Raw genomic sequence first — 51022 nt, 5'->3', positions numbered from 1 at the left:
GCCCTTACGCCTGCCGGGAGTCATACTTTTGTGCATATCTGACATTTTGGTTCCCACCACTATTTGGTGGACACCACTTTGTCGAATTCATCAGATGATTACCAGACGGTGCTTGCTGTACGGTAACAGACATTCCTGGGTTAAAGAAACCAATTTTATATCTTTCCGGGCTTTGGGCATTATCAATAGGTTACCTGCCTCCTTCATTTTTCAGCGCCTTAAAAAATAATGAAGAAATCTCATTCACAGCTTTCAACCTCTCATTTAAAGAAGCAGATGTTCCATTAAGCGCTGATGATTTTGACAGTGATGACTACGTGATTATGGCTCATCCATTAACAGAACACCTTTACTCATCTGGCTTGCTAAATGAAGCAGAAGTCAAACCAATTGCAACAATCACGGCAAACGATATTTTTGTTACTAGGTGTCAGATTGAAAAAGCATACAACTCTATTGGGAGAGATATACCAAATCTCATAAATGGGGGGGTTAGCCAACCTCAATCACCTGAAACAATGATAGAGAAACCAGTCAGAACAACAGCAAAACAGGCAGAGCTTATTGTCGCCTTACTTAAAGGCATAGGCTTAACTGATGATGATCTAGTCGGCAGCGTTTCACAGCTGAGAGCTAAAGCCAACAATAAAGTTAATGGACTACCATTCCCGGATGATGATAAGCCGCTGATTGAATGGTTGCGAAGAGGAGGAGTCAGTCGATAACGGAATTATGATAATTCCGGGGAGTTTTCTGATAACTCCGATACATTACAATCAGTTGTGCCTATCGTATCTCGTAACAACTCAACAAGAATCAAAAAGAGGTTACGAGAAGCATGAACATAGAGACCATCCCCACCAAAGGTTATATACGACGCTTTCGCTTAGCTGAATTGCTGGGCGTTAGCGTATCTACTATCGACCGCAAAGTACGTGACGGCTCACTTCCTCGCCCGGTAAAACTAGGTGAAAAGATCACCGCATTTGACGCGGTAGAGATTCATAACTGGCTGGCAGAACGCCGCGGGAAGGTGGCGTAATGGAAAAGAAAAACCGCCCAGTACAGCAGGCGGCTAACTCAGATATTCGCGGATCTGATGTTACGCCACCAGCCCACTCTATTCAACAGATGAAGCGCACGCCGAAAAAGCATCGTGCCCGCGTCTATATGCTGCGCACTGGTGTAGAGGGATGGACAGAGAACGATATTCTGCGCTACTGCCGTCTTTCTTCTGGCCGCAACTATGCGTCTGAAATCGAGCGCCGCCTCGATATTCAGCTTGAGCGTATCGACGAAAAAAACCCGGATGGCATTGGCTCACACCTACGCTACCGCTTTGTAAGCCGTGGTGACGTGATGCGAGTTATCCAGTTGGTTAACAGCAACGCTGCCGCATGTGGTTATCAGGGACTTACTCAGCCTGAAATAACCGACATTCTCAACCTCTACCCGGAAGCATTCACCGCCGCATAACGGAGTCTGAAATATGAAACTCGAAAAAAGCCGATTCACTTCGGAGGCCGCCCCACAATCTAACGTAGGCCAGGGCGTAATTATCAATAACGACTTTGCCGCCATTGTGCCGGTTAATTCAGGTCTGATTGGCGGGCGTCAAACCAATATTGTGAGCGCAAGAGATCTGCATAAAGCGCTCGGTGTTGGCAAAGATTTCTCAACGTGGATCACCGACCGTATTACTGATTATGGCTTTGCTATTGGCAGTGATTACATCGTTAACAAGGCAATTTCCCCAAAATTGGGGAAAACCCCTACTGGCGCGGCTTGCAGCCCGATTGCTGTAGGCAGGCCGGGTAAGGATTACTTGCTGTCTATCAGCACCGCCAAAGAAATCGCAATGCTCGAGCGTAACGAACAAGGCCGAGCCGTTCGCCGCTACTTCATCCAGTGCGAGGAAGAACTACAGCGCAGCGTACCGGAGATTGCCGCCCGGTACCGCCAGCATCTTAAAGCTCGCATCAATGCGGCTGGTCGTTTCACCGCTATGTGTGAAGCGCTTGAATTGGCGCGAATGGAGCAAGGTAAAGCCACCCAGCGCCATCACTACACCAATGAGAGCAACATGCTTTCCCGCATTGTTCTGGGTGGCATGACGGCTAAACAGTGGGCGCAGGCTAACGGGGTTGAAGGTGAGCCGCGCGACAGCATGAACGCTGAGCAACTTGAGCACCTTGCTTACCTTGAGAATACCAACATCACGCTGATCGATATGGGCATGGAGTTTGATCAGCGCAAAGCAGAATTAACCCGCCTGTCACAGCGCTGGATGGCAAAGCATCTGGAGGTTCCTCATGACTAAGACCACCAGCGTCCCACGCCCGCAGCAGCGCTTTAAGGACGCACACGGCGCTATGGTGACGGTTGAAAGCGTTACGTCCAACCGCGTGACGTTCTACCGTGACGGATATCATTCACAATGCGTACAGCCGCTGGAACGCTTTACCAAAGAATTCCGGGAGGTGGCGCAATGATGGCTACCGTCCAGAGCAAGGGTTTTCTCCTGGCTGGCCTGTTAACAAATGTTAACCCTCAGAACCTTATAAAACCCAAGGTCACGAACGGCTGCCTGTTATCAATTGTTATGGTTAATGGCTTAGCAAAACTTAGCCTGAACCTCACAAAACCTGACATCCACGCACGGGGAATGACGACAAATGATGACATTTCAAACAAAGAAATAATCACCTCTAAAAAGCCGACTGTGGGGAATAAATTCCCCCTGCTGGCTGGTGGTATGAACTGGATTGCTATTGCCGGAAGTCACCACGCGGTGAATTTTGCGGTCAGTGCGCATGTACGAGAAGATTTATCTGACGTCATAGCGCACGGGGGCGCAATTTTCGTATGTCAGCCCTTCTGGTCTTCTTTCGTTTTTTTACGGTGTTCTGATTTTAGTTTACGGCTGCAGGCGTCTAGTACCCATGCTGAGAAGTTGGCTGTAGGGTTTTCGTTCTTTTCATTTTCTATGCTGGCATCTATCGATTCGACTAGGTCATATGGGAATCGGATGCCTTTGTATGCAGATTTATTGTTTCTGTGTCCTGTTGCCATTGAGAAATCTCTCTTTTGGTGTTTTAACACTGCTGAGCATACAGGAGGGTTTAAAAAACAGGAAGTGTTTAAACACAAAGGGCTTGACGATAGTGCTATTCTCACACTAAAGTGTTTAAACACCTTATCCACAGGTAAGGCACAGGAAGTACAAAAAATGGCGAAGCCCGGAGATGCGCTAACATCTACCGAGCTTCTTACCACCAGCGTTATCTACAGTAACGAGGTAGCTATGAGCGATCATAACACACACCCGCAAGGGCGGGATTCTTACACCCTTAAAAAATTCACATGGCGTTTTCTCGCTATCAACCGCCACGACAAAAAGGCTAAACCATGCCGCCTATCTGTTGAGGCTGGAACTGAGCGCGAAGCTCGCAGCATCTTAGCCCCGCATTTCATTCTCTCTTTGGCTGCCCGCCTGCCAGTTGTCGGGGGGAGCCATGCGTAAAAAACCATTGAAAAGCAGCATTGCTATTGCCCTCAGATCCATAGAGCAGGCTTCCGCTGTACTGATTGCTGTCCGCCACGCAGCCGGAGAAATGGAGCCTTGCGATATTTCAGACGCTATTGATGCGTGTTCTGGTTTGGTCAATGAGGCGCGTTGTGAGCTGGCAATTCTGGAGGGTGAAGAATGAATAAGTACCGTGTGTTAGTTAACTGTTTCGACCGTGCGGGCGCACCGATCCCAGTGACATGGTATGGCAACGCCACCAGCCCCAGTGACGCAATCCAAAAAATGAACCATGAAGCGCAGAGCAATGGCTGGAGCGTTGGAAAAATCATTTGTGTACAGCAAAGAAAAATAAATCAGGAAATGGAGGTCGCAGCATGAATATCAACGCAATCTATCGCCACCCGGCGGAACTGAATGCCGAAGAAATGCTAGCTCGTGAACATCCCTACCCCGAATCATTCGCACTCGCCGAGCGTACCGTGGAACGAATGAACCGCGCCCGTACAGGTCTGGCTCATGTGATGACGGAGTTGCTTCCCGAACTCGACGAAGAACAGGGGGTAGTACTGAATTGCTGGTTAAACAAAATCCTGACGATTATCGATATTGCCCGTATTGATGCGGAGGGGAGAGCATGAGCCAGTTACAACTTATTGATGCTACCCGCCAGGTTGAGCAGGCACAGGCCGTTTTATCTATGTGGGTGGAAAGAACCCCACAATGCCCAAGTCCAGAATTAACACGCCTTATCGGTTCAATTCTCACTTTACTGCATGGCGTTCCAGAGGCGATGAACGAGGCAGAAAGCCAGCTGGCGGACTATGTGATGCGTGATTACCGGGAGAACAAGGCATGAATGAGATTAAAGCGATTCCTGAAGGAATAATTATCAACGGGAAGCTGCAGGCCTACTCGGACGTCATCAGTTTGTTTGAGAACGGCACATATGATTCCTGCCCGATTGATGCTTATCAGGCTTTACAGGAAATAAACGAGGCCCATCAACGTGGCTGGGTTGATCCCGATATGGACCAGCAGATTGTTATGTGGCGGTGGCTGGTAGCGGGCATGTTCATCCGTGAACTTGCTAAAAACGGTTGCGAGTCAGAAAGCATCACGCCGGGTGAGGATAAATATTACACCTACGCAGGGGGCGGGATCCCTGTGCCTCTGAGGATGAGGAATGTGCGCAATGCGCTTATGTGCCTAGTGGAAACGCAACTTCTGCAGATTTTGGGAGGTGATGAGGGCAGGGTTGCCTGCACAGAAGCCTACCGGGCAATGGTGACAAATTCCCCTGAGGATGGTGGCTTGATTTTGTCTGCCGAGGGCATGAGACAAATCACCGGCTTTTTGGATGCTTTTGTCACTATGGCTGTTACCGGCGCGTTCCCTGATAACCGGGCTATTCACTGATGGAGAGGACTATGAACTATCGCGCAGAAGCCACTCCGGAAGGAGTGAACATCATGACCCGCAATGATGCCGGGATTTCTGAACATGTTGAGTTGATCAGCTATGAGTGCGCCGTGGCGCGTCTGGTAGTGGGCGAATACGACAACAATCTGGATAAGGGTTTCGCGATACATCTTGCTGTAGCAGAAGGTGGCAACGTTGGATGGTTCGACTACACCGCACAGCACAATCTGGAGATGTGGCGCTGGCTGATTGCTGCCGCATTCATTGCAGAAATGAAGCGCGAGAACGGCACAACCATTGTGACTGATTTAGACGGTACAACCTCATGGGCAGCCCTTTATTCCAATGGAGATACAACAATTCCGCTATATCCCTCAGTTGAAAGACTGGCGATGGCAAACAACATCGAGGGAGCCATGCTCGAGCGTTACGGTATTGAGCAAGGGACGGAGAATATAATTATTTTCTATCACTCCATGCTGGATGTTGAGCTGGGCGAGCTAACGCCGTTCGGGCGTGAGGTACTGGCAGAGCTACACGATCACTTTATTAACGATCTGGAAGTAAACGGCTGGCCTGAAACGCCAGTGGCGCACTGAGGAGAGAGCATGATTACTAAAAACTTTCGACTGAATGCGCTGGCTAACCAGTATGCGGCGGCGCTGTATGACCATATTACAGCGACCAGCGGCGGTGATTATTTCATGATTGACGCAAATGGTGAGGCTGTTCGCGTGGAGGTTATCGGCGGTATCAAAGGGATACGTGACCTTGTTGATGGTTACGCACTGGGGGCACTCAAAGAGCATTATCCGGCGGCACAATGGGAAAGTATCGGGATCGCGTATCTGTCCCGGTGCGTTGATGCTGAGGGAATTACGTATGAAGGGGTCAGCGCGTGGACCAGTATGACTGCCGACATGGGCGCAACGGTAGGGGGAAATAATGCGTAATATCGACCTTATTCGTGAAGTGACCAGCGCCGCAGCTAACAACTGGCCTCATGTGCTGGCTGGCCTGAATATCGATGTTCCCGACTCGCCTCACCGCCACGCAGGATGTCCCGCATGTGGCGGGACGGATCGCTTCCGGTTCGACGATAACGGGCGCGGCGCTCACATCTGCAACCAGTGCGGCGCTGGCGACGGCCTAGACCTGATTAAGAAGGTGAACAACTGCGACACCACAGAAGCGGCGAAGCTTGCCGCTGGTGTGCTGGGTATTGATTCCCGGGCAGAGGAACAGGACGAAGCGAAAGCCAGCCAGAGGCGGAAGCAACTGGAGGCTGAGAGCCAACGACGCGAGCAGGAGCGCCAGCAGCGGGCAGAAAATGACGCGACGCAGCGCCGGGCAACATTTACCCGCCTGTTTGATGGGATGTGTCAGAATGCCGCGCAGGGCGAATCTGAGTACCTTATTGCTAAAGGGCTGAGTGGATTCACCTTCACCATTCTTACCGATGGATCAATTTTACTGCCGCTGGTGGACGAATCCGGCGTTGTAACTGCCGCGCAGACCATTACGCCAATGGGAGAAAAGCGACTCCTGACCGGTTCAGCAAAGCGCGGAGCATATCACGCCGTAAACGCACCAGAATCGCCGCAGAGCGTTTTAATTGCTGAAGGGCTGGCAACGGCATTATCGGTTCACCTGATGTGCCCTGATGCGCTGACAGTGGCAGCAATCGACGCTGGCAACCTGCTCCCCGTAGCGGAAGTGATGCGCCGGAAACTCCCGGACGCAGAAATCATTATCGCCGCAGATAACGACCGCCACGAAGACGGTCAGCCCAATACAGGGAGGGATGCTGCAGAAAAAGCCGTCTTATCAGTGGCGGGCTCGGTATCGCTGCCTCCGACAAGCAATAAAGCCGACTGGAATGACTACCATCAGCAAAACGGGCTGGAAGCGTCTGTATTAGCTTTTAAAGAATCTGCATATCAGCCGCAGGCGGAAACTCAGGACAACAAGATCACAACAAGAAATTGTCCCGCCAACGGTAAGATTACGGCAATGGATTTACCTGATGACGGTAAGATCACGGTAAGTGAACCGGGTGATAAAGACCCATTAAAACCCCGCATTGAAAGCCGGGATGATGGCGTTTTCTACGTGTCTCCAAAGGTGGATAAAGACAGCGGGGAGATTATCAACAATGAAAGCTGGTTGTGCTCACCGCTGGAAGTTATCGGCACCGGGCGAGACGACAAAGATCAGTACCTGATTATTCGCTGGCTGGCCTTTGGCGCAGATATCCCGACTACCGCAGCAATCCCCCTGGCCGATATTGGTGAGCGTGAAGGCTGGCGCACCCTGAAAGCAGGAGGGGTGAACGTCACGACCAAAAGCAGCCTACGGGCTATTCTGGCTGACTGGCTACAGCGCAGCGGTTCCCGTGATTTGTGGCGCGTGGCTCACGCTACCGGCTGGCAATGTGGGGCGTACATTATGCCCGACGGGGAAATCATTGGTACGCCAGCGCACCCCGTTTTGTTCAATGGGCGAAGCTCTGCCGCCGCCGGTTATACCGTGCAGGGTACTACTGGTAGTTGGCGGGATGGAGTGGCACATCTGGCCTTCGGCAACTATTCCATGATGACCGGGATCGGCGCAGCTCTCGCAGCTCCGTTAATCGGGCTGGTGGGCGCGGATGGATTCGGGATCCACTTTTATGAACAATCGAGCGCGGGCAAGACCACTACGGCGAACGTGGCAAGTAGCTTATACGGCAATCCAGACTTACTCCGCCTGACGTGGTACGGCACAGCTCTGGGGCTGGCAAACGAAGCCGCCGCCCACAATGACGGACTGATGCCACTGGATGAAGTTGGACAGGGTTCAGACCCTATAAGCGTCTCACAGTCTGCCTATGCGCTGTTTAACGGCGTGGGTAAATTGCAGGGAGCTAAGGACGGCGGGAACCGGGATCTAAAACGCTGGCGCACTGTTGCCATCAGTACAGGCGAGATGGATTTAGAGACCTTCATCGCCACCGCCGGACGCAAAACCAAAGCAGGCCAACTGGTTCGCTTGCTCAATATTCCGTTGAGTAAGGCGGTGCGCTTTCATGAGCATCAGAACGGCAAGCAGCATGCTGACGCACTGAAAGACGCATATCAACACCACCACGGCGCAGCCGGGAGAGAGTGGATTAAGTGGCTGGCAGACCACCAGCAACAGGCTATTGATACTGTCCGTGAGTGCGAGGAGCGCTGGCGCAGTCTGATACCTGCCGACTATGGCGAACAGGTACACCGTGTAGGCGCTCGCTTTGCCATTCTGGAGGCCGCTTTATTGCTGGGCGAGGTTGTTACCGGGTGGGACGCTCAGACCTGCCGTGATGCGATACAGCACAGCTACAACGCATGGGTAAGAGAGTTCGGCACAGGTAACAAAGAGCATCAGCAAATAATTGAGCAGACAGAAGCGTTTTTAAATGCGCATGGCCTGAGCCGGTTCGCCCCATTCCCATACAGTCCTGCAGATCTGCCTATAAAAGACCTTGCCGGGTATCGACAGAGAGGGGAACACGAGGAAAGCCCGATGATTTTCTACACTTTCCCCTCGGCCTTTGAGCAGGAAATCGCGAAGGGATTTAATGCTAAACAGTTTGCTGAAGTCCTGAAAAGCTCAGGAATGCTCAACCCGCCCACCAGCGGGCGCGGGTACCAAAGGAAATCGCCACGCATTCAGGGACGGCAATTTAACGTGTATGTCCTGAGTTACCAGCCAGAGGAATACGGACAGCAAGAAGAATAATTTTTCACATACGTAGTTTAGGTGTTGGTTCAGTTGGTTCAGTTGGTTCAATTTGTAATTATCGTTGTTTTATAAGGTTTTTTATTTTCATTTTGAACCAACACTGAACCAACAAATGACCTAATTGAACCAACACCAACAGAGCGAGACATTCGTCCTGGCTGGGAGTGAACCAACATACAGCCCCGCTGAACCAACACAAAATCGCCGATGTTGGTTCAGCAAAATCCAGTGCTGGCGCGGGCTGGCGGGCAGTGAACCAACTGAACCAACTGAACCAACACTATTTCTGCTTATTATGCGAAAAAGTTAAGTGTGAACGTTGAGGGAAATATATTGATGGTGGAAGTACGTGATAGCAAAGCCGAGGCTCTGGAGGAAAAAGGACTCTACCGTCGAGCGGCTGCAAGGTGGATGGAAGTTATGCAACTATGCACTGACGACGACGATCGGGAATGGATAATGCGACACCGTGAAGCGTGTCTCGAAAAGGTAAAGCGACCCCTAGTCAAAGTTGATGACTTTGGCGATCTCCACAAAGCCGCAAAAGAGACACAGCATCGTATGGGGATAGCTCAACCGAACGGAGATGCTTTCAGACTTCCAGCCAGTAAGGGGCGCTCACAAGGGCGTGGGTAGCGTCACATGGAGGGGATTACGTCCCCTACCTCATGAGAGGGTGATAAAACTTCACATTCGGAGATAAAAATGGCTGATGAACATCGTCGTAAGCGCTATCGGGAATGGGCTAAATCGCCATTTGGAACAATGCCATTTCCGGAGGAATGCCGAGGCATGACCTGTGGAGCGAAAACCCGCAAAGGAACGCCGTGCAAGCTGACATCTCTCTACGGATCCGGGCGTTGTAAATTACACGGGGGCATGAGCACTGGAGCAAAAACGCCGGAAGGTAAAGCGAGGCAGTTAGAAGGCTATCGCCGCTGGCAGGAAAAGCGGCGTCAAACCACCAGCAAAACAGAATAACCCTAAGGTTACACTAAGGTTCGCGGTGTCGGTTCGCAGACAGGTTCGCACCTGAACACCTGCAAAATTTGTACTGTTCTTGACGGATTCAGAACCAGAACGACGCAGAAGCCGCGCCAGAAGCAACGCTGGCGCATAAATGTGATTTGAGTCGTCAAAAATTTCAGTCTCTCCATTAAGCACGACTGTTTCCTTATCTGTTAATCAATTCCCCTTCTGGTAATGATCGAATTTAATCTTTCATTAATTGCAATAAATATGGTGATCGTTTCATTTATTGCAATTAAAATAACTGTATAAATATCAGGAGGTGGCAAATGTCTAAACAAAGCGTCAAGCCTGTATTGCTCAGTGATGCGCAGTTGCAGGCCATTCGAAATATTCAGGAGCAACAACGCAAACAGTCAGGGCTCGGGGTTGCGCCCTCTATTCATGAAATCGCTCGCGGGCTGGTGGATAGCGCACTGGCGATGCACGCAAAAATGAAGGTGTCCGCATGATCATTCAAGAGCTGGCCTACAAGGTCACAGTAAAAACAGATGAATTCCTGCATGGAAAGCGAAAGGTACAGGATGAAGTCAGAAAACTAAACCAGGAGTTGTCCCGCTCGGAAAAAGAGCGAGATAAAGAACTAAAAAAACAGCGGGAAGAACTTGAGAAATTCGGTAAATCCGCCGCCTCCGCTACACGCAACGTTATGGCAGCCGCTGCCAGCTTTCTCGGGCTAAGCGCTGGCCTTTACGGCATCAAACAGCTATTCACCTCAACCTCCAACGAAATCGTTCGTGCGAGCAATCAGGCGAAGTATTTCGGTACTGATGTGAATAAGTTATTCGGTGTTCGTCGTGGATTCCAGCAGGCGGGCCTTAATGCTGACTCCTTTATTGGCGCTTCTGGTAATGCCCGCATGGCGCTGGCTAATATCAAAGACCCTACCATCTTTGGCGGACTCACCGGGGCGGCACAAAACTTGATGGTGCTGGGTGCGCGTACCGGACTGAACATCAATAACCTTGGTGACCCTAACAAGGCACTGGGAGAATTCACCCGCTACGGAAAATCACACTCTCAGGAAAATCTGATGCAGGTGATGACGGCAGCCGGATTCGACCCGACAGACGCAGCCAAGATTAAATCAGGTGAGCTAAAGTCTCTGGTCGACTCAGAAACGAAGAAGTCGAACATCACCGCCCAGCAGGTCAGGGAGCAGGAAAGAGTAGCTGTTACACTTGGGCAACTGGATTCACAGTTCACGCGACTGAAAACTGATTTAGCGGCTGCCTTTGCCCCTGATGTCGTTAACGGAATGAAAGCGTTTGGCTCATGGATTGAGAATAACCACGGAAACATTATCGGTTTCTTTGATGATGCTGGTAAGACCGCCAAGCGATTTACAGAGGCCGTAGGTGGCGCTGAGAACGCACTAAAGTTACTGGCAGCAGCTTATGTAGGAAGCAAGGTAACAGTCGCGGGGATCCCTCCTTGGCTGGCTGGTTTGGTTGCGTATGGCACATACCTGTACAACGACCAGAATAATATTAAGGACAGTGCTGAATCATCATTAAGCTATACAAAGCGAAATATCGGTGATGCTGCAAGAGCTATTGGGTTTGATACTGATTATGGTCGTCAGCCCGGCACCGTGATGGGGGATAATATTCAGTGGGATATCCCCGGGGCTACTGAAACACTACTTGATGCCATCAGGAAGGTAGAATCTAGTGATGGAGCGAAACTATATAGTCATAAAGGTGCTGTCGGTGAGTATCAGTTTATGGCTGATACAGGCAGAGAGATGGGCTTGCGTGTTGATGACCAAGTTGACGACCGACTTGATCCTGAAAAATCACGAGCGGCAGCACAAATCTACATGAGTAAGCTATTAAAGAAATATGACGGTAACCTTGATAACGCTTTAATGGCTTATAACTGGGGGATGGGGAATGTTGACAAGTGGATCGCCAACGGAAGCGACCCAGCAAAATTACCAAAAGAAACTAGGGATTACACGGGTAAAATTCGTACAGCAATGGGGCTGAGCGATGCAAATAACTCGATTGGCACAGATAGATATCGTGACTACTATGCTACGCAAGCCAGGCTGGCCAATGGCTCTTCCAACCAATCCTATACCAAAAGCGTTGTTAACAATTACAACAGCCAAAACATAGGAGAGGTAAAGGTTAGCGCGACCACCGACCAAGCCTCAAAGCTAGCTGAAGGGTTTAAAGAGATGAATCGACGCGCATCAACGAATCAGGCATTTTCAAGCAGCGTCAATTGATAAGCTGGTGGGTTGGGTGGCGTGCTAATAAATCTCATCATTGATAATGAGAGCGAATTATTTTTTATCCAGCGGGACACCCATGCCCCTCTTTGTTACATCAGCTTGCTGTTGTAGATATTTATAGTCACCAGCAGCACGAACCACTTCTGACATAGCTTGCTTGTATTCGTTTAACAGGTTGGTAAAAATGTATCTTTGCGTATCGGTTGTTAACGGGCTGGAGATGTTCTTATTTACCCAGTCTTCATAATGCTTAACTATTTTTTTATACCCATGCGAAGCTAATTTGGGGTCGCCGTTCGCCCCTTCTATCAGCCATTCGCAATCATCCATCACTTTATCGTTGAAAGTGCTTCCCGCGATTCTTTCCACATTTGCGTCAAGCTTATCATGGGCACTTGCTGTAATAGCCGCACAGGCCATCATGATGGTGTCCGCAGTAGGAGCAGAAGCCGCACTTTTACAGAAGCTGAATCCAGCGATTATGGAAACAGCAAAGATTGATAATCTGTTCATTTCATATCCTTGAATGTTTTCCAGAAGCATAACGTTATTGACGCAGAGAAAATAGCCACTCGGATATCAATGTGGCCAATTGCAAAGAAGGCTCATATCGCCTGTAGTGGATCGTGGATACTAGATGCCTTGACGGATTATAAGCTGGAAAACCTGAGCGTAAAAAGCTGTTATACATCCCCCAGCATTCTGGTTCGCAGTACGCGGTCTGGTACGCAGCAAAAGTACCTATAAGCGGTGCGTACCACCAACTATGACATGGCAAAAAAGCTCCCCGCAAATCACGTTGCCCCATCCTACCCCGTGAGATCTTAAGATTTGTTAAGATTGAAAGCTTTTGGCGCGACAACTCGTCGTTTATGCAGGGCTTAATGACGTTCACGTCCAACACTATGTTGGAGTAACTACCAGAAAGAAAGGAGACAAAAATATGGTAGAGGAGCAGAAATTTTTGTTGCAACCCAATAAATGGGTTACTGAGCAGAAACTGATAGAAATAACCGGTCTTCGCTCAGGAACGATTGAAGCTGCGCGTAAAAAATCGTGGCTTGTTGGCCGGGAGTATCTTCACGTTGCGCCTGATGGAATACCAAAGGAAAACAGCGAGTGCATGTACAATATTGAAGCCATTAATCGATGGATAGAAGGCCAGGCAAAACGACAGCCTCAAAAGTAGTTCTGCAGGAATCGCCATCTATTGCCCCGTGGATCTCTTCTCCGATGGGCAGCAGGAGTTGATATGGGAAATTTAGAACCAGTACTCATTACCAGAACAGACATTCAGAACATGCTTGGCGGCATTTCCCGCACAACCTTCTATCGCATGCGTCAACGATGGAAACGAGAAGGTACGCCATTCCCGGAACCCGTTAACGACATCATGCCACCAAAGGGCGGAACACTATACCGGCATAAGGAGGTTATGGCGTTTTTCAAAGCCAAGGGGTACCTGTAGCCGGGATTATGCTCACACCACAAAAATAATTTTCTCTATATGCTGTAGTTGGGATAGGTCGATTTTAAAGGCAGATTTATGTCAGATAAAAGCATAATCCAACCAGTTCCCAACAAATGGGTTTCTGAAGAGTTATTGATGGCCATCACCGGCCTGACAAAGAACGCTATCAAATCAGCACGTACACATTCATGGATGGAGGGACGAGAGTATCGGCACTACTCAGGGGACTGCCAACCCAAGGAGAACTCCCCTATTCTTTACAACCGACACGAAGTCGATAACTGGGTTGAACGCCAGCAGCCAGCCAAGCCAAGAGCTAAAAAATAGTAACCCTACACGCTGACCACCAGCGTAGAGAATCAACCTCACGTTTAATGGATGATACATAGGGTCACTTTTCGCCAATAAGTGACCCTATGTTGAAACTGCATAGGGTCACTTTTTTTAAAAGTGGCACTATGAGGCAGAATGCATAGGGTCACTTTTTCTAAAGAAGTGGCACTAGATATATGTATAACTATCTTATGAAACCGCCCTTGTAGAAAGCGTATTTTTGTTAATTGGCATTAACTAACGATAGGCGCTAGTTAACATTATTAAGTGGTATGCATGGACTTACTGTCCACCTTAATCCGCCCCATTACCTTTATGACTGTGAGGTTACTCATGCCGATCTTTCGAAGAGGAAATATATGGTATTGCGACTATCAGACTCCTGATGGGAAAAGGAGGAGGAGATCACTAAAAACCTCAGATAAAAAGCTAGCGGAAGAACTCCATGACAAACTGAAATACGAGTCTTGGCGGATTGCTAACTTAGGCGGCTTTCACATAGCCACTTTCGAGGAGGCTTGCGCAAGATGGATTAAGGAAAAGGCAGAGAAGAAAACGCTTCGGGACGATAAGAGCCGGATTGCCTTCTGGATGGAGAGCTTTGCAGGTAAAACGCTTGATGAGATTACAGAGGATAAAATCTACAACGCAATTGAAAATATGACTAATCGCCGGCATACAGAAAACATAAAGAACAGTATTGCGGCCATGAAATTGGCAAAGTTACCCACTCCATTGTTTATCCCCCGCAAAGTAGCTACCGCGACTAAAAACACTCATTTGGCATTTCTTAAGGCCATGTTGAGGAAAGCGTTTTTTGAGTGGAAATGGATTACAAATGTACCCTACATCCGCCTGTATCCTGTTAAAAACAACCGCGTTCGTTGGTTGCTACCACATGAAGCACAGAGGTTAATCGAAGTCTGCAATGAGCCCTTAAAATCAGTTGTCGAATTTGCGTTGGCAACTGGGCTAAGGCGTTCGAACATCATCAATCTGGAATGGAAACAAGTCGATCTAGCGCGAAGAGTTGCATGGATAACTGCGGAAAACTCCAAAACAGGCAAAGCGATAGGCATAGCTTTAAATAAGACAGCCTGTAGCATTCTTGAGCGTCAAAAAGGTAATCACCCATGCTGGGTCTTTGTACATACAAAAGCAAAGCCAAAACCAAACGGAGAAATGACCCCATCGGTGAGAAAAATGCGTGTTGATGATAACAACGGATGGCGCTTGGCGCTCGCCCGGGCTGGAATTGAAGATTTCCGCTTCCACGACCTTAGGCACACGTGGGCCAGTTGGTTAGTTCAGGCTGGAGTCCCATTGTTTGTTTTACAGGAAATGGGCGGTTGGGAAAGCCTCGAAATGGTCAAGAGATATGCGCATTTATCACCAACGCACTTGGCAGAGTATGCTTGCAGGCTAGATGACATCTTGCCACAGAGCAGGGCTTAGCTTGTTAACGGCGGCGCAAACAATGAGGTGAGGTATCTAGGCGGCAGGCAACCACTTAAACAGTGGTTAATGTCAGTAAGCCGCTAGGCAAAAAAGAACAACTATGCCAGCCGTGAGTTATCTCATGAATAACAATATAATATTGTACCCCACCAGCATGGGGACAAATGATGACGCCACGAGAGATCGGATTGCTGGCTATAGCAAAGCTTGAGCATGACGGCCACCAGCTTACTCCTGCAGATCAGCGGGAGATAGAACGCACTGTTAACGCCGATATAGTACGGCGCAACAGGTTCCGGGATATGATGAGAGCACCAGCCTATCAGTGGAAGAAACCCGCGCCACGCAGATAACCTAGAGCTGTGATTATAGCGCCGCCGTTATCTTCTAAGCGTTACGCCCCTGCCGCTTCCATACACTGTAAATGTCTTTATCCCGCGCCTTGCCCGCCAGTACCACAACTAACCGCACATTTTCAACGAGGCGATCTCGCAGACTATCGGGGATGGGGTAAAATTATTTGCGATATAATGTTACTTTGTGATGCTTCACGCTCCCTCTTAAGGCGATGGATATGGCTAAAGATCTTACAACCTCCGCACACGACCGACAGAACATACTTAATAACTCCTACGCACTAACTCATGCTGAAAAACATATGGCCTTAGGCGGGATTGAGTTCAATGGCGAAAAAGTGTTCACAAAAAGCCAACTGATAGAACTTTTTGATGTGAGTGACACAACTATTGAACGCTATATTAACAACCACTTAGATGAATTAAAGAACAATGGATACACACTTTTAAGAGGGAAATCTCTCAAAGATTTCAAGGAGATAGCTGATGGTACCCTCATCAATGAAGGTACCAAAACTTCAATTCTAGGTATATTCAAGTTTCGTTCTGTTTTGAACCTAGCAATGCTACTAGTTGAAAGCGAGCAAGCCCGTGCCATAAGGGCACGTCTTTTAGATATTGTTATCGATACGCTGGCAGAACGTTCAGGCGGACATACAAAATTCATCAACCAACGTGATGAAGACTACTTAGTTGCTGCGTTCAAAGACGAAAGCTATAGAAAGAAATTTACTGACGCTTTAGATGAGTATGTCGAAGGCAATAAATGGAAATATGGGAATTTAACAAATTCGATATACCAAAGTATTTTTCATGAAAATGCCAATGAGTATCGCAGTGTTCTTAAGCTACACCAAAATGACAAGATTAGAGATACCATGTACTCAGAGGTACTGACTTTAATCTCAAGCTTTGAAGCTGGATTAGCACATGAAATCAAGCAGAAAGCAGAACAACTTGGTCGCAAACTCACTTACAAAGAAGCTGAATCCATACTTAAGCAAATGGAGGGGCATCCTCTATATGAGCCTATGTTAGTAGATGTTAGGACTAAAATGGCCAGTAGAGATTTATGCTTTCGCGATGCTCTACATGAAAAACTTGAAGCTTATGTTAAAGCTGTTCCTGCCGGTGACTTTGAGCGTTTTCTTGGAGAAAAAAGCAAGTCATTAGAGGAAAGGCTGAACGACCCCGAAACCCTTGAAGTGTTTAAAAGACTGAAAGATCGCTAGGGGCATCAATGGACGATATAAAATTTAATTATTTTGATATTGATCACGCCATTCGGGTTCATGATTGGATCATTGATAAAACAGGCGGATTGCAAGGCATCAGAGACCAAGGGGTACTGGAGAGTGCGCTTGAGCATATCCAAAACGATTGGTATTACCCCGGATTCGTGGACAAACTAAGCCACTTATTTTTTGCAATCAATAAGTTTCATGCTTTTAGTGACGGCAACAAAAGATCAGGCATCGCTCTTTCAACATATTTTCTTGAAATAAATGGTTTTGGCCATTGTGTGCAACTTTTTGTCCGTGAAATGGAAAACATCGCTGTTTGGGTGGCTGATGGAGCAATAGATAAGGAATTGCTCAAAAACATTATCCATGATTTGGTCTTGTGCGAAGAAATACTTGAAACAACCAAGCTGGAGATAACCATAGCTGTAATGGAGTTTGAAGCTCAAAGACATGAGTAAAAAACATACACCCTGATTTTATGCGTACACAAGGGTGTACCCATTAGAGAAACGCATTACATGAAAACCAGTAAACACTAGGCATTGAAAGCCATACTCAACAAACAGATTCAATATCGAGTAATTTTGCGTACCATGCCTATGCTATCGTAAAGCACAGGATAGCCTGCTAAATGCGGGCTATCCCTACCGTCAATAAGTGCTGATTGATATAAAATTGGAGTAATTATTTATCTGGCATATATTTGTCGTTATAAAGACTCTTCAGAATATCAACCCGAACAGCGTTGCTGCTGTTCATATTCACAACTGTCAGTACTTCATCAGATCCCCTGAGGCGCCAGCACTCGGCCTCTATATCGCATTTTTCCTGTTTTTCATAGCCCACCATTGAGAGATATTCACTAATTTTCCACGTATCCCTGGTATTATAAAACGTCACACTCCATACATCAGCCTTAGGGCCAGAAATGTTCGTATAATTAAAGTCATACACTTGGGATATTCTCGGCATTTTCTTTAAAACTTGGGGAGTGTAATAATCATATTTGGCTTTATCAAACTCTGTATATTGTGCGTTACCTGCAAGTCTCATTTTAATATTAGGCCAGAAATAAGAGCTGCATATAGCTATTACTATCAGCACTAGTATGACTGCCTGTTTCATATGTTTCCCTTTGTTACCAGTTAACGACCGTTCCATCTCTGGAAACTATTTTAACGTTACCAGAACTGAAGTCGCTGTAAGGTATCACTGTTCTCATGAATGAGGGTAAAACACCTTTTACAGGAAGAGCTAAAGCTGATTTCATCGGATCGGGAAATAAAATCGGTTGGAATGAGGTGTTTTTAAAAGAGCCGATTGGACCATAATAATCCCAACGTCTGAGGGCTTCCTCTTTGCTGACGGGTTGCAATAGCGGGAATGGGTTACTATATGAGACTACGCGGTAGAGCCCCAGCAAATCGGATACTAAATCCTCACCACTGAAACCGCTGTCGGTGTAAAGATAAAAGGGGAAATTTGACTGTAAACCTTCAAAACGATGAGCAAGCGCCATCATCATGGAAAGCGCTATACTATATCGTTCAAATAAGCTGCGCCCTTTTCTAATTCTCCATCTGATGAATTTCCCAATTGTGAACCCTCCTCTTCCCATACTTTGAGTATATTTTACATCGTAATAATTCTTTCCTGAATGCTCGCCTTGGTGCATATCCGAGAGTAACTTTCTGACATCATCTCCTCGAGCATGCCCCATATCTATCCACCCCAAAACTTCGGTGTAGATTATCCCGCTTCTTAAAATTCCAGCCTCTCTGCCATCCTGAATTTCCTCTCTTACGCTCATGTCTATCACTCCGACTCACTTAATGCTGAAAATTTTGCTGTAAATGCGCCTACACGCATAGAAGCGATAGCTGAGGGGAACCATTTTTCAGAATAGAAGCCGCTGCATATCAGAGTTTACTTAGAATAACTTCCCCGATGGCATCTGGAGTGTGGTATTTGGAAGATATATCATCTTTGCAGCACACCAAACTACATACCACATCTATTAATTTCTAACTGCAATATTCAAGTTATGATCGAAACACAAACCGGCGTGTTAACCATATCCAATGGCCTAAGGTGATAGTTTTGGTGAAATATGCTACGTAGCCCGCCAATAAATGGCGAGGCTACGTGTTTTTCCCAACGCTCTGGTACTCCTTTGTTCAATTCGAATTATATTTTCTCATCATTCTTTATTGAAGCTCATAACACAAAGCGCATATCAACACGCATTTTCAGTAAATTCGCATTAGCTGTAGTTATTAAAATCACTTCACCTTAGAAAATCTCAATCGTGACAAAGCGCACAAGTCGTTAACCTTAGCCCCCAGCAAATCAGGGGGAATACATGCTGTTACACGTTTTATATTTGATTGGTATTACTGCCGAAGCCATGACCGGTGCGCTTGCGGCTGGGCGTCGTCGTATGGATACATTTGGCGTCATTATCATTGCCACCGCGACAGCCATTGGCGGCGGATCGGTACGTGACATTCTTCTCGGCCACTATCCGCTTGGCTGGGTAAAGCACCCTGAATACGTCATTATCGTGGCGACAGCTGCGGTACTCACCACCATTATTGCTCCCGTCATGCCCTATCTGCGCAAAATATTCCTCGTACTGGATGCGCTGGGCCTGGTGGTCTTTTCTATTATCGGCGCTCAGGTGGCACTGGATATGGGTCATGGGCCGATTATCGCCGTGGTCGCTGCGGTCACTACCGGCGTCTTCGGTGGCGTATTACGCGACATGTTCTGCAAACGCATCCCGTTAGTATTCCAGAAAGAGCTGTATGCTGGCGTATCATTCGCCGCTGCTGTGCTGTACATCGTGCTACAGCATTATGTCTCCAGCCACGATGTAGTGGTTATCTCTACTCTGCTCTTCGGCTTTACCGCCCGATTACTGGCACTGCGCCTGAAGTTAGGTCTGCCGGTATTTTACTATCGCCATGAAGGCCATTAAGGCATAAAGCCCGCGATCCGCTGAGCAGCTAACCAGTTGCTCAGCGCCGTGACCTCTCGATCCTCCAGCCACTGAATAATTTGCCGTGCTCGCCGCTCGCCCATGAAAGGAAGCTGCCGCCAGCTTTGTTCATCGCGTTCTTTTAATTGCTGCCACGAACCATCCCCACTGGCATTTAGCGTTGCCTGTGTTAACGGTATTCCCATGGCAATCACCCAACGCGTGAACGGGAGGTCGCGTGACAGGTTGAACTGATGCCACAGCTTCTCCCCTTTGATTACACCAAGTGTGGACTGTAACTGTTCCTGAGTTAACCCAAGCCAGGAAAAGATATGTTCAAAGCGATACGCCTGGTTGAGCTCTCGCCATCCCGCCTCGCCGATACCCTCCAGCCCCAGCACCTCTTTGCCGCCCAGCCAGACCAGTCTGGCAACAAACTGTTCCTGGCACTCCGCAGTGGCATAAAAACAGGTTAATGAATTGAAGCGCCCCTCGGGGGGTATTGGCTTAGTACGCTGAGTGCTGCGCCAGACCACTTCGTCTATACGGGGGATCCCTTGTCCGGCCAGGCTTACCAGAATCTGATCGCCAGGCGCGATATCCCATTCATTCCAGCGTCGGACGGAGCCAATATTTACACGCTGTACGCGTTTATCATCCAGCATGACGGGAGTCAGCAATGCGACCACCGCAATTTTCCCGCTTTTACCAACGGAGAACTGAATACCCGTTACCTCAGATACCCTTGCAACAGGAGGATATTTCCACGCCGCCAGCCAGTCACCCTGTCCGGGTAGCCAATACTGTGCCCGTGGCTCTTTTGCCGTTCGCACCACTACGCCATCAGTGACAAAAGGTAATGCTGTACTCCACCACCTGGCGCGCGACTTTTCGACGTCATCCGCATTCTTCACGGCCTTAGTAAAGCGTTGCGTGTAACTGAACCCGGCAGCCGTGAGCTGCTCCAGTCTTTCAGGCATGACCGCCGGACCATCAGGCCAGGCCCAGATAAAAATAGCCAGCGAGCCTAACAATTCTGGATTGCTCTGGCGCATCATCAATCCAGCGACCCTCGAGCGGGCGTTCATTCCCCCTCTCTGCTTCTGAATATGCCCCTCTTGCTGCAAAAATATCTCACCCTGCAGCGTACTGTTAGCGAGCTTCCCCTTGGTGGAATGTGGTACGGAAGGGATCTGAAGAACCTTTTGCGTCCAGTCTTCGCCTTTCAGGCCGTTACCACGGCTAATCGCCCGTACCAGATTGCCATTGCGATAGACTAACGTCACCGCCACGCCATCCACCTTCGGTTGCACCCAGAGATCGCTGCGAGCGTGCATCCATTGCTGTAGCGCTTGCTTATCGGCAAGTTTTCGGACTCCCGTGTGGGGAACGGGGTGCGATACTGCGCCACTCATTGGTGGCGCAGACAGATCTGGTAGGACTTTATCGCCAAAACAGCGCTGCCATTGAATTAGTTGCGCATTGAGCTGGTCGTAAACGCCGTCGTCTACGGCACTTTCCCCTTTTTTCCAGTAATTGTCATTCCACTGTGTAATCTGCTGCTGTAGTCGCGAAATTTCCTCGTTTGCCCTGGCAGGCGACCAGACGGGGCATACCGCCCACGCGGGTAATTGCCACACCAGTAAAACCAGCCCTATGCATTTCCATAATCCCATGCTATCTCCGCTGAACGATACGTTTCCCGGCAGGTATAGCGCGAAGTGAAATAGAAACAGAGCGGCAAAAATTCATCCTACGAACAGCTTTCCGGACATTTGCATGTATTGCTGCAAATCACCGATAAAACAGGAAACTGGTACGCAAAACGCATTAAACATGCGCAAAAAGTGTGACAAGGGCTACGTCACATAGCGGCTACGTGTATAATAAGCCCGTATGTAGGCTCTCTTTCGACAATCACATACATTAAGATACTCATGGCTCAAGGCACGCTTTATATTGTTTCTGCCCCCAGTGGCGCGGGTAAATCCAGCCTGATTCAGGCTTTATTAAAGACCCAACCGTTGTATGACACCCAGGTTTCTGTTTCGCACACCACGCGCGCACCGCGCCCGGGGGAAGTGCATGGTGAACACTATTTCTTTGTGAACCATGACGAATTCAGAACCATGATTGGCAGAGACGCGTTCCTGGAACACGCGGAGGTTTTCGGTAATTACTACGGCACCTCGCGTGAAACCATTGAGCAAGTATTAGCATCCGGCGTAGACGTCTTTTTAGATATCGACTGGCAAGGTGCGCAGCAAATTCGTGAAAAAATGCCGCATGCGCGCAGTATTTTTATTTTGCCACCGTCTAAGATTGAGCTGGACCGCCGCCTGCGTGGCCGCGGTCAGGATAGCGAAGACGTGATCGCGAAACGTATGGCGCAAGCTGTTGCAGAAATGAGCCATTACGCCGAATATGATTATCTTATTGTGAATGATGATTTCGACACCGCCCTGGGCGATTTGAAAACCATCATTCGCGCCGAACGTCTGCGCATGAGCCGCCAAAAGCAGCGTCATGACGCTTTAATCAGCAAACTGTTGGCAGACTGAACCCACATTCAGTATCATGCCCAGTCATTTCTTCACCTGTGGAGCATTTTAAGTATGGCACGCGTAACTGTTCAGGACGCTGTAGAGAAAATTGGTAACCGTTTTGACCTGGTACTGGTCGCCGCGCGTCGCGCTCGTCAGATGCAGGTAGGCGGAAAGGATCCGCTCGTACCGGAAGAAAACGATAAAACTACCGTTATCGCGCTGCGCGAAATCGAAGAAGGTCTGATCAACAACCAGATCCTCGACGTGCGTGAGCGCCAGGAACAGCAAGAGCAGGAAGCCGCTGAATTACAAGCCGTTACCGCTATTGCTGAAGGTCGTCGTTAATCACAAAGCGGGTCGCCCTTGTATCTGTTTGAAAGCCTGAATCAACTGATTCAAAACTACCTGCCGGAAGACCAGATTAAGCGTCTTCGGCAGGCGTATCTCGTTGCACGTGACGCTCACGAGGGCCAGACACGTTCAAGCGGTGAACCCTATATCACGCACCCGGTAGCGGTAGCCTGCATTCTGGCCGAGATGAAACTCGACTACGAAACGCTGATGGCTGCGCTGCTGCATGACGTGATTGAAGATACCCCAGCCACCTATCAGGACATGGAACAGCTTTTTGGTAAAAGCGTTGCAGAGTTGGTAGAAGGGGTATCGAAACTTGATAAGCTTAAGTTTCGCGATAAGAAAGAGGCGCAAGCTGAAAACTTTCGCAAGATGATTATGGCGATGGTGCAGGATATCCGCGTCATTCTCATCAAACTTGCTGACCGTACCCACAATATGCGCACGCTGGGCTCCTTACGCCCGGACAAGCGTCGCCGCATCGCCCGTGAAACCCTCGAAATCTATAGTCCGCTGGCACACCGTTTAGGTATCCACCACATTAAAACCGAGCTGGAAGAGCTGGGTTTTGAAGCGCTGTACCCGAACCGCTATCGCGTGATTAAAGAAGTGGTTAAAGCCGCTCGCGGCAACCGCAAAGAGATGATCCAAAAAATCCTCTCGGAAATCGAAGGGCGTTTGCAAGAGGCAGGCATTCCGTGTCGCGTAAGCGGGCGCGAGAAGCACCTGTACTCTATCTACTGCAAAATGGTGCTCAAAGAGCAGCGTTTTCACTCCATCATGGATATCTACGCATTTCGCGTCATCGTTCATGATTCCGATACCTGCTATCGCGTACTCGGTCAGATGCACAGCCTGTACAAACCACGACCTGGTCGCGTGAAAGACTATATCGCCATTCCGAAAGCGAACGGATATCAGTCTTTGCACACCTCAATGATCGGCCCTCACGGCGTTCCGGTTGAAGTACAGATTCGTACTGAAGACATGGACCAGATGGCGGAGATGGGTGTTGCAGCGCACTGGGCTTACAAAGAGCACGGCGGCGAAAGCAGCACCACAGCGCAAATCCGCGCTCAGCGCTGGATGCAAAGCCTGCTGGAACTGCAGCAGAGCGCCGGTAGCTCGTTTGAATTTATTGAAAGCGTCAAATCTGATCTCTTCCCGGATGAGATTTATGTTTTCACACCGGAAGGGCGCATTGTCGAACTGCCCGCCGGTGCAACGCCTGTCGACTTCGCCTACGCCGTGCATACCGATATCGGTCACGCCTGCGTCGGCGCGCGCGTCGACAGACAGCCTTACCCGCTTTCACAACCGCTCTTTAGCGGCCAGACCGTTGAGATTATCACCGCGCCGGGCGCACGTCCGAACGCAGCGTGGCTCAACTTCGTCGTCAGTTCGAAAGCGCGCGCCAAGATTCGCCAACTGTTGAAAAACCTCAAGCGCGATGATTCCGTCAGTCTGGGGCGTCGACTGCTCAACCATGCTCTGGGTGGTAGCCGTAAACTGGCTGAGATCCCGCCAGAGAGCATCCAGCGTGAGCTTGAGCGTATGAAGCTCGCCACGCTTGACGATCTGCTCGCAGAAATCGGTCTGGGTAACGCCATGAGCGTGGTGGTAGCGAAAAACCTCCAGCAGGGCGAAGCAACAGCGAACGTACCAGCGCAATCTGGTCACGGTCATCTGCCAATCAAAGGTGCAGACGGCGTGCTGATTACCTTCGCGAAATGCTGTCGTCCAATTCCAGGCGATCCAATCATTGCCCACGTCAGTCCGGGTAAAGGTCTGGTGATCCACCATGAGTCCTGCCGTAATATTCGTGGCTACCAGAAAGAGCCAGAGAAGTTTATGGCGGTGGAATGGGATAAAGAGACAGAGCAGGAGTTCATCACCGAGATTAAGGTGGATATGTTTAACCACCAGGGTGCTCTGGCGAACCTGACGGCGGCAATCAACACGACCACCTCCAATATTCAGAGTCTGAATACGGAAGAGAAAGATGGTCGCGTGTATAGTGCCTTTATTCGCCTGACAGCACGAGATCGTGTGCACCTGGCGAATATCATGCGCAAAATCCGCGTCATGCCGGACGTGATAAAAGTCACCCGTAACCGAAACTAGTCTTATGAATGAACAGCGCTATGCACGTATCCGCGAGATGCTCGCACGTCGTCAGCCCGATCTGACCGTCTGCATGGAGCAGGTTCACAAACCTCATAACGTTTCTGCGATTATTCGTACTGCAGATGCGGTCGGCGTGCATGAAGTCCACGCCGTCTGGCCGGGTAGCCGCATGCGCACTATGCTTTCTTCTGCCGCAGGCAGTAACAGTTGGGTGCAAGTCAAGACCCACCCGACTATTGGCGATGCGGCCGCACATTTAAAAAGCCAGGGTATGCAGGTTCTGGCAACCCATCTGTCAGATAAGGCCGTGGATTTTCGCGAGATTGATTACACGCGCCCCACCTGCATCCTGATGGGCCAGGAGAAAACCGGCATCACTCAGGAAGCGTTGGATCTGGCTGATCAGGACATCATCATTCCCATGACTGGCATGGTGCAGTCGCTGAACGTTTCTGTCGCCTCCGCGCTGATTCTGTACGAAGCACAGCGCCAGCGGCAAAACGCGGGGATGTACCGACGAGAAAACAGCATGCTGCCACAAGATGAGCAGCAGCGCTTACTGTTTGAAGGCGGTTATCCGGTGCTGGCGAATGTCGCTAAGCGCAAAGGTCTTCCCTACCCTCACGTAAACACGCAGGGCGAAATTGAAGCCGATGCAACGTGGTGGGCCACTATGCAATCTGCGAGATAAACGCGATGAAAGGCCGTTTACTGGATGCCATCCCACTCAACTCTCTGACCGGCGTTGGCGCAGCGCAAAGCAGTAAACTGGCGAAAATTGGCCTGCACACCGTGCAGGACCTCCTGCTCCACCTCCCTCTGCGTTACGAAGACCGTACCCATCTGTACCCAATTGGCGAACTGCTGCCGGGTGTCTATGCCACCGTTGAAGGCGAAGTGCTGAACTGCAATATCACCTTCGGCGGCCGCCGAATGATGACCTGTCAAATCAGCGATGGCTCGGGCATTCTCACCATGCGCTTTTTCAACTTCAGCGCAGCGATGAAAAACAGCCTCGCTACCGGGCGTAGGGTACTGGCCTACGGCGAAGCCAAACGCGGGAAATATGGCGCAGAGATGATTCACCCGGAATACCGCGTACAAGGCGATCTCAGCACGCCAGAATTGCAGGAAACGCTCACACCAGTGTATCCAACCACCGAAGGTGTGAAGCAGGCCACGCTGCGCAAGCTGACCGATCAGGCACTGGATCTACTCGATACCTGCGCTATTGCCGAGCTGCTGCCGCCAGAGTTGTTACAGGGCATGATGAGCCTACCCGAAGCACTGCGCACATTGCACCGCCCCCCACCGTCGCTGCAACTCAGCGATCTGGAAACCGGACAACATCCGGCGCAGCGACGTCTGATTCTCGAAGAACTGCTGGCGCATAATCTCAGCATGCTGGCACTACGCGCCGGGGCACAGCGTTTTCACGCCCAGCCGTTAAGTGCTAACAACGCGCTAAAAGATAAGCTGCTGGCAGCATTGCCGTTCAAACCTACTGCCGCACAGGCCCGCGTTACCGCTGAGATTGAACGCGATATGGCGCTGGATGTGCCGATGATGCGCCTGGTGCAGGGTGATGTCGGCTCCGGTAAAACGCTGGTAGCGGCACTTGCCGCGCTGCGAGCTATCGTACATGGTAAGCAGGTCGCGCTAATGGCTCCTACCGAACTGTTGGCTGAGCAGCATGCAAATAACTTCCGCAACTGGTTCGCTCCACTGGGCGTTGAAGTGGGCTGGCTGGCGGGCAAGCAGAAAGGCAAAGCGCGCCAGGCACAGCAGGAAGCTATCGCCAGCGGTCAGGTACAGATGATTGTCGGTACTCATGCAATTTTCCAGGAACAGGTTCAGTTCAACGGTCTGGCACTGGTTATCATCGACGAACAACACCGCTTCGGTGTGCATCAGCGTCTGGCGCTGTGGGAGAAAGGTCAGCAGCAGGGTTTCCACCCACACCAGTTGATCATGACCGCCACGCCGATTCCGCGCACCCTGGCGATGACCGCCTATGCTGACCTCGACACATCGGTCATTGACGAACTGCCTCCGGGGCGTACGCCGGTCACTACGGTCGCCATTCCGGATACCCGCCGCAGCGATATCATTGACCGCGTGCGCAACGCCTGTACCCACGAAAGGCGTCAGGCATACTGGGTCTGTACGTTGATTGAAGAGTCTGATTTGTTGGAAGCTCAGGCGGCAGAAGCGACGTGGGAAGAACTTAAGCTTGCGTTGCCAGAACTCAATATTGGCCTGGTACACGGGCGCATGAAGCCCGCCGAGAAGCAGTCAGTAATGGCGGCCTTTAAACAGGGTGAACTGCATCTGCTGGTTGCCACGACGGTGATTGAAGTGGGCGTTGACGTACCCAACGCCAGCCTGATGATTATTGAAAACCCGGAACGCTTAGGCCTTGCCCAGTTGCACCAGTTACGTGGTCGCGTAGGCCGTGGCGCGGTGGCATCCCACTGCGTCCTGCTCTACAAATCACCGCTGTCTAAAACCGCGCAGAAACGCCTGCAGGTTCTGCGAGACAGCAACGATGGATTTGTGATTGCGCAAAAAGATTTAGAGATTCGCGGCCCCGGCGAGCTGTTAGGTACTCGCCAGACCGGAACGGCAGAATTCAAAGTTGCAGATTTACTGCGCGATCAGGCGATTATCCCGGAAGTTCAGCGTATTGCCCGCCATATTCACGAACGTTACCCGCAACAGGCCGTGGCGCTGATTGAACGCTGGATGCCGGAAACCGAACGCTACTCCAACGCATAGTCAATTCATAGCGGCGGCGGATGTTACCCCGCCGCACAGCCGTTATTGCGTAAAAATCGGCAACAGCAGATACAGCTTAATCACCAGCGCGTTGACGATATCGATAAAGAACGCTCCCACCATCGGCACCACCAGAAACGCCATATGGGATGGCCCAAAACGTTCGGTAATCGCCTGCATGTTGGCAATCGCCGTCGGCGTCGCGCCGAGGCCAAAACCGCAGTGTCCGGCTGCCAGCACGGCGGCATCGTAGTTCTTACCCATCATGCGCCAGGTAACGAATATCGCGTACAGCGCCATGAAAATGGTCTGCACAACCAGGATTGCCAGCATCGGCAAGGCCAGAGAAGCCAGTTCCCACAGCTTCAGGCTCATCAGCGCCATCGCCAGGAACAGCGACAAACTTACGTTACCCAGCACCGAAACCGCACGTTCGAACACCCGATAAAAGCCCAGTAGCGCCAGACCATTGCTGAGGATCACCCCAACAAACAGCACGCAGACGAAGGTCGGCAATTCCAGCACCGTTCCAACCAGCATTTGCGCAACGATTTTACCCACCGTCAGACAGATAGCGATCAGAGCAATGGTTTCAATCAGCACCAGCGAGGTGATCATGCGCCCAACGTCCGGCTTTTCAAATGCGGTCGGCACAGCCTGATCGTCCGGCATACCGTCTGGCGTGGTGGAGTGTTTGACCAGATAACGTGCCACCGGGCCGCCAATCAGCCCGCCCAGCACCAGACCAAACGTTGCGCAAGCCATTGCCACTTCAGTTGCATTGGTGAAGCCATAACGTTCAATAAACAGCTTGCTCCACGCGGCCCCGGTTCCGTGTCCACCAGAGAGGGTGATCGAGCCAGCGATCAGACCCATCAGCGGGTCCAGACCCAGCAGGGTCGCCATACCAATACCGATGGCGTTTTGCATCAGCAACAGGCCAACAACCACAATCAGAAAGATACCCACCACGCGGCCACCGGCACGCAAACTGGCGATATTGGCGTTCAGACCGATAGTGGCGAAGAAGGCCAGCATCAACGGATCGCGCAGGGTCATATCGAAATTCACTTCCCAACCCATGCTTTTTTTCAGCACCAGCAGCGCAATCGCCACCAGCAATCCGCCTGCAACGGGTTCGGGAATGGTGTATTTTTTCAGGAAGGAAACAGACTGGACGAGCTTACGTCCCAGCAGCAACACAAGGGTTGCCGCAACCAGCGTTGATAACGTATCGAGATAAAACATTTACAGCTCCATTAGTGCGTTTAGCACAATCACGCACGATGCAATCCAGACCGATTTTTAGCTCTTATTGAGTTTTCGGAGTGGATTTTAAGCAGAAAATGATGAAAAGTTATATAAAAATGTTTGTTTATCCGTTTTAAATATTAAGAATACCTGCTAGCAAACGTTTGCTTTTCTGTCCTGGTCAGATAAAATCACCGCTTTTCCACCATGGGATTGCCTCTGATGTCCGTTAACGCCGTAGAGTCAACAAATGCGCAACCGGTTGCGCAGACTCACAACAGTGAACTGATTTACCGTCTTGAAGATCGCCCCCCGTTAGCCCAGACCCTGTTTGCCGCCTGTCAGCATCTGCTGGCCATGTTCGTCGCGGTGATCACCCCTGCTTTGTTAATTTGTCAGGCGCTTGGTTTACCGGCTCAGGATACTCAACACATTATCAGTATGTCGCTGTTCGCCTCCGGCGTAGCTTCTATCATTCAGATCAAAGCCTGGGGGCCGGTAGGCTCAGGGCTGCTATCCATTCAGGGGACCAGCTTTAACTTTGTTGCGCCACTGATTATGGGCGGTACGGCGCTAAAAACCGGTGGCGCAGATGTCCCAACCATGATGGCGGCGCTGTTCGGTACGCTAATGCTGGCAAGCTGCACCGAGATGGTTATCTCGCGTGTCCTGCACCTGGCACGTCGTATTATTACTCCGCTGGTCTCAGGGGTAGTAGTGATGATCATCGGCCTGTCGCTGATTCAGGTAGGTCTGACATCGATTGGCGGTGGCTATGCCGCTATGAGCGACAACACCTTTGGTGCGCCGAAGAATTTACTGTTGGCAGGCGTGGTGTTGGCGTTAATCATCCTGCTTAACCGTCAACGCAACCCGTACCTGCGCGTTGCGTCATTGGTGATTGCGATGGCGGCAGGCTATCTGCTGGCCTGGTTTATGGACATGCTGCCGCAAAATACTGCACCGGTAAGCCAGGACCTGCTGATGGTGCCAACGCCACTGTATTATGGCCTGGGTATCGACTGGAGTTTACTGCTGCCGCTGATGCTGGTCTTTATGATCACTTCACTGGAAACCATCGGCGATATTACGGCTACCTCTGATGTCTCCGAACAGCCGGTTTCTGGTCCGCTGTATATGAAACGCCTGAAAGGCGGCGTGCTGGCGAACGGTCTGAACTCGTTTGTTTCCGCCGTGTTCAACACCTTCCCGAACTCCTGTTTTGGCCAGAACAACGGGGTTATTCAGTTAACGGGCGTTGCCAGCCGCTACGTTGGTTTTGTGGTGGCGCTGATGTTGATCGCGCTGGGCCTGTTCCCGGCAGTCAGCGGTTTTGTACAGCATATTCCTGAGCCGGTACTGGGTGGCGCAACGCTGGTGATGTTCGGTACTATCGCAGCATCCGGCGTGCGTATCGTGTCCCGCGAGCCGCTGAACCGCCGCGCGATTCTGATTATCGCGCTGTCGCTGGCCGTTGGTCTGGGTGTTTCCCAGCAGCCGCTGATTCTCCAGTTCGCCCCGGACTGGGTGAAAAACCTGCTCTCTTCCGGTATCGCCGCTGGCGGTATTACCGCAATCGTTCTGAATCTGGTATTCCCGCCAGAAAAGCAATAAGCAAAATGCGGCGTTGGTTCTGAATCAACGCCGCTGTAACGCTCTTTCACCATTCCCGCCTTGAGCATTGCGCCTAAATCGTGCATAACTTGACTATGTGCACTTCGCGGGATGGAAGACCATGAAATTTATTGGAAAGCTGCTTCTTTACGTGCTGATCGCCCTTGCAGTGGCGATCCTCGGCCTTTATTTTCTACTGCAAACCCGCTGGGGCGCAGAGCATGTCAGCACCTGGGTCTCGGAGAACAGCAGCTACCATCTGGCGTTTGATACCATCGATCACCGGTTTTCTTCCCCTTCCCATATTCTGCTGGAAAACGTCACCTTTGGCCGGGATGGGCAGCCCGCAACGCTGGTCGCTAAAACGGTTGATATTGGGCTGAGTAGCCGCCAAATCACCGATCCGCTGCACGTAGACACCATTTTGTTGCAAAACGGCACACTGAATCTTTCTCAGCAAACCGCGCCGCTGCCGTTCCAGGCCGATCGCCTGCAATTGCAGGATATGGCGCTTAACAGCCCCGGCAGCGAGTGGAACCTCAGTGCCCAGCGCGTTAACGGCGGCGTCATTCCCTGGAGTCCTGAGGCAGGTAAAATTCTCGGGAGCAAAGCGCAAATTCAGCTCAGCGCCAGTTCGTTGACGCTCAACGATGTTCCAACTACCAACGTCTTGATTGAAGGCAGCATCGACCATGACCGTGTGACGCTAAGCAATATTGGAGCTGATGTGGCGCGTGGAGCATTAACCGGCGTAGCGCAACGCAATGCCGACGGTAGTTGGGTCGTGGAGAATCTGCGCCTGAACGATATCCGGCTGCAAAGCGACAAATCACTGGCCGACTTTTTTGCCCCGTTAAACACCATTCCTTCCCTGCAAATTGGTCGTCTGGAAGTGACGGATGCCCGTCTGCAAGGCCCCGACTGGGCGGTGACGGATCTCGATCTGAGCTTGCGCAACATGACCTTCAGCAAGGACGACTGGCAAACTCAGGAAGGAAAATTGTCGATGAACGCCAGCGAGTTTATCTACGGCTCTCTGCACTTCTTCGATCCGATTATGAACGCCGAGTTCTCACCGCAGGGCATTGCGCTGCGCCAGTTCACCACCCGCTGGGAAGGCGGTATGGTCAGAACATCCGGAAACTGGCAGCGCAGCAACAAAGCGCTGGTCCTCGATGATGCTGCCATTGCCGGTCTGGAATACACGCTGCCGGAAAACTGGAAGCAGCTGTGGATGAAACCCCTGCCAGCGTGGCTAAACAGCCTGACGCTCAAAAAATTCAGCGCCAGCCGCAATCTGGTGATTGATATCGACCCGAGTTTCCCGTGGCAGCTCACCGCGCTGGACGGCTACGGCGCTAACCTCGGGCTGGTACAGAACAATCAGTGGGGGATCTGGAGCGGGAGTGCCACCCTCAACGCTGCCGCAGCCACCTTTAACCGCACTGATGTGCGTCGTCCTTCACTGGCGCTGACGGCAAACAGCAGCACCATCAATATCAGCGAACTGAGCGCCTATACGGAAAAAGGACTGCTGGAGGCCACCGCCAGCATTTCGCAACTGCCTCAGCGCCAGACGCAGGTCAGCCTGAACGGGCGCGGCGTGCCAATGACGATCCTGCAGCAGTGGGGCTGGCCCGCACTGCCGCTTTCCGGCGATGGCAACATCCAGCTTACCGCCAGCGGCAATATTCAGGCCGATGCGCCGCTCAAGCCAACGGTCAACGGTCAGTTGCATGCGGTGAACGTGGAGAAACAGCAGGTAACGCAAACCATGCAGGCGGGCGTGGTTTCGGGGAGTGAAGTCACTGCACCACCACCTGCACAATGATTTATTGCCCGGTGGCGCTTCGCTTACCGGGCCTACTCTCGCTCATAAACGAATATATTCACTGCACAACAGCCATTTCACCGGCTCGTCCTTTTCAATCGCCGGGAAGCGACCGCCAGGTTCCAGAAAGTGGTTGTCATGCTGGTCGTCATTGACCATCGAGATTTCCCAGCCCAGCACGAACGCCTTCTCCGCCCAAAATCGATGATACAAGCGCGGCGGCAGGCACACTCCTTGTCCCGGCTTCAATACCAGCGTCTCGCCAGCGTCAACGGTACGCCGCTGGCCATCCACGCTAACCTCAACAACGCGTCGGGCGTCATACTCGTCATCAGGCGTTGCCCACGCCAGCTGCATGCACAAATCACCGCCGCCACGGTTAACGATATCTTCCATTTTATGGCGATGAAAATGCCACGGTGTTTGCTGCTCCTGCTGAATTTGCAGCATCTTTTCGGCGTACGGTTTGGGGTAATCCGCTGACCCCATCAGACCATTGCGCAACGTCAGTAACGTCAGCCCCGTTTGCGCAAAATCTCCGTGCCCAAAGTCGGTAATATCCCAGCCCAACTGGAGATCGCGCACTTCACGCCACAGAGTTTGATCCTGTTGCCGCCAGGCATCGACCGTAAAATACGCAAAATCAGGCAAACAGACCCGAAAAGTTTCGGCGATGGCATGCGCTTTATCGACGGCATAATTAATGTGTGAACGCTTCATTCCACTTTTCCTTGTTGCGAAAGAGGCGGGTCGCCCCGCCTGCATGCCGTTAGTAAAGTGATGCTTTGCCGGTTGAGCCGAACAGTTTCATTTTGTGGCGGATCACGTCCCGCGCAGCGCTAATGGCTTCCGGGTAGATTACGTTCGGGTCCCACCAGGTTTCTTTCGCCAGGATTTCGCGGACTTTCTGGAAGTAGGCGTATTTCATATCGCTGGAAATGTTGATTTTACCCACGCCCAGCGTCACGGATTCGGCAATTTCCGCATCCGGGTTAGCGGAACCACCGTGAAGCACCAGCGGAATATCCACACGCCCGGCGATGTCGCGCAGGATGTTCATTTGCAGCTCTGGCTGCATCCCTTTCGGGTAAATTCCGTGCGCGGTTCCTATCGCCACAGCCAGCGTGTCTGCACCAGTGCGGGCGATAAAATCCTCTGCCTGAGCAGGATCGGTATAAGTAACCTTCGACACCCCGCCTTCCACTGACGTCCCGGTCTGACCAATCGTACCCAGTTCCCCTTCCACCGAAACGCCTACCGCATGCGCCAGTTTGACCACTTCACGGGTCAGCGCCACGTTCTCTTCATACGGCAGCAGCGAGCCATCAATCATCACCGAGGTAAACCCACACTGAATCGCCCGCAGGACATGCTCAACCGAAGCGCCGTGGTCCAGATGCAGAGTAAAGGGAACCGGGCTACGCAGGGTGATATCACGGACGTAGCTAAAAAACGCATCGCCGACAAAATCATGTTCGCTGGGGTGAATGGAGATAATTGCCGGGGTGTTGGTCGCTTCCGCTTCTTCCACTACTGCGCGTACAAAGCAGCTGTCCGCCACGTTGAATGCACCGATGGCAAAACCGTGCTGACGGGTAGGTTGCAGTAATTCTTTCATCGAAACTAACATGTTAATTCTCCAGTTTCAGGGTGTAGAAAGCCCTGCCAGTGCATCGTTGCAGAGGCATAGAAGGCGTTACAGAAAATGAATCAGGCTTTGCCGATAGCGCCGCTGGCCTGCAGGTACGGAATAATGGCTTCCTCGCAGGCCTGTTCCATCAGGGCCAGGGCATCAACGAGTTCGCCGGATGTGTCGCGACACAGGGTATGCAGTAACGCAGCCTTTCCGGCTTCGAAAACCGCCGCGCCAACGTTTATCTTGGCGACGCCAAACGTCGGGCAGCGCTGTAGCTGGTCAAACGGCGTCCCGCTACCGCCATGCAGCGCCAGCGGCACCGTTGATAACCGGGCTATTTCCTCCAACCGCTGGAAATCAATAGCAGGTGTGATGCCCGGCGCGTACATACCGTGTGCCGTACCCACCGACACCGCCAGCAAATCGATCCCGGTCTGTTGGATAAAGGGTTCCACGTCGGCGGCCTGGGTCATCAAATCAGCGTTAGCGGCGTGGTCATAGCACGGAGCATCGGCCAGATGGCCCAGCTCGCCTTCCACGCACAGAGAAACGCTGGCTGCAAGCTCAACCACTGCCCGGGTCTGGCGAATGTTCTCCTCCAGCGCAAAGGCGGAGGCGTCGATCATTAAGCCGCTGAATCCGGCGCGAAAAGCCTGGCGAATGCGTACAGGATCCTTTCCATGATCCAGCGCCAGCGCGATCGGTACCGAGGCTTCCTCTGCCAGCGTTTTGACCACCGCCGCCGCTATCGTGGCCGGAAAATGCTCCAGGTGCCCCTGATACAAATTCAGAATGATGGGCGCACGGTGTTTCTCAGCCACTCGCACCGCTGCGCGGGCGCTTTCGAGGTTCATACAGTTGATGGCCAGCAGCGCGTACTGCTCGCGCCAGGCTTTGGTCACCATGCTTTTCATATCGGCAAACATACGGCCTCCGGTTATTCCAGGGTGAAGGTGATTTCTTCGTCTTTCAGCTTTTGATCGCTGAGTTCGTCAAACTCTTCATCACGCTCGGTTACCGGTTTCTTCCACAGCGACAGCATGACGCCGCAAATCACCGTACCGATCCCCAACGCCAGGCAAAACAGCAGCGGATGCGTAAAGAGCGGAACCACAAACATGCCGCCGTGCGGTACCGGGCTTTCGACACCCCACACCATAATCAGGCCGCCCGCAATCGCCGAGGCCACCACGCAGGAGCCCACCACGCGTAGCAGGTCGCGTGCCGCAATCGGAATGACCCCTTCGGTAATCATGCAGATCCCCATCGGGAATGCCGCTTTCAGCGCCTCGCGCTCCGCACGGGTGTACTTGTGACGCGTCAACAGGAAAGAGAGCGTAATGCCAAATGGAGGGATCATCGAACCGACAAACTTCACCGCTTCCGGACCGTACACACCGCTGACCAGCATGCCGTCAGCAAACAGCGACATGGTTTTATTCACCGGTCCGCCGAAGTCGAATGTCGCCATCGCACCGAGGATAGCGCCCATCAGAAAGCGGGATCCGCCCTGCATAGACTCCAGCAGATGAATCAACGCGTCCTGCAGCCAGGCAATGGGCTTGCCGATTAGCGTCATCATCAACAGGCCGCCAATGACGGTACTCAGTACCGGCAGCACCATGATGGGCATTAACCCCTGCATCGACTGTGGCAATCGGATATAGCGTTTGAGCAGCAGGACGGTATAACCGACCAGAAACCCACCCAGCATCCCGCCGATAAAACCGGTATGAATTTCTCCGCAGACGAAGCCGACTATCAGGCCCGGTGCGAATCCCGGACGGTCAGCAATGGAGTACGCAATCGCCGCGCTAATCAGCGGTACGATTAACCCCATCCCCCAGCCGCCAATCTGGTTGAGCATCCAGGGTATGGTTCCTGTTTTTTCACCGACGTTAGTCCCGCCAAGTATTTGCCCGAGAGCAATACAGATCCCGGCGGCGACAATTAACGGGATCATCCACGAAATCCCCGTTAATAAATGTCTTTTTATTTCCTGAGATAGCGGAATTTTATTTTCACTCATGTGAAACCCCTCCAGAATGAGGATCGCTACTGGTTATTATTAACTAATGATTTTTCGACCTTTTCAAGAAACTGAATGGGCGATTTTATGACGATTTCAGTTTTTACTCGCACAATGCGTTTGTTTAAAAATCGCTCCTCCCCTTTTATTTTTACATCGACAGCAAGAATCACGACATCAGCCGCAGAAATATCTTCTGTCAGCAGTTCGTTTTCTGTGCCAATGGTGCCCTGGGTTTCAACTTTTATATTATGGCCAAGCGCTTTAGCACCTTTAATTAACTTTTCACGGGCGATATAGGTGTGCGCAATACCCGCCGTACAGGCGGCAACACAAACAATATTCATAACATGCTCCACTTTTTATTTAGCAGACATTGGATTCAGCATATTGGCTAAAAAGCTCAATAATTTTCTGTGGACTGCTTTCAACTAATAGTTGTTCAATAATGTCGTCATCTGCCAACGCGCCAGCAACCTGCGAAAGCAGACGAATATGGGTGGTGTTTTGATCTTCAAGACGTACGGCAAACAGAATAATGCAGCGCACGTTGCTGCCGTCCAGGGTTTCCCAGGGAATGTCCTGACGAGTACGCCCAATCGCCAGCGTGGTATTGACCACCGCCGAGGATTTCCCGTGTGGGATCGCAATATGATTTTCGAAGCCGGTCGAGCCTTCTGACTCACGTTGCCAGACATCCTGAATAAACGTTTCGCGACAGCTAATTGCTCCATCTTTTTGCAGAATATCTGTCAGTTCCTCAATAGCCTCCGTTTTGCTTGTGGCCTTCATGTCCAAAATAACGCGATTTGTATTGAGTATTTTCGTGATGTCCATCAATCATACCTCATGGAGTTCAGACATTAATTTTCAACGACCAGCGACGTCGCCCGATGTAATTTTTCCGTAATAACCGTTTCTGTTACCCGCTTAATATCCGCATCATTGAAGAAGGCAGTGACATACACGACCGGCATGGCAACTGCGGGTAAATTAATCGTCGATACCACCAGTTCAATATCGTCCGTCAGTACAGAGGGCAGGCTGCCTGCCGACACCACGCCGACGATAGTCCAGTCCGGAAAGGCGCGTAGAATACGGCTTTTGAGTAAATGAGAAGTGCCGATTCCCGTTGAACAGACCAGCAGCACACGTTTACGCGCTATCTGACGCTCCATTGCGGCCTGAAAATGCACGGTTAAATATCCCACCTCATCTTCCGACACGGCCCGATCGCCCCAACCGCTAAACACCCGATTCACCGCACACTGGGTCAGACGCCACACGTCCTGTAACTCGCCTTTGATATCTTCCAGCAGCGGATTACGAATGCGTATCTGATAGTTCAGGCGGTTAATCAGCGGCTTAATGTGGATCAGCAATCCGTCATACAGCGCCGTGTCCTGGCTAAGATCGCTGTCGACCATCTCGGCGAAGGTGGCAATCAACCGATGGGTAATCAAACGCGCTTCGTCGCTGGAGTGCATATGGCCAATCACGCTCACGTCATTATGCTCTTCAATCACCACACCCGAGGAGATAATGTATTGATAAATAAACCAGACTTCGTCTTCCGGCAGCGGGTGGGCAATGCGTTTTTCGATATGCTGAATCATGCGACTGGCAATGGAAAATATGTTCTCATCACAGGTAGTGATGCTCTCTTCTTTTCTCGGAAGCGCATTGCCCCGCGTGATGCGGTACATCATGATCAGAATATGGGTAAAGATATTGACGTAATAAGGCTCGCCCAGAGACCAGCACAGGTCGTTCTCCATTTCCTGCAACAGCGTCTGAACAAACAAAACGTCTTCTTCGCCAAAGTAATGCACTAACGCTTTATAACTGCCCGGATCCAGGCGTGAATAAATCACGCTGCCGGGTTCATTATGGTTAATCACACCGTTAATCAGCGACGCCATCGCCTGGCGCACACTACTCTCGCTGCCTTCGATGTGCGTGCCGCTCTGACTGCGAATCAACGACAAGCCCAGTGGGGTAATCCAGGATTCAATCACTTTTAGATCGTTAACAATCGATGCGCTACTAATGAAATAACGTTCGGATAATTTACTGATCGACGTTTCATGCGGCGTTTCGCTTAATAACTGTGAGGCTATCTTGACCCGCCGTGAATTATTCATCATGCCGTCAGTATCATCACCCTCCGATCCTAATAACTGGTCCATATATAAAAGGTCGGTAATATTATCGGCACTTAATATCACCCCAGCACCAGCACGTTTATCGATAGCTATTTTCCATTCTGATAACCATGGTTCCAGTAACCGCAGATCGCGCTGCACTGTTTTCTCTGAAACAGATAAATACTCGGCGATTTTCAGCAGTGTGACATATTCCTTCTTAGACAGAAGAAATTTTAATAATCTGTTTTGTCGCGAGGTAATCATTTGCATTATTTACCCTTATTACATACCAGATTAAATATCTATACCCGTCATACTTCAAGCTGCATGTGCGTTGGCTTTCTTTGCTCACCCCAGTCACGTACTTATGTACGCTCAGGGGATTCGCTGCGTCGCCGCCTTCCTGCAACTCGAATTATTTAGGTTATAAAGAAGCGTTTATGCTCCACGTGTAATTCGTGATGATAAATATAAGAGGACTACGATGCGCCAACAATACTAAATCGTGTCCTGTATTCCGGACAGAAATAAGACAAAAAGAGGAAATAGTGAGATATTTACGGCGCAGATCACATTTTTCGTGGGAATCAGAGTGATACCGCTCGCAAATATGGGGAGATAAAAATTTAATTCAGGATGTTTTGGATTTTCAGATCTGGAATGCTGCTCGCAGCGTGGGCCGGATAAAACGCAATGCGTCGCCATCCGGCCCACGGTGAGATTTACTTACAGAGTAATCGTTAGCACATCCGCATCCGGCGTGACAACCGCTCCCCACTCACTGCCCACAGATGAACCGCCCTTCACGCCGCTAACCTGCGTAATATTACGCAGACACAGCGTCCAGTTACGCGCTTCGCCACTCCCTTGCACGGTGATGGTATTACCCGTACGCGTCGCCTTCAGCGTGAAGATAACCGAGCCGCCAGCCGCCGGAACTTCACAAATCGCCTCCCGGCCTTCCTGCAGATGGAACAGCTGGAACGCCGTCCCTTCATGCCAGGCGTAGTCCGGCTTCTGGTTATTGCAGCCCAGCGCCAGCAGGGTGTTGTCACGTACATAGACCGGCAGACTCAGGAAGTCATGCTGCTGCTTATGCCAGCGGCTACCAGACACCTCATCGTTATGCCACAGATGCGTCCAGCGACCTTCCGGCAGATAGAACTGCACATCACCCGCCTCGCTAAACACCGGCGCAACCATCACGCTATCGCCCAGCATGTACTGGCGATCAAGATAATCACAAGCGGGATCGTCCGGGAACTCCAGCATCATTGCGCGCATCATCGGCGTTCCGAGCTCATTGGCGCGCGCCGCTTCGCGATACAGGTACGGCATCATGCGGCATTTCTGCTCAGTGAAGTAACGTACCACATCGCAGGATTCATCATCGTACGCCCATGGCACACGGTAGGATTTACTACCGTGCAGACGGCTGTGGCTGGAGAGCAGCCCGAATGCACACCAGCGCTTGTAGACATGCGCCGGGGCGGTATTCTCAAAGCCGCCAATATCGTGACTCCAGAAGCCAAAGCCGGACAGGCCGATGGACAACCCACCGCGCAGACTTTCGGCCATCGATTCATAGTTGGCGTAGCAATCACCGCCCCAGTGCACCGGAAACTGCTGCGCGCCCACCGAGGCCGAACGGGCAAACAGCACCGCCTCTTCTTCACCAACGGTTTCTTTCAGCACGTTCCACACCAGTTCGTTGTAGATGTACGCATAATGGTTATGCATTTTCTGCGGATCGGCACCGTCAAACCACTGCACGTCAGTAGGAATGCGTTCACCAAAGTCAGTTTTGAAGCAGTCAACGCCGATATCCACCAGACCTTTCAGCTTGTTGGCATACCACTCGCAGGCTTCAGGATTGGTGAAGTCATAAATCGCCAGGCCCGGCTGCCATTTATCCCATTGCCACAGGGAGCCGTCCGGGCGCTTGAGCAGATAACCTTTCACTTTCAGTTCATTGAACAGCGGGGATTTCTGGCCAATATAGGGGTTTATCCATACACAGACCTTCAGCCCTTTTTCTTTCAGGCGGCGGATCATGCCTTCCGGGTCCGGGAAGGTCACCGGATCCCATTCAAAGTCGCACCACTGGAAAGCTTTCATCCAGAAGCAGTCGAAATGGAAGACGTGCAGCGGCAGATTGCGCTCGGCCATCCCGTCGATAAAGTTGTTCACCGTCGCTTCATCGTAATTAGTGGTGAACGATGTAGTCAGCCACAAACCGAAGGACCAGGCTGGCGGCAGTGCCGGACGACCGGTAAAGCGGGTATAGCGATCCAGCACCGCTTTCGGCGTTGGGCCGTCGATGACGAAATATTCCAGATACTCGCTTTCAACGCTGAACTGCACTTTTGACACTTTCTCAGAGCCAATTTCAAACGACACGCACTGCGGATGGTTTACCAGCACGCCGTAACCACGGTTGGTGAGATAAAACGGGATGTTCTTGTAAGACTGCTCGGTACTGGTGCCGCCATCGCGGTTCCAGGTTTCCACCGTCTGGCCGTTACGTACCAGCGCAGTAAAGCGCTCGCCCAGCCCGTACACCGTTTCACCGACGCCCAGATCCAGGCGTTCAAACATATAGTTTTTCCCGCTGTTGGTGTCCTGCACATAGCCGTTATTTTTCAACTGGCTGCCGGTAATACGTTCGCCGTTACGCAGGAAATCCAGCGACCAGAACTCACCTTTAGTGACCCGCACGCTCAAATTACCGCTTTTCAGTTCGGCAAATTCAGCGGTGTTTTGTATCTCTACGTTGACGTCCTGCAGCACGTTCAGCGGGTAGTGCGGACCGTTATCCAGCGCACCCTGGAAGTGTTCCATACGCACCCCAACCACGCCTTCCTGCGGCGAGAAAAAGCGCAGGGTGAAGAGTGGAGTATCCAGTTGCCAGGTACGTTCACGCACATCGCGCGGCGCAACGTAGACAATCATCTCGTTACCCTGTTGTTCGACATCGAATACCTGAATCGGGTGGGTTAAATTCAGGCCGGGCTGCGTCAGCCAGTTTCCATCGCTAATTTTCATCGTTGGTTCCTTAGTTCTGTAATTCTTTCGTCGAAAAATCCTGCTGATTGCGGTGCGCGCCCTGAGCCAGCTGACGCATGATTTCCGTCAGAAACGGTGTTTTCAGGGTGTAGAAGCGTTTGGCAATCACGGCACTCAACAGGTAACAAATAGCCGGGACAATCGTGAACAATGCGATAATGATGCTAATGGTGGCGCTGTTCTGGGTTTTCGCTGCGGCATCGTAACCGCCGCCCGCCAGCATCCAGCCGATCATCGCCCCGCCGAGCGCCAGACCCAGCTTGAGCACAAACAGCGTGCCTGCGAAGCTGATCCCCGTCAGACGTTTTCCGTTGCACCACTCGCCGTAATCAACGGTGTCGGACATCATCACCCACTGGATTGGCGTCACGAGCTGATGCAGTACGCCAATCACGAAGATGAAGGCGAACATGGTGGTGTTGGCGTGCATCGGTACGAAGAACATCGCCAGACTGACGACCGCCAGCAGGGCGTTCGTCCACCAGAAGACGCTGACTTTGCATTTCCAGTCGGTCAGCGGTTTTGCCAGCGCAGAGCCGATAAGATTGCCGACGCAATAGGTGGTGAGGAAGGCGACAAACACTTCCGGGGTACCCAGAATCCAGGTGACGTAATACATCATCGCCCCGCCGCGAACGCAGACGGCCAGGATGTTGAGGATGGTCAGCAGACCGACGATGCGCCATTGGTCGTTCTGCCAGATGTCGCGCAGGTCTTCACGCATTGAATTGTTGGTTGGCGGCGCTTCAACACGTTCTTTGGTGGTGAAGAAGCAAAACGCCAGCATCAGGAACGCCACAACCGAAAGCACGGCAATCCCGCCCTGGAAGCCCAACGCTTTATCTTCGCCGCCAATCAGATTCACCAGCGGCATCATCAGCACGGTGGAGAGCATGCCGCCCGCCGTCGCCAGCACAAAGCGCCATGACTGCAGGGAGATACGCTGCGTTGGGTCATTAGTTATCACACCGCCCAGCGCGCAGTAGGGAATATTCACCACGGTATAAAGCAGGGTCAGCAGCGTGTAGGTGATTGCGGCATAAATCATTTTGCCGTGCAGGCTGAGGTCCGGCGTGCTGTAGGCGAGCACACAGACCAGGCCAAACGGCAGAGCGCCAAACAGCACCCACGGGCGGAATTTCCCCCAGCGTGAACGGGTACGGTCGGCGAGCAGTCCCATGCAAGGGTCTGAGATAGCATCCAGCGCGCGAGCCAGTAAGAACATCGTGCCGACAAAACCAGCCGGGATACCAAAAATATCGGTATAAAAGAACATCATATATAACATAACGTTATCAAAGATAATGTGGCTGGCGGCATCACCCATGCCGTAGCCAATCTTCTCTTTAACGGACAAAATCTCACTTTTCATTACGCATCCTTGTTAGCACTTTCACACGCACTGATACCGATTACAGTTCTTGTAAACCATCCCTGTGAGCGCGGGTATTGCGATATCTCGTTATCAAATTACGATTCTTGTTTTCTGTGATCGGGGTAGCGTCAAAAAACATACATCACTGTAACTTATGGATTTCGTAGGGATTTATTTGAAACTGGTCATGGTATGGAGAAACGGAAGTTAAAAAAGTGAGTGAGGGGGTGTGGAAACGTTTGGAAGTAGCTATAATGCGCCCCGCCTCCATGTAGCAATCGAGGCGCGGAAGATCGTCATCTCCGGTGAGGTGGCTGGACTTCAAATCCAGTTGGGGCCGCCAGCGGTCCCGGGCAGGTTCGACTCCTGTGATCTTCCGCCAAAATTCCTCTTCTGAACTCAAAAAATTCCACTCTAATCCCTATCTATCACGCTTTCAGGGCCTCCTCACCTTGACATACTTCAACGTATCTTAAGTGAATGAGGAAAACATTATGACCGCGTAAGTTGTACTGTCGGAACCAGCTTAAATTAACGGTTTCGCTGCCATCCCTGTTCCGGCAAAATTGAATCATGGAGATGACTGCTGCGTGTGGTCAGGAGCACATTCACACCTTCTGATTGACTAAAATGGTTCGATAAACAAGGGGATGTCCGCAGATGGATATTGGTTGGTTAGAGGATTTTTTGACACTCGCAGAACTGCGTAATTTCTCACGAGCAGCCCAACGACGGAATATCACTCAACCTGCATTTGGCCGTCACATCCGCGCATTAGAAGAAAGCGTGGGCCAGCAGCTAGTCGATCGCAGCTCTTCGCCGGTAATGCTAACGCCCGCAGGCTATCAATTCCGTTTAATTGCACACAGTATGGTGAACCAGCTAAAAGAAGGTATTCAGAAAATGAATGGCCTGACGTCTGAGATGCTTAACCCGGTGCGTTTCTGCGCACCACATTCACTTTCATCCCCTTTTCTGCTGGATTTAATCGAGCAAACGGATAACACAGCGCCGTTTTCTGTGAATATTCTACGGGTGGATTTTGCCGTAGAATCTTTGATTGAAGGGACCAGCGATTTCCTGCTGGCCTTTGATACCCATGCTTTGCTCCAGCCGCCGTTTATCAACCTGCTGTTAGGCAAAGGGGAACTGCTTCTGGTCAGTGCTCCTGACGAACATGGGCAGCCGCTATTTGCACCTGATGAAAACCATCAGCAACCCGTGCCCTATTTGCGCTACCCAGCTGACTCCTATAGCGCACGCATGGTCGAACGACTGATGCCACAGCAGCCGTTTGCCTGCGAGCCCATCTTTGAATCTTCACTATGTGATTTGCATCGACAGATGGCACTACGCGGCAAAGGTCTGACGTGGTTGCCTGATTGCCAGATTGCTGAAGAGCTTAAGCAAGGCAAACTTATCGCTGTCGATCGCGAGCGATGGCATATCCCCTATCAAATTCGCCTCTATCGCAACCAGTCACAGTTGCATCAACGCGCGGAAGCATTTTGGCATCGTCTGTCGCAACGGACCTCGAAAGGGGGAGACATTTTAGTTAGCGCGATAAATTCAACAAAGAGCAGTGCCTGAATGTATCTGGCTATGCTGGAATAGCATTTCATCGTAGCGAGCGCTTTATTTATGATCGGTGCTATCTTTTTTATCGATGAGTGCCCTTAATGACGCAGGATACGCAAACGATTACCTTGCCTGAATTCTTCACGGCATTTCCCAAAGTGGATCTCCATTATCATTTGTTGGGCGGAGTGCGCTTAACCACTATGCTGGAGCTGGCACAAAAGTACGATGTGCCGCTCACGGAGGCGGAAGCTAAAAGCTACTATCGCCGCTATCAACATGAAAGCCGCGTCGTCAAAGGTGGCATAGCCGCACTGAACTTTTTATATCCTCTGTTACGCAGCGCAGAAGACTATTATCGCGTTACCAGTGAAGTAGCCGAAGACGCTGCGGCAACAGGTATCCGCCATCTGGAACTATTCTGGAACCCATCTGATACGGAACTAACCTACGCGGAAGTAACGGATGCAATGAGCCAGGCGATGGAGAAAGCGACCAAGCGGTGGAATATCCGCGCCCTGTTTATTCCTTCGATTAACCGCGAGAAATCTCCCGAAGAAGCCGTCGCGATGGTAGAGGCCATACTGCAATACCCACACCCATTGGTGCCAGGTATTGGCATCGATTACAAAGAAAATGACGCTCCGATTGAGCATTTCTGGAAAGCCTATCGCAAAGCTGAGCACGGTGGCTTACGCCTGACGGGACACTGTTCAGAGTTCGGTTTGCACTGGCGTAATGTGGAAACTGGTCTGGATCTCATTCATCTGGAACGTATCGATCACGGTTACACCGTTCTGGATAATCCGGAGCTAACCACCCGCTGCGTGCGTGAAAATATCCCATTTACCGTAGTACCCAGTAATACCTGGTACTTAAAGAAATGGCCGGATAAATCTCAGTGGCGTCAGAATCATCCGATTCGCCAAATGGCGTTGGCGGGGATGAACATTATTCCCGCGACCGACGACTGGCATATGCATAACACTAACGGTGCAGAATGCTATCGCGTGATGGTTGAAGAGTTTGGCTTCGATCTCGACGGCGTGCGTCAGCTGATGTTGAACGGCATTGATGCCTGCTGGCAGCCAGAAGATGTCAAAGCGCAATGGCGAAAAAACTGGGCGCAGGAATTTGACACCCTGCGTAGCCGGTTAAACCAGGAGCCACAGCTTGATGCGGCGCAGCATATTTCCTATCGCCGCCCACAGACGGCATAGCATAGAGAACACTCCATGTTTACCTTAATTGTTGGCATCATCATTCTGCTCATGACCATCATCCTGCTTATCAAAAAACAGGACACGCGTACCGTACTGCTATTTTCTGGCATGTTGATGTGTCTGATCTCCCTCGACCCCATGGAGGCGATGAATAGTTTTGCTCAGAAAATGGTTTCTGAAGGACTTATTCAGGCCATTTTATCGGCTATTGGTTTTGCTACAGTGATGAAATTCACCGGCTGCGATCGTCATTTAGTTCGCTTGCTGAGCGCACCGTTAAAACACGTCGGCCTTTTCCTCATTCCGGGGACAATCTTACTGACCACATTTGTACAGCTAGCGCTGCCCAGCGCAGCGGGCGCCGCCGCCGCTGCAGGAATCACCATGATCCCTATCCAGTTGGCAGCCGGTATTCATCCTGTTATGGCTGCAGCGTCCGTTTTGGCGGGAACCTTCGGTGCCAGCCTGTTAAACCCCGGCAGTCCTCACATGGCACTAGTCGCTAAAATTGTCAGCGGCGATGTAATGGATATCATCGGTAATCGTGTGATGACCGTGGTGTGGCTTGGCCTGATCATTATGGTCGGCATGACGCTTACCGCCATCTTTCGTAAAGAGCACAAAGGCTATCATTCCCGCCTGGATGCGGAAGTTCCTCAGGAAGGCCCAATAAACGTACTGGCTGCGTTAATGCCCCTGGTCCCCATCACGTTGCTGATGTTGGGTGCATTTGGTGGCATAAGTTGGCTGAAAATGGGCGTCCCACAGGCCGTGATGTGGGGCGTTTTAGCCACTCTGGCGGTGACGCGTACGCATCCTGGCAAAGTGATTCCCGCATTCTTTGATGGAATGGGCAAAGCCTACAGCGACGTGTTTGGTATTATTATCTGCGCGGGGGTTTTCGTTGCGGGACTGACTTCTGTAGGACTGATTGATGCAGCAAAAAGTGCGCTGATTGATTTTCCACAGGCCGCCCGTTTTGGTGGAACCATTGGCCCATTCTTGATGGCAGTAGTCATCGGCTCAGGTGATGCCACAGCCTACGCCTTTAATGAGGCTATAACTCCTCATGCCGCACAGTTTGGTATGAATCCCACCAATCTAGGGACTGCCGCAGCCTTTGCAAGCTACCTGGGACGCACAGCTTCTCCGCTGTCGGCGGCAGCAATTGTCGTCGCCGGGATGGCTGGGGTTTCACCTATCGATCTCATTAAGCGCACCGCACCCGTGATGTTGATTGGTTTAATTTTGTTAATTATTTTAATTTAGCTGCTCTTTGGGTAATTGTGGGATATCGCCCGAATGAATAGGATTGGAAGCGCGCAGGCGACTCTCCAGTGAAATACAATTCCCATAAAAAAATAAAGCCGCCGATCGGTTAATCAGCGGCTTTTACATTACTGCATTACATTAGAAGTTATATTTCACACCCAACATACCGCGGGTATCGCTGTAGCCTTTGTCACCAACCTGTTGGGCCACGTTGCTCCACACATTGAGGCGCGGAGTGATTTGACCTTCAACGCCGACTTTCAGCTCGCCAATGTTTTTGGTGCCGCGCATGTCGTTGCTCACATCGTCCATTTTCACGCTGGTTGTCTGCGTATTGTGGATCCAGTTGGCTTCGACAAACGGCTGGAACTCGCGAGATTTACCGTCGTCGATGGCATTGTGACCATTGATAAAGGCTTTTACCCCCAGACGGGTCATCAGGTTGCCATCGGTGTTGTCCTTCACGCGGGTACCGTTCGCTTCGCGGTGGCTGTCGGCTTGCACGTCCATCCATACCACCTGCGCTTTCGGTTGCAGCCAGTAGCTATTGCGTTCGTTTTCACCCAGTTTGAAGCTGTATCCGGCTTCAACAGAAGCAGTTATCCCGCTGGATTTGTATTTCTCTGCTGCCTGCTCCTGGCCCATTACTTTGTTATCAAACCAGTTGTACAGCGCCCAGGTATCTACGTAGGTGCCGGTCTTGTCGGCGTCATTGGCATACCATGTGCCATACAGCCCCACGCTGTAACCGGTGACCTGACCACGTGAATGGTAGCCGGTCAGGCTGGACTGCGTGCGGTTCTGGCTGTTGGCATAACCGGCCATCGCGCCGAGGTGCCAGCGGTCGAGACCGTCGCTACTCCACTGCGCCAGGTCGCCGCCTAGCTGCATCACATAGCTGTTGCTTTGGGTTTTCAACTGCCCGCTACCGTCTTTGAAACGGGTATGCGCCCCAACGTTACGCATCCACAGGCTGGTAACTTTCTTCTCGCCTGTCAGCATATCGACGTACTGCGTTTCACCCAGACGATCGTGCAGTCGGGTCATAAACAGCGTGTTAGCCGCGTAGTTGTTCGCCAGATAACTGCCTGCTTCCGGACGGTATTGCTGCTCAGTGACAGGAGGCGCAACGGGTTCTTCCGGCTCAGGGAGAATCGGGTCTACAGGATCCACTGGGTCTGGATCAATAGGGTCAACCGGGTCCGGATCAACAGGGTCAGGGTCATGCGGATCGACGGGGTCCGGCTCTTCCGGATCCGGCGGAGCCGGAATAAAGCTGGTCAGATACCAGTTACTGCCTTTCTGCACCACGTTATAGTCGTACGCTCCGGCAACAATACGGCCCGCTTTCTCAAAAGTACCGTCAGAATTACCGGCTACTTCGATGATCTCAATACCTTCAATGGTCTGCGCCCCGGTTCCACCAATGTTATTCACCGCCACGAATGCATTACCCGCGGTGTTGCCGAGCACTTTCAGCTTGTCGGTTTCCGAGGTATCGTCATTCAGGACGGTATTGAAAACCAGTTTGCCGCCGTTCCCGGTGAAATCTTCATTGATGGTAAGCGTCTGCCACGGTTCGCCATCAGCATGCCCAAAGTTCACCACTGACCCGCCGTTCAGCGTCAGGTCGGTGAGCGTTGAGCTGTTGGTCATGTTCCAGGTCGCGTCGCTCATTTGCAGCGAGATAACGCCCGTCCCGGCAGTGGCGCTGGTGATGTATGACGCCCCGCTCCACAACGAGTTGTCGGTCATGTTGAGCTTAATGGTACTGCTTTGCTGCGGCAGGCTGCTGGTTGCGGCAGTCGCGCCAGCGGCATGAAGATCGCCGTCAATGAGGAAGCGCCCGCCGGCGGAGCCGTCTACGATGCCGCCCGTTTCGGTGCTGATGGCATAACTTTCGTTGCTGTGATCGCCAGCCATGGCAATGGCGGCACCGCCTGCCAGGTTTATCGCCCCGCGTGAAGTCGCATACAGGCCGCGTGGCGCTTTGCTATATGACGCCGCTTTCGCCGAACTGTTCACGTTGATCGTTGCGTTTTCACCGAGATTCACGGTCGCGTTGGTGGAGTAAACCGCATGTGCGCTGACGCCGTTGACCGTAATCGTCGCGTTGTTGCCCAGTTCCGTTTTGGACGATGAGGCGGCATAAATCCCCGTGGAAGAAGCCCCTGAAGTCTCGATGGTGGCGTCATTGCCAAGCAGGATTGAGGAACCGCTCTGCCCGGTGCGAAGACCTTCTGAACTGTCACCGATCGTCACAATGTGTGCCCGGTCGCCGACCACAATTGTATTTTTGGCCTGCGTGGCGTCTTTCATCGCGTTTGCCGTGATACCACGTCCCTGGGAACCGGTGGTTTGAATATACAGATCGTCGCCGACGTAAATGCTGGCCGAGCCCTTCCAACCCTGGCTATAGGAGTTGTAACCGGCGTTAATACCGTCACCATCCTGACCGTCCACATAAATGCTGGTGCGATCCCCGGTGATGATAAAGACCGGGTTATCCGGCGTATTGGCCCCGTGCGTGCGGATACCGTCAACATCTTTACCATTATTGGCGGCATTCTTCGACTGCGTGCGGATCGTCAGGTCGTCCCCAAAAATAACGCCCGGACTACCCGTTGTACTGTTCTGAATAACGGTAACAGAGTGCTCAAAAGCTTCAGCGCCGGGTCCATTAATCGTTAATCCATTGCCATAAACGGGAATCGTGCCCGCACTCCATTGATAAACATAATTCGGCATGGCGCTGGTTTTAGCGAAATTGGCATTTGCCTGCGCTGGAATTATTGCCTGCAATTCCGGGGGCAGACTGCTAACCAGTCCGCTGGAGGGTAGACTATCAACGTCAACCCATGCCGCATGAGCGGAAAATACCATAGAGGTTAATGCGGCTGAAACCGCTATGGCAATACGAGAATAAGATTTGGGATTTGGCATATTAGCCTCCTGCTTTCAGGCGTAGAGCGTCCACCACATCGCAAGGATGTGAAAATAATAAAACTCAAAAATACGTTATAAAATGTTCGACAATATTTGATGAATACTATGGCCTAACTTATCTTCAAGTCTGAGCTTGTAGACATATATTTTCTTAATATCGATATTATCTATTTTGGTAATTTGCTGAATACTTTTCCCTGACACAAAACGCTTCAGTAATATCATTTCAGTATAGTTAAGTGAGCGTCCACGTTTGCTGTTAGCGAGATGACCAGTAAAGAGTCGCCTAATTTTCTGATGTTGAACGTCGTCATCATCATCAGAATATATAATTCCTTGTATTTTATTGCTTTTTGATAACCAGTAGTTGGCTAACGGCGCCAGGTTCCTGTCTGCTATCAACACAATATGCATACCGCTGTAGGCCAGCCGGTCAACCCATTGCGGGTCGGCAAACAGCCGCAGATTCGGGAAAGAAAAGTCTACAAAAATAAACCCACGCGACAAATGGTTTTGATTATTAAGCAGAAGCTTTTCAATAATTCCTTTTTGCAGAAAACCATTCCCCTCAGGCCAGATCGCAAAAGCGGCACGGTGACAGTAACTGGCACGAACCGCAGCATCCGGAAATAATTGACAGGATAATTCACAGCTTATGCAACGAACAATCTGTGACGGTGATCTCTTCATCAAAAATGACTCCTGTTATTTTTCCATAAATATTTCATTGGTAAATAAATGTGTCAATCCAACACGTAGTACGTTCCTTGTCAGTTAATAACAGTGGTACTAATAAAATGTAATAAACTCCTGATGCACTAATATGTATAGGCTGTGAGTAATACGATTGCGCTAAGCTTATTTACGCTTTATCTCAGAATAACAACCGATGCCTTAGGAATTTTATGCATAAATTCAGATTCTAGGATAAACAGTAAAAAAGCACTATTTGCTAAAAAATAACCTGCGTAAAGGTTGCTTATTAATTACGTAATTCTGATAACTGAATCACACTTGTCATGTTGTGGACAAATATAAAGATAATTCAGATAAAACTGTAATGAATTCTCATTATTTAACCTTAGTTAATTTTAACCTAAGAAATAATAGTGTTAACGCATTGTATTTAAAGGATTTTTAATGAATTGATGAAATTCTTATCTTTGATCATGAACAAAGAGTGAGGCGCATTATCGATTTGGATGTAAAATTTAAAAGATGCGTTAACACACGCTGTGATTCGTTTTGGTTACTGAGGGCTGGGCAATTGTACCTTATCAATCAGTTGGTCGAATTTAATCCTGATAGCAAAAGTCTGGTCAATCGTCAGACCGGGCGAGCAATTCAGCTCCAGCTCCCTGCCTCGCTCTGTTTTCTCTATTTAATTACTCACGCAAGTGACATTGTTTCCCAGAACACGTTGATG

54 protein-coding genes and 1 tRNA gene (1 of these 55 running past the window's edge) are annotated in these 51022 nt (G+C 50.9%); 38 read left to right on the top strand and 17 right to left on the bottom strand.

Annotated elements, in window-relative coordinates:
* The first annotated feature begins 323 nt into the window (after positions 1–323).
* From BZK41_RS16950 to BZK41_RS16930, 5 genes are all read left to right on the top strand, one after another.
* Positions 324–725 (top strand): hypothetical protein, encoded by a 402-nt coding sequence (locus tag BZK41_RS16950; RefSeq protein WP_079938919.1) that lies wholly within the window; start codon positions 324–326, stop codon positions 723–725.
* 113 nt (positions 726–838) lie between these two features.
* Positions 839–1042, top strand: a complete 204-nt coding sequence (locus BZK41_RS16945) for an AlpA family phage regulatory protein (RefSeq protein ID WP_002436689.1) — start codon at positions 839–841, stop codon at positions 1040–1042.
* Positions 1042–1476, top strand: a complete 435-nt coding sequence (locus tag BZK41_RS16940; protein WP_079938918.1) for a hypothetical protein — start codon at positions 1042–1044, stop codon at positions 1474–1476. The genes BZK41_RS16945 and BZK41_RS16940 overlap by 1 nt, the downstream gene beginning before the upstream one ends.
* Positions 1477–1489: 13 nt before the next feature.
* Positions 1490–2320, top strand: a complete 831-nt coding sequence (locus BZK41_RS16935; RefSeq protein WP_079938917.1) for an antA/AntB antirepressor family protein — start codon at positions 1490–1492, stop codon at positions 2318–2320.
* The gene (locus BZK41_RS16930; protein WP_079938916.1) at positions 2313–2492 is read left to right on the top strand and encodes a DUF4222 domain-containing protein; all 180 of its coding nucleotides are present in this window, start codon (positions 2313–2315) and stop codon (positions 2490–2492) included. The genes BZK41_RS16935 and BZK41_RS16930 overlap by 8 nt, the downstream gene beginning before the upstream one ends.
* A gap of 376 nt (positions 2493–2868) precedes the next feature.
* Here BZK41_RS16930 and BZK41_RS16920 read toward each other — a convergent pair whose 3' ends face one another.
* Entirely contained in the window at positions 2869–3072 is a 204-nt protein-coding gene (locus BZK41_RS16920) for a YlcI/YnfO family protein (protein WP_079938927.1), read from the bottom strand.
* On the opposite strand from BZK41_RS16920, the gene BZK41_RS27765 reads away from it, so the two are divergent.
* The 13 genes from BZK41_RS27765 to BZK41_RS16855 all read left to right on the top strand — a co-directional run bounded on the left by BZK41_RS27765 (position 2987) and on the right by BZK41_RS16855 (position 11975).
* Entirely contained in the window at positions 2987–3523 is a 537-nt protein-coding gene (locus BZK41_RS27765) for a host cell division inhibitor Icd-like protein (protein ID WP_348637445.1), read from the top strand. The genes BZK41_RS16920 and BZK41_RS27765 overlap by 86 nt on opposite strands.
* On the top strand, positions 3516–3710 hold the full coding sequence (locus BZK41_RS16910) for a hypothetical protein (protein WP_079938915.1): 195 nt from the start codon (positions 3516–3518) through the stop codon (positions 3708–3710). Before BZK41_RS27765 ends, BZK41_RS16910 begins: the two co-directional genes overlap by 8 nt.
* Entirely contained in the window at positions 3707–3907 is a 201-nt protein-coding gene (locus BZK41_RS16905; RefSeq protein WP_079938914.1) for a hypothetical protein, read from the top strand. Before BZK41_RS16910 ends, BZK41_RS16905 begins: the two co-directional genes overlap by 4 nt.
* Positions 3904–4167: a nicotinic acetylcholine receptor subunit beta gene (locus BZK41_RS16900; protein WP_079938913.1), complete on the top strand. Its 264-nt coding sequence runs from the start codon at positions 3904–3906 to the stop codon at positions 4165–4167. The genes BZK41_RS16905 and BZK41_RS16900 overlap by 4 nt, the downstream gene beginning before the upstream one ends.
* Entirely contained in the window at positions 4164–4385 is a 222-nt protein-coding gene (locus tag BZK41_RS16895; protein ID WP_079938912.1) for a hypothetical protein, read from the top strand. The genes BZK41_RS16900 and BZK41_RS16895 overlap by 4 nt, the downstream gene beginning before the upstream one ends.
* Positions 4382–4945, top strand: a complete 564-nt coding sequence (locus BZK41_RS16890) for a hypothetical protein (RefSeq protein WP_079938911.1) — start codon at positions 4382–4384, stop codon at positions 4943–4945. The genes BZK41_RS16895 and BZK41_RS16890 overlap by 4 nt, the downstream gene beginning before the upstream one ends.
* A complete protein-coding gene (locus tag BZK41_RS16885; RefSeq protein ID WP_079938910.1) occupies positions 4945–5547 on the top strand; it encodes a hypothetical protein in 603 nt (200 codons plus the stop codon). The genes BZK41_RS16890 and BZK41_RS16885 overlap by 1 nt, the downstream gene beginning before the upstream one ends.
* Before the next feature lie 9 nt (positions 5548–5556).
* A complete protein-coding gene (locus BZK41_RS16880) occupies positions 5557–5901 on the top strand; it encodes a hypothetical protein (RefSeq protein ID WP_079938909.1) in 345 nt (114 codons plus the stop codon).
* Positions 5894–8707, top strand: a complete 2814-nt coding sequence (locus tag BZK41_RS16875) for a TOPRIM and DUF927 domain-containing protein (protein WP_079938908.1) — start codon at positions 5894–5896, stop codon at positions 8705–8707. Before BZK41_RS16880 ends, BZK41_RS16875 begins: the two co-directional genes overlap by 8 nt.
* A gap of 342 nt (positions 8708–9049) precedes the next feature.
* Positions 9050–9346 carry a PerC family transcriptional regulator gene (locus BZK41_RS16870; RefSeq protein ID WP_172313217.1) on the top strand — a complete coding sequence of 99 codons (297 nt, stop codon included), beginning with the start codon at positions 9050–9052 and terminating at the stop codon, positions 9344–9346.
* A gap of 69 nt (positions 9347–9415) precedes the next feature.
* A complete protein-coding gene (locus BZK41_RS16865) occupies positions 9416–9691 on the top strand; it encodes an HGGxSTG domain-containing protein (RefSeq protein ID WP_200008102.1) in 276 nt (91 codons plus the stop codon).
* Positions 9692–10008: 317 nt separating this feature from the next.
* Positions 10009–10191, top strand: a complete 183-nt coding sequence (locus BZK41_RS16860; RefSeq protein ID WP_079938906.1) for a hypothetical protein — start codon at positions 10009–10011, stop codon at positions 10189–10191.
* The gene (locus tag BZK41_RS16855; RefSeq protein ID WP_079938905.1) at positions 10188–11975 is read left to right on the top strand and encodes a lytic transglycosylase domain-containing protein; all 1788 of its coding nucleotides are present in this window, start codon (positions 10188–10190) and stop codon (positions 11973–11975) included. The genes BZK41_RS16860 and BZK41_RS16855 overlap by 4 nt, the downstream gene beginning before the upstream one ends.
* A 57-nt stretch (positions 11976–12032) precedes the next feature.
* On the opposite strand, the gene BZK41_RS16850 is transcribed toward BZK41_RS16855, so the two are convergent.
* Complete coding sequence (locus BZK41_RS16850; RefSeq protein ID WP_061066851.1) at positions 12033–12494, bottom strand: hypothetical protein; 462 nt, start codon at positions 12492–12494, stop codon at positions 12033–12035.
* A gap of 430 nt (positions 12495–12924) precedes the next feature.
* Between BZK41_RS16850 and BZK41_RS16845 the strand changes: the two genes are divergently transcribed.
* The 7 genes from BZK41_RS16845 to BZK41_RS16815 all read left to right on the top strand — a co-directional run bounded on the left by BZK41_RS16845 (position 12925) and on the right by BZK41_RS16815 (position 17301).
* On the top strand, positions 12925–13170 hold the full coding sequence (locus BZK41_RS16845; RefSeq protein ID WP_079938904.1) for an excisionase family protein: 246 nt from the start codon (positions 12925–12927) through the stop codon (positions 13168–13170).
* Positions 13171–13233: 63 nt separating this feature from the next.
* Positions 13234–13449, top strand: coding sequence for an AlpA family transcriptional regulator (locus tag BZK41_RS16840; RefSeq protein ID WP_079938903.1), 216 nt, complete (start codon positions 13234–13236; stop codon positions 13447–13449).
* A gap of 78 nt (positions 13450–13527) precedes the next feature.
* Positions 13528–13779 (top strand): excisionase family protein, encoded by a 252-nt coding sequence (gene xisR / locus BZK41_RS16835; RefSeq protein WP_079938902.1) that lies wholly within the window; start codon positions 13528–13530, stop codon positions 13777–13779.
* 339 nt (positions 13780–14118) lie between these two features.
* On the top strand, positions 14119–15240 hold the full coding sequence (locus BZK41_RS16830) for a site-specific integrase (RefSeq protein ID WP_079938924.1): 1122 nt from the start codon (positions 14119–14121) through the stop codon (positions 15238–15240).
* Between the two features lie 170 nt (positions 15241–15410).
* The gene (locus tag BZK41_RS27570; RefSeq protein ID WP_079938901.1) at positions 15411–15596 is read left to right on the top strand and encodes a hypothetical protein; all 186 of its coding nucleotides are present in this window, start codon (positions 15411–15413) and stop codon (positions 15594–15596) included.
* A 221-nt stretch (positions 15597–15817) separates the two neighbouring features.
* Positions 15818–16831, top strand: a complete 1014-nt coding sequence (locus BZK41_RS16820; protein WP_079938900.1) for a DNA-binding protein — start codon at positions 15818–15820, stop codon at positions 16829–16831.
* Between the two features lie 8 nt (positions 16832–16839).
* Entirely contained in the window at positions 16840–17301 is a 462-nt protein-coding gene (locus BZK41_RS16815) for a type II toxin-antitoxin system death-on-curing family toxin (RefSeq protein WP_079938899.1), read from the top strand.
* A 226-nt stretch (positions 17302–17527) separates the two neighbouring features.
* Here BZK41_RS16815 and BZK41_RS16810 read toward each other — a convergent pair whose 3' ends face one another.
* Positions 17528–17968: a hypothetical protein gene (locus tag BZK41_RS16810; protein ID WP_079938898.1), complete on the bottom strand. Its 441-nt coding sequence runs from the start codon at positions 17966–17968 to the stop codon at positions 17528–17530.
* Positions 17969–17981: 13 nt separating this feature from the next.
* A complete protein-coding gene (locus BZK41_RS16805; protein WP_079938897.1) occupies positions 17982–18653 on the bottom strand; it encodes a hypothetical protein in 672 nt (223 codons plus the stop codon).
* A 552-nt stretch (positions 18654–19205) separates the two neighbouring features.
* Here BZK41_RS16805 and BZK41_RS16800 point away from each other — a divergent pair.
* Positions 19206–19823 carry a trimeric intracellular cation channel family protein gene (locus BZK41_RS16800; RefSeq protein WP_003024049.1) on the top strand — a complete coding sequence of 206 codons (618 nt, stop codon included), beginning with the start codon at positions 19206–19208 and terminating at the stop codon, positions 19821–19823.
* Here the strand turns inward: BZK41_RS16800 and ligB are convergent.
* The gene (ligB, locus tag BZK41_RS16795) at positions 19820–21499 is read right to left on the bottom strand and encodes an NAD-dependent DNA ligase LigB (RefSeq protein WP_079938896.1); all 1680 of its coding nucleotides are present in this window, start codon (positions 21497–21499) and stop codon (positions 19820–19822) included. The two genes, BZK41_RS16800 and ligB, sit on opposite strands and share 4 nt — an antisense overlap.
* A 261-nt stretch (positions 21500–21760) precedes the next feature.
* Between ligB and gmk the strand changes: the two genes are divergently transcribed.
* The 5 genes from gmk to recG are packed head-to-tail and all read left to right on the top strand — an operon-like array spanning position 21761 to position 27628.
* Entirely contained in the window at positions 21761–22384 is a 624-nt protein-coding gene (gene gmk / locus BZK41_RS16790) for a guanylate kinase (RefSeq protein ID WP_003024042.1), read from the top strand.
* Positions 22385–22438: 54 nt separating this feature from the next.
* Positions 22439–22714: a DNA-directed RNA polymerase subunit omega gene (gene rpoZ / locus BZK41_RS16785; RefSeq protein WP_000135058.1), complete on the top strand. Its 276-nt coding sequence runs from the start codon at positions 22439–22441 to the stop codon at positions 22712–22714.
* Between the two features lie 18 nt (positions 22715–22732).
* Positions 22733–24847 carry a bifunctional GTP diphosphokinase/guanosine-3',5'-bis pyrophosphate 3'-pyrophosphohydrolase gene (spoT, locus tag BZK41_RS16780; RefSeq protein ID WP_003024038.1) on the top strand — a complete coding sequence of 705 codons (2115 nt, stop codon included), beginning with the start codon at positions 22733–22735 and terminating at the stop codon, positions 24845–24847.
* Positions 24848–24851: 4 nt separating this feature from the next.
* Positions 24852–25541: a tRNA (guanosine(18)-2'-O)-methyltransferase TrmH gene (gene trmH / locus BZK41_RS16775; RefSeq protein WP_079938895.1), complete on the top strand. Its 690-nt coding sequence runs from the start codon at positions 24852–24854 to the stop codon at positions 25539–25541.
* A gap of 5 nt (positions 25542–25546) precedes the next feature.
* A complete protein-coding gene (gene recG / locus BZK41_RS16770) occupies positions 25547–27628 on the top strand; it encodes an ATP-dependent DNA helicase RecG (RefSeq protein ID WP_079938894.1) in 2082 nt (693 codons plus the stop codon).
* Positions 27629–27670: 42 nt separating this feature from the next.
* On the opposite strand, the gene gltS is transcribed toward recG, so the two are convergent.
* Complete coding sequence (gene gltS / locus BZK41_RS16765) at positions 27671–28876, bottom strand: sodium/glutamate symporter (RefSeq protein ID WP_079938893.1); 1206 nt, start codon at positions 28874–28876, stop codon at positions 27671–27673.
* 225 nt (positions 28877–29101) lie between these two features.
* On the opposite strand from gltS, the gene xanP reads away from it, so the two are divergent.
* Complete coding sequence (gene xanP, locus BZK41_RS16760) at positions 29102–30493, top strand: xanthine/proton symporter XanP (protein ID WP_003024026.1); 1392 nt, start codon at positions 29102–29104, stop codon at positions 30491–30493.
* Between the two features lie 121 nt (positions 30494–30614).
* Positions 30615–32324, top strand: coding sequence for an AsmA family protein (locus BZK41_RS16755; RefSeq protein ID WP_079938892.1), 1710 nt, complete (start codon positions 30615–30617; stop codon positions 32322–32324).
* Positions 32325–32366: 42 nt separating this feature from the next.
* Here BZK41_RS16755 and BZK41_RS16750 read toward each other — a convergent pair whose 3' ends face one another.
* The 9 genes from BZK41_RS16750 to BZK41_RS16710 form a co-directional block, all read right to left on the bottom strand.
* Positions 32367–33044 (bottom strand): D-lyxose/D-mannose family sugar isomerase, encoded by a 678-nt coding sequence (locus BZK41_RS16750; protein ID WP_079938891.1) that lies wholly within the window; start codon positions 33042–33044, stop codon positions 32367–32369.
* 49 nt (positions 33045–33093) lie between these two features.
* Positions 33094–33954, bottom strand: a complete 861-nt coding sequence (locus BZK41_RS16745; protein ID WP_003024018.1) for a ketose-bisphosphate aldolase — start codon at positions 33952–33954, stop codon at positions 33094–33096.
* An 80-nt stretch (positions 33955–34034) separates the two neighbouring features.
* Positions 34035–34886: a class II fructose-bisphosphate aldolase gene (locus BZK41_RS16740; RefSeq protein ID WP_079938890.1), complete on the bottom strand. Its 852-nt coding sequence runs from the start codon at positions 34884–34886 to the stop codon at positions 34035–34037.
* An 11-nt stretch (positions 34887–34897) separates the two neighbouring features.
* Positions 34898–35989 (bottom strand): PTS fructose transporter subunit IIC, encoded by a 1092-nt coding sequence (locus BZK41_RS16735; protein ID WP_003837581.1) that lies wholly within the window; start codon positions 35987–35989, stop codon positions 34898–34900.
* Positions 35990–36015: 26 nt separating this feature from the next.
* The gene (locus tag BZK41_RS16730) at positions 36016–36336 is read right to left on the bottom strand and encodes a PTS fructose transporter subunit IIB (protein ID WP_079938889.1); all 321 of its coding nucleotides are present in this window, start codon (positions 36334–36336) and stop codon (positions 36016–36018) included.
* Between the two features lie 19 nt (positions 36337–36355).
* Entirely contained in the window at positions 36356–36826 is a 471-nt protein-coding gene (locus BZK41_RS16725) for a fructose PTS transporter subunit IIA (protein ID WP_008786490.1), read from the bottom strand.
* A gap of 26 nt (positions 36827–36852) precedes the next feature.
* Complete coding sequence (locus tag BZK41_RS16720; RefSeq protein ID WP_079938888.1) at positions 36853–38406, bottom strand: PRD domain-containing protein; 1554 nt, start codon at positions 38404–38406, stop codon at positions 36853–36855.
* A gap of 456 nt (positions 38407–38862) precedes the next feature.
* Positions 38863–41181 carry an alpha-xylosidase gene (gene yicI / locus BZK41_RS16715; RefSeq protein ID WP_079938887.1) on the bottom strand — a complete coding sequence of 773 codons (2319 nt, stop codon included), beginning with the start codon at positions 41179–41181 and terminating at the stop codon, positions 38863–38865.
* A gap of 10 nt (positions 41182–41191) precedes the next feature.
* Entirely contained in the window at positions 41192–42574 is a 1383-nt protein-coding gene (locus BZK41_RS16710; protein WP_079938886.1) for a glycoside-pentoside-hexuronide family transporter, read from the bottom strand.
* A gap of 290 nt (positions 42575–42864) precedes the next feature.
* Here BZK41_RS16710 and BZK41_RS16705 point away from each other — a divergent pair.
* The 4 genes from BZK41_RS16705 to dcuC all read left to right on the top strand — a co-directional run bounded on the left by BZK41_RS16705 (position 42865) and on the right by dcuC (position 46647).
* Positions 42865–42959: transfer RNA gene (locus BZK41_RS16705), tRNA-Sec, on the top strand.
* Between the two features lie 278 nt (positions 42960–43237).
* A complete protein-coding gene (locus BZK41_RS16700; RefSeq protein ID WP_079938885.1) occupies positions 43238–44167 on the top strand; it encodes a LysR family transcriptional regulator in 930 nt (309 codons plus the stop codon).
* Positions 44168–44256: 89 nt separating this feature from the next.
* Positions 44257–45375: an adenosine deaminase gene (locus BZK41_RS16695; RefSeq protein ID WP_079938884.1), complete on the top strand. Its 1119-nt coding sequence runs from the start codon at positions 44257–44259 to the stop codon at positions 45373–45375.
* 15 nt (positions 45376–45390) lie between these two features.
* The gene (dcuC, locus tag BZK41_RS16690; protein WP_079938883.1) at positions 45391–46647 is read left to right on the top strand and encodes a C4-dicarboxylate transporter DcuC; all 1257 of its coding nucleotides are present in this window, start codon (positions 45391–45393) and stop codon (positions 46645–46647) included.
* A gap of 141 nt (positions 46648–46788) precedes the next feature.
* Here dcuC and misL read toward each other — a convergent pair whose 3' ends face one another.
* On the bottom strand, positions 46789–49593 hold the full coding sequence (misL, locus tag BZK41_RS16685) for an intestinal colonization autotransporter adhesin MisL (protein ID WP_079938882.1): 2805 nt from the start codon (positions 49591–49593) through the stop codon (positions 46789–46791).
* Between the two features lie 75 nt (positions 49594–49668).
* Positions 49669–50286: a helix-turn-helix transcriptional regulator gene (locus BZK41_RS16680; protein ID WP_079938881.1), complete on the bottom strand. Its 618-nt coding sequence runs from the start codon at positions 50284–50286 to the stop codon at positions 49669–49671.
* A gap of 577 nt (positions 50287–50863) precedes the next feature.
* Here BZK41_RS16680 and BZK41_RS16675 point away from each other — a divergent pair.
* Positions 50864–51022, top strand: partial view of a transcriptional regulator gene (locus BZK41_RS16675; RefSeq protein ID WP_079938880.1) — the beginning only. 615 nt of this gene lie beyond the right edge of the window; 159 of the gene's 774 nt are visible here — the first part of the coding sequence; its start codon is at positions 50864–50866; the stop codon falls past the right edge of the window.

The sequence above is a fragment of the Citrobacter sp. A316 genome (assembly GCF_002042945.1).
Lineage (GTDB): Bacteria > Pseudomonadota > Gammaproteobacteria > Enterobacterales > Enterobacteriaceae > Citrobacter > Citrobacter portucalensis.
The sequence above is the reverse complement of the archived record's forward strand: the minus strand, read 5'-3'. Positions and strand labels throughout refer to the sequence as shown.

Coding starts and splice junctions, on each gene's coding strand:
- BZK41_RS16950 (WP_079938919.1), top strand. CDS start 324: ATGGCTCATCCATTAACAGAACACCTTTACTCATCTGGCTTGCTAAAT.
- BZK41_RS16945 (WP_002436689.1), top strand. CDS start 839: ATGAACATAGAGACCATCCCCACCAAAGGTTATATACGACGCTTTCGC.
- BZK41_RS16940 (WP_079938918.1), top strand. CDS start 1,042: ATGGAAAAGAAAAACCGCCCAGTACAGCAGGCGGCTAACTCAGATATT.
- BZK41_RS16935 (WP_079938917.1), top strand. CDS start 1,490: ATGAAACTCGAAAAAAGCCGATTCACTTCGGAGGCCGCCCCACAATCT.
- BZK41_RS16930 (WP_079938916.1), top strand. CDS start 2,313: ATGACTAAGACCACCAGCGTCCCACGCCCGCAGCAGCGCTTTAAGGAC.
- BZK41_RS27765 (WP_348637445.1), top strand. CDS start 2,987: ATGCTGGCATCTATCGATTCGACTAGGTCATATGGGAATCGGATGCCT.
- BZK41_RS16920 (WP_079938927.1), bottom strand. CDS start 3,072: ATGGCAACAGGACACAGAAACAATAAATCTGCATACAAAGGCATCCGA.
- BZK41_RS16910 (WP_079938915.1), top strand. CDS start 3,516: ATGCGTAAAAAACCATTGAAAAGCAGCATTGCTATTGCCCTCAGATCC.
- BZK41_RS16905 (WP_079938914.1), top strand. CDS start 3,707: ATGAATAAGTACCGTGTGTTAGTTAACTGTTTCGACCGTGCGGGCGCA.
- BZK41_RS16900 (WP_079938913.1), top strand. CDS start 3,904: ATGAATATCAACGCAATCTATCGCCACCCGGCGGAACTGAATGCCGAA.
- BZK41_RS16895 (WP_079938912.1), top strand. CDS start 4,164: ATGAGCCAGTTACAACTTATTGATGCTACCCGCCAGGTTGAGCAGGCA.
- BZK41_RS16890 (WP_079938911.1), top strand. CDS start 4,382: ATGAATGAGATTAAAGCGATTCCTGAAGGAATAATTATCAACGGGAAG.
- BZK41_RS16885 (WP_079938910.1), top strand. CDS start 4,945: ATGGAGAGGACTATGAACTATCGCGCAGAAGCCACTCCGGAAGGAGTG.
- BZK41_RS16880 (WP_079938909.1), top strand. CDS start 5,557: ATGATTACTAAAAACTTTCGACTGAATGCGCTGGCTAACCAGTATGCG.
- BZK41_RS16875 (WP_079938908.1), top strand. CDS start 5,894: ATGCGTAATATCGACCTTATTCGTGAAGTGACCAGCGCCGCAGCTAAC.
- BZK41_RS16865 (WP_200008102.1), top strand. CDS start 9,416: ATGGCTGATGAACATCGTCGTAAGCGCTATCGGGAATGGGCTAAATCG.
- BZK41_RS16860 (WP_079938906.1), top strand. CDS start 10,009: ATGTCTAAACAAAGCGTCAAGCCTGTATTGCTCAGTGATGCGCAGTTG.
- BZK41_RS16855 (WP_079938905.1), top strand. CDS start 10,188: ATGATCATTCAAGAGCTGGCCTACAAGGTCACAGTAAAAACAGATGAA.
- BZK41_RS16850 (WP_061066851.1), bottom strand. CDS start 12,494: ATGAACAGATTATCAATCTTTGCTGTTTCCATAATCGCTGGATTCAGC.
- BZK41_RS16845 (WP_079938904.1), top strand. CDS start 12,925: ATGGTAGAGGAGCAGAAATTTTTGTTGCAACCCAATAAATGGGTTACT.
- BZK41_RS16840 (WP_079938903.1), top strand. CDS start 13,234: ATGGGAAATTTAGAACCAGTACTCATTACCAGAACAGACATTCAGAAC.
- xisR (WP_079938902.1), top strand. CDS start 13,528: ATGTCAGATAAAAGCATAATCCAACCAGTTCCCAACAAATGGGTTTCT.
- BZK41_RS16830 (WP_079938924.1), top strand. CDS start 14,119: ATGCCGATCTTTCGAAGAGGAAATATATGGTATTGCGACTATCAGACT.
- BZK41_RS27570 (WP_079938901.1), top strand. CDS start 15,411: ATGACGCCACGAGAGATCGGATTGCTGGCTATAGCAAAGCTTGAGCAT.
- BZK41_RS16820 (WP_079938900.1), top strand. CDS start 15,818: ATGGCTAAAGATCTTACAACCTCCGCACACGACCGACAGAACATACTT.
- BZK41_RS16815 (WP_079938899.1), top strand. CDS start 16,840: ATGGACGATATAAAATTTAATTATTTTGATATTGATCACGCCATTCGG.
- BZK41_RS16810 (WP_079938898.1), bottom strand. CDS start 17,968: ATGAAACAGGCAGTCATACTAGTGCTGATAGTAATAGCTATATGCAGC.
- BZK41_RS16805 (WP_079938897.1), bottom strand. CDS start 18,653: ATGAGCGTAAGAGAGGAAATTCAGGATGGCAGAGAGGCTGGAATTTTA.
- BZK41_RS16800 (WP_003024049.1), top strand. CDS start 19,206: ATGCTGTTACACGTTTTATATTTGATTGGTATTACTGCCGAAGCCATG.
- ligB (WP_079938896.1), bottom strand. CDS start 21,499: ATGGGATTATGGAAATGCATAGGGCTGGTTTTACTGGTGTGGCAATTA.
- gmk (WP_003024042.1), top strand. CDS start 21,761: ATGGCTCAAGGCACGCTTTATATTGTTTCTGCCCCCAGTGGCGCGGGT.
- rpoZ (WP_000135058.1), top strand. CDS start 22,439: ATGGCACGCGTAACTGTTCAGGACGCTGTAGAGAAAATTGGTAACCGT.
- trmH (WP_079938895.1), top strand. CDS start 24,852: ATGAATGAACAGCGCTATGCACGTATCCGCGAGATGCTCGCACGTCGT.
- recG (WP_079938894.1), top strand. CDS start 25,547: ATGAAAGGCCGTTTACTGGATGCCATCCCACTCAACTCTCTGACCGGC.
- gltS (WP_079938893.1), bottom strand. CDS start 28,876: ATGTTTTATCTCGATACGTTATCAACGCTGGTTGCGGCAACCCTTGTG.
- xanP (WP_003024026.1), top strand. CDS start 29,102: ATGTCCGTTAACGCCGTAGAGTCAACAAATGCGCAACCGGTTGCGCAG.
- BZK41_RS16755 (WP_079938892.1), top strand. CDS start 30,615: ATGAAATTTATTGGAAAGCTGCTTCTTTACGTGCTGATCGCCCTTGCA.
- BZK41_RS16750 (WP_079938891.1), bottom strand. CDS start 33,044: ATGAAGCGTTCACACATTAATTATGCCGTCGATAAAGCGCATGCCATC.
- BZK41_RS16745 (WP_003024018.1), bottom strand. CDS start 33,954: ATGTTAGTTTCGATGAAAGAATTACTGCAACCTACCCGTCAGCACGGT.
- BZK41_RS16740 (WP_079938890.1), bottom strand. CDS start 34,886: ATGTTTGCCGATATGAAAAGCATGGTGACCAAAGCCTGGCGCGAGCAG.
- BZK41_RS16735 (WP_003837581.1), bottom strand. CDS start 35,989: ATGAGTGAAAATAAAATTCCGCTATCTCAGGAAATAAAAAGACATTTA.
- BZK41_RS16730 (WP_079938889.1), bottom strand. CDS start 36,336: ATGAATATTGTTTGTGTTGCCGCCTGTACGGCGGGTATTGCGCACACC.
- BZK41_RS16725 (WP_008786490.1), bottom strand. CDS start 36,826: ATGGACATCACGAAAATACTCAATACAAATCGCGTTATTTTGGACATG.
- BZK41_RS16720 (WP_079938888.1), bottom strand. CDS start 38,406: ATGCAAATGATTACCTCGCGACAAAACAGATTATTAAAATTTCTTCTG.
- yicI (WP_079938887.1), bottom strand. CDS start 41,181: ATGAAAATTAGCGATGGAAACTGGCTGACGCAGCCCGGCCTGAATTTA.
- BZK41_RS16710 (WP_079938886.1), bottom strand. CDS start 42,574: ATGAAAAGTGAGATTTTGTCCGTTAAAGAGAAGATTGGCTACGGCATG.
- BZK41_RS16700 (WP_079938885.1), top strand. CDS start 43,238: ATGGATATTGGTTGGTTAGAGGATTTTTTGACACTCGCAGAACTGCGT.
- BZK41_RS16695 (WP_079938884.1), top strand. CDS start 44,257: ATGACGCAGGATACGCAAACGATTACCTTGCCTGAATTCTTCACGGCA.
- dcuC (WP_079938883.1), top strand. CDS start 45,391: ATGTTTACCTTAATTGTTGGCATCATCATTCTGCTCATGACCATCATC.
- misL (WP_079938882.1), bottom strand. CDS start 49,593: ATGCCAAATCCCAAATCTTATTCTCGTATTGCCATAGCGGTTTCAGCC.
- BZK41_RS16680 (WP_079938881.1), bottom strand. CDS start 50,286: ATGAAGAGATCACCGTCACAGATTGTTCGTTGCATAAGCTGTGAATTA.